Source organism: Sedimentibacter sp. B4 (genome assembly GCF_000309315.1).
In the GTDB taxonomy this organism is placed as follows: Bacteria; Bacillota; Clostridia; order Tissierellales; family Sedimentibacteraceae; genus Sedimentibacter; species Sedimentibacter saalensis.
Window position 1 is genome coordinate 173015 of the sequence record NZ_CANG01000955.1, and the last position, 57671, is coordinate 230685.

A 57671-nucleotide genomic window follows, 5' to 3' on the forward strand; every position below is an offset into this window, starting at 1 on the left:
ATTTAACAAGCAAACAGCGTGCCAAGTCACTTATGAAAATCAAATCTTTTTATTTATTTTATGAAACCTGTAGAAATTACATTGAAAATTCAACTTTTAGATTCTTAAATATTACAATTCACATTCTCTAAATTATTTTAAGCTGTTTAGTAATTTTATATTTGGTTAGTTATTAAACAATCAATAAGACGTATAAAAATGTCTCAAATAGTAGACAAACGAATCATATTTGAGACATTTTTCATTTATTTGGCTTGATTTGAAAAGATTTGTTGATGAATATCAAACCAATCAAGCTGTTAATTATGTGTCAAAAATGATTTAAAACATAGTTTTGTCTACTTTTTGAGACTTTCTGTTTTCTTGCTTCAAGTATTGTCTAAATCAAACTTTCACCATTCATTATTTCAACAAAAAACACAATAAGAGCTTAATCTACATTGTGCTTTATTAATTATCTTATCTTGTCATTTGATTTTTAATACTTGAAAATGTCCAAGTACTTGAGGTTGAAGGAATACCCTCTATAGTATCCCTTGGGTGAGGTGGAAAATCAAGCCTTTCCTCAATAAGTGGCTGAACATCAAGATCTGTTACAGTTTGCATTCCAATCTCATAGTTTGTTGTGATATTAGGAAACAAACGTATATTATATATATTCCTTGCAATGTAGCCAAAAGCGTCTACTCTTAAATTGTATGTTGAAAAGTTATATTCAGGTCCTGTAATTTTAGTGCCTAATTCATTAGCCATGGGTAATTCAATTCTAATCGGGTTAATTGTTGTTATTAAATGCATAACCGGAATATCTCTTTGCATACCATCAGTAACATAGATTGTTATAGTAGCATTATTTACAGGTGTTTTATCACTTTGCTTAACAATATTAAGTCTCATAAATCCAGTATTATTCATGTTCATATTTTCTAGCATATTTAAATTATTTGGATATAAATTTCCATCTTTTTTCATATGTATGTTATTTAATTGTTGTTGATATCTATTATCCAATATACTACACGCCTTTCTTAGCATTTTATAAAATAACTATTTAAATTATTATATGCAGACTACATATGTTTGTTAAGATTGGAGTTATCCAACTATAACATTACTAATTTTTCGGTGCAATATATTGAAATAGAATTCATATCAAAATTATAATGTTGCTGCAAGAAAAACATCGATGCTAATTACTGCGTTTAATCGAAAAAACTAAATGCGGCATATCAACACCATAATAGTGTTTAATAAATCTATCAGTTATTGTCATGCCATTTCGCTTTGCAACATTTTGCGATGCAATGTTGGTATCACGAATAATTGAAAACACCTCATCGGCATTCAATACTTCAAAAGCATATTTTTTACAAGCTATTGCAGCTTCACTGGCATATCCTTTATGCCAAAATGCTTTTTGAAATAGATAACCAACTTCAAGCACTTGCTTATTGTTGCAATCCTGCATGGTAAGCCCGCATTGTCCAATCATTTCACCGGTTTCTTTCAATATTACTGCCCACAGACCAAATCCATATTGTCTATATCGCATAATTTGTTTGTCAAGCCACCCCTGTGCTTCATCATCATCAAAAGCATGTTCGTAAGCATACATTACATCTTTATCCTGCAATATTTTACACAATGATGGAAAGTCTTCCTGGTTCATCTCACGCAAATATAATCTTTCTGTTTCTAATATCATGGATATTTCTCCTTGTTTGAATTATATTATACTTCTTATGTATACGCTAAATTCGCCATAACCTCATAGACTGTCTGAAGTTAAGATTAGTTCTTAATAATCAAATATCTTATAGAAAAATAATAAGCAGCCACAGTAAAAACAGGTATTACGGCAACATAAGAGACTATGTTAAATAATGTAAAATTCATTGTGTTTGATACTTCACCATATTCTAAAATATATCGGCATATCATTCCTAAAACAGTTAAAAACAAACTTGCTGCATATACAAATTTCTCTTTATGTGTACCATATATTCCTGCGAATCCTAATCCTATTATTCCATAAGAAGCAATAACTAAATATGCCTTTGTGAAATCAAACGGGAAAAGCTCATTTCCAAAAGGAAATACAAAGCATCCTGCAAATATGATATATCCTAAAATAAACCTTTTAAGTACCTTAGGATGATTTTGTAAATATAATTGAAATTTGTTCATATTGCCCTCCATTAAATTCCCAATTTAAATACTTTTATGAATCTGGTAATTTCAAATCCTTCTCAAACTCAGTAATATACATTCCTTTAAAAATTTCAATGTCATTTTTTCTTTTATATCCATTCCTTAAATATAAATTAACAGCTGGTAAATTTTCTTTTCCAGTAGATACCGCTACCTTATTTATGCTGTTTTCAAGTTCTTCTATAAAATTAATCAGATTATTTGCAATGCCCATCCTAAAAAATAATGGGTGTATTGCAACTCTATGTATATCAATAACCTTTTCTTTAATCTTGTAGGAAATTATCCCTGCTAAAACATCATTAATATAGTAACCATAAAAAATTTCATCACATTTATTTATATTCTCAACGGTATCCTTTAAAGGCGGTATATCATTAAACCTTATAATATCAGCTTCTATGCTATATGAAGCTATTTGTAATTCCAATATACATTTTGCTGTTTCTGGATTTTTCAAATCAAGTTTTCTAATCATATAAATCTCTTGTTATTTACCCATTAGAACTTTTATTGTTTCATCTAACGATAGAACTTTTGCAAATCTATTGTTCCAAATTTTGTAGTTATAGAATTTATAAAGTTCTTCACCGTCTAGGTACTCATTATCAAAAGTTGTATTGGTTTCTTCAGGAATAATTATTTTATATCCATGTTCAAAAGCAGCTTTACAAGTGGTATCAATACAATATTCTGTTTGAAGTCCCGTCAATATAATAGTATCTATTTTCTTACTGTCTAAATATTCCTTTAAACCAGTTTTAAGAAATGCACTATTATATTGTTTTTCAAAAACCTTTTCGTTATTATTAGGTTTTATTTCATAATAAATCTGCCATCCGTCAGTTCCATACTCTAACTCTTCGCCCTTTCCATCATCATGGCGCACATAAATAACTTCTTTTTCATTGTATCTTGCAACAGTTATAAGCCTTTTGATATTATCAATTACATTCTGTTCATTATAAGGATGTTCTTCAATCAATGCTGTTTGAACATCAACAACCAGTAAAATAGTATTATTCATAGTTTTATCCTTTCATATTTTTATAGTCTGTAAAAAAAATGTAGACATATTGTTAATAATCCTAATAATTACTAACTCACAATTTATTCTACATATTCAGTAACAAAATCAGTAAAAAGAATGCCTTCTAGATGGTCTATTTCATGGCAGAAGCATTTTGCCAGATCTCCTGTACCTGTCAATATTACCTCATCTCCATTTTCGTTTAATGCTTGTACTGTTACTTTTTCAGGTCTTGTTAATTTACCCCACTTATTTGGAATACTTAAACATCCTTCTATTACTTCCTGCGTTCCTTCCTGGTAAATTATCTTTGGATTTACCAGCTTTATGAGTCCCTGTCCCATATCTAATACAACTAATCGTTTTAATATACCTACTTGTGGGGCGGCCAATCCACCACCAGTTTCAGTATTATACATTGTATCAGCCATATCATTTAATATTTGTCTTATTTTATCATCTACAACATCAACTATCTTGCTTTTTTTCCTTAATATTTCATCATCAAACAATCTTATTTCTCTTAATGCCATTTAAGCAACACATCCTATCCTGTTATTTTTATTATACCATAACAAAATCATTATGAATTTTATGGAATAGTTAAAATATTAGAATCCACATTCTTCATTAACTATGAACAATTTAATTCTATTACTGTCTGTCTGACCTTCGATTATTGAAAGTATATTACATACCCCTACACAACCTACGCACTTGTTCAATGCTACGCATGGAGGATTATATCCTGCACGCTTTGCATTTGTGGGACATGCGACATTCTTAACTCTTTTTATAGCATCATCTACTGTGTCTGCAATTTTATTTTTACCAACTACAATTATTACTTTATCTGGTCCATAAGTGATTGAAGCTACCCTATTACCACTATGGTCCACATTAACAATTCTCCCGTCGACCGATATGGCATTTGAACCAGTTATATACCAATCTGTAGTAAGAGCCTTTCTTTTTAATTCTTTGCTTTCTTCTCGATTTTTTGCAAGCTCTTTATCATATACTATATTTCCTCTTTCTAATAATAAGTTGGTAATATCAATCTTTTGGAGTGTAGCCGAATGACCGATTCCTATTGTCGATTCTATTGGTACCATATCCAGTATGAGTGACTTAACATCTTCTAAGCTTTCAAAATACTCGACTTCTATGTTTCTCTGCTTAAAGTTTTTCATTAACTTTTTTAACTTTTCTTCATTCATCCCCAACACCTCTAACTATACCTTTTATTTCTTCCTTGTTATGCTTAATAATTCCATTATATTACTATATAAGTTTAGTATGCAATATAAAAATGATTACTGCAATAAACTCTTGTTGATAATGTATATTGTATCAACTATTAAATTAAAATTAAACACCAAAGAGGCAAGGAGTCAGTACTTCTGAAAATTATTAAAACTAAATGCAATATATATTTGACATTTTGTAATGTTTATATTATACTATGCAATATATAGGAGGCGGATTATGAAAAACAAGCGGATGAAAATAGCACGCATGGAATGCGATATGAAACAAGAAGACTTAGCAAAAAAAGTTGGTGTAACAAGACAAACAATCGGGCTAATAGAAGCAGGCGATTATAATCCAACACTTAATCTTTGCATAGCAATTTGTAAAGCATTGGGTAAAACATTAAATGATTTATTTTGGGAGGAATAAAAATGAAAAAAGATAATATTCAAGATGAAAGAATAGTTTCTCAAAAAAGAAAAATAGGAAGCGATGCTTTTGGAATTGTATTCTATGGGCTGCTTATTTCTATACTAATTCAGCAATATATGTTTGATGCACCATTTTCTCAGTACGCAGCTGAATTCATTCTTTTTATGGTATCTGCAATTTATGTTGTGGGCAGAAATATTATAGTTGGCAATAATCTTTTTAGCAATAGTTTCAAAGGACAAAAAATGGTTGTAATAAATAGTGTCGTGTGTGGTCTTACTATTGCAGTTATCACCACTACATTTAATACAATGAATTATGGCTATGAAAAGATGGGAGGAGCCTCCCTGATTGCAATAACAGCTTTTATCACTTTTTTCTGCGGAGCACTTACCTCATTTATTGGTTTTGAAATTCTTTATATATTAAATAAAAAAAGACAAAAACAAATTGATGATATGTACAATGACTCTGACGAATAAATTTAAATTCAACAAAATCCCTAAGAGATTCTAGTGAATCCTTTAGGGATTTGTGTAATATAAAATTTCATCTTTGTGAGCATGGCTGTGATGTATATCCAGACTGTGCTTATGTGAATGGGTATATTCTTCATGAGTATGAATGTGCGTATGATTCCCCTTAACAGTTTTATCATGAATGTGATTATGCTGCCCGTCATCATGGCTATGGAAATGGTCATGAGTTATTGCAATATGATGATGTCTATGTCTATGCCCTTCTGTCGAAGCAAAATACATGCCTATAATCATTATTGATAATGCAATGATAAATGAAGTTGTTGGTATTTCATTAAAAATTGTCAATGAAAGCCCTACTCCGATAAATGGCGATATAGCATAATATGCACTTGTCTTTGCAGCCCCTAAGTCTCTTTGTGCATATATGTAAAAGAATATGCTTAAGCCATAAGCAAAAAATCCTAATATTAAGGCTGCAATTGTATAAGAAATGTTACTTACCTTTTCTCCCAGTGCCAATGCAATTATCAAAGAACCAATACCAGAACCAAATCCCTTAATAATGACAACCTGCAATGGATCTTTTACAGATAACTTGCTTGTGCAGTTGTTTTCCATTCCCCAACAAACAGATGCTAATAATACAAAAATTGAACCAAATGAAAATGAAAAGCTGCTCAGATCTTCTACAGAAAGAATAATGCTTGAAATGGTAATAAGAAAAATAGCACCCCATAATCTTTTTCCTATAGGTTCTTTAAATATCAACAAAGCAATTATTGATGTAGCAACAATTTCAAAGTTATTAAGCAATGAAACATTAGCAGCAGATGTCATTGTGAGTCCAAGCATCAAAAATATAGGTGCTGCAATATCTAATGCAACCATCCCAATAGTGTAAGGAAGTTCCTGTTTTGTAAGCCTTGCCTCAATTTTTTCTGCAAATTTCCTTTGTTTAATCATATCTACAAAAGACATGCCTAGTCCTGCACCAAGATAAAGAAAAGATGCCATCATTGTAGGTGGAACTTCCTTTAATAGAAGTTTAGATATTGGTGCACTTATAGCATATAATGCTGCTGCCAGTATGGCATAAAATATTGCTTTATAGTGTTTTACCATAATACATCTCCATATTCCTGAAACTATTTCATTTTTATTACTATTATAATAGTAATATTGACTAAAAGCAAATTTTAGAAAAAAATCAAATCAAGATCTCAAGCGGTCCATGTAATATTATGTTAAAAAAACACAAAAGGCCTTTCGGCCTTTCTTGTTATGCATTAAATGCATAAAAGGGGTATTGGGAATATATTTTGGTTATCGGGGGATAACCTTAAATATTATATCAATTTATACGATATTTTACAAGGTATGTATAATCATTTTCTGCTTTAATATTTTTCGATAGACAGCTTATAAATTAAATTTTCTTCTATAACATCAACATTTACTCTAAGCTTCCGTTTATAAGGTAATGGGAAATTTAATGGTCCGCCAAATGTATTTGGTTCAAAATATTTTGCTTTTACGCACCATTCATAAGAATATTTAATATCATTTTCACTAAACCCTTCCAGTTTAATAATTGGTTCTCCAAGAATTTCAATTACTTCATCAATAGTCTTACACTCAAAAATTGAATCAAATTCATCATCATTAAGTTCAATAGTGTATGGAGTTTCGAAACTAATTAATTTTAACCTTACTTTAGGTTCAGTGTATTCATTGTAACCTACCAATATTCTGCCATACACAAAGTCCCAGACTGCAAAGGGTCCTAAATAGTCATTTTTCTTTTTTAAGAAATTGTTTATTTCAATTAAATCAGAATTGGGATTTATTTGCTCATATGCTTTATATAAATTAGAGTTTATCATTTCATCTAAAGTAAGTTCTTGTCCGAATACTGATTTTATCGCTAATTTAAAATCATTATTATCATAATTAACTTGCTTAAAAACATAAAACATAATTGATAATATCGTTACTACTAATATTGATATTAAAATTATTACTGTTTTTTTCTTTTTCATAAATTCCCCCATATGTAAATTCAACCTTATAATTATAACTAACCCCTAATAGTCATATTCTGTAGTTGGTACATAATATTTGGGTGTCACATTAATCGCTACTTTTTCAATTGCCATTCTTGTGTTTCATCATCCTTTTCCAGCACCAAATCATATCCAGCTTCTCCTCTATAAAAATATATTTCTTTACATGATGGATTCAACTCAATTTGAAATTCATTTTCAGCACCAAAACTACTATTTATTCCATATGTTTCATAAAAGGTAATATACTTTTTATCTCCATCTTCTTTTACCTTAAGCGTTCTTACATAACCCATGCTGTTTGCTACACCAACATTAATTGTCATGATACTTCCATCATCGGATACAGTATAATCATTTAATATAATATCAGCTCTTTTTCCACCAGTGAGGAAAAATAAAGTACCCATCACTGCTATTAGCAATATAATTATAAATACTATTTTCTTTTTCATAGATATTCCCTCCTATGCTTCTGATTTATGCAATTTTTATTAATTCTATCATACATATTATACTTAAATATATCGCCTTACATTAGTCATATAATTTATGTACTCTTTACCAAATTTCTTTACGCACCATCTTTCTTCAGATAGTATAATCCAATGTGCTGATATTTGAAAAACTATTACTATTGAAAATAATATCAATGACTTCGTAAGCAGCACACAACCTAGAAAATAAATGAAATATGCCACATACATAGGATTTCGGGAAAAGCGGTAAAGTCCTTTAAGATTGATACCATTCTTCGAAGGTTTTGCAAAATTTATTACGGACACCAGACACAATAAAACACCTAATCCATATATCACCAGTCCTAAATTAAACCAGTATGGATCAGTCGTAATCTTGAGAAAACACAGATATACAAAAATCATAATGTTTGTAATTTGATAAAACAAGTATGCCACCTTTTCTTTTCCAACCAAGGGAGCGAAGAAAGCTGCACGTTTTAAAGCTTCCTTATCCAGTATGCTTAAAAGTCCAAACCTTATAACTATAAGTGGTATTAATGTTATAAATGAATTCATTTTACCTCGCTTTCTTCTACTGCCAACTATCCCTACATCAAGGGCGTTTTGTTTCCTTTATTTTAATAATAAAGGAGATATTTATAATATGCAAAAAATTCTCTAAAGAGGGAGTAAATGTCTCTTAGTTCATAATGTGTTGAATGGGCTGAATATATCTGTTTAAAACCGACGTTTTGAAATATTAATTTTGTTCTTGTAATATGATAAAATTGAGAAATTATCGTTACGGATTTCAAACCCATATTGTCCATTATTTCTTTTGTATTTTTGGCAGTCATATATGTATTGTATCCTTCAGGATCTAATAATATATTATCACTTTGAATTCCCTTTTTGATTAAGTATTCTTTCATAACAGCCGCTTCATCAAATCCTTCCTTACCTGTTCCGCCGCTTACTATTATATAATCAAAATAATTTTTATCATAAAGTTCTGCAGCTTTATCTAATCTGCCCTGTAATCTCTTAGACGGATTTCCATCCAATTCTACTTTATTTCCTAAAACAACAGCTGCATCTGAAACTCCAATACTATCGTTAAATCCATCAAAAGTAATTATCAAAGTATGTACTACGAACCAGACAAAAAATATTAAAAATACGTAAATTATTATCCTTTTCAAGTATCTACCATCCTACATCTTTATAAAATAATATGATGAGTATTCCGTCCCATCATGACCAATCAACTTGTTTTCAGCAGGTGAAAAGCCTAATTCCTTTAGAGTATTTATTCTTTCTTTTGCAATAGGGAGTGCCTTTGTTGCTATCATACTACATTCAAACATTTGATAAGTTTTATCAATAATTATTTTTAAAATATCTATTATATTGTCCTTTGTTTCATAATCACTTCTCAAATCTAAACGGAGAAGCCCACAATTATTAAAATAATCTTTTGATTCTCTATTAAATAATTCTATTGTTCCAATTGCAGAATTATCTTTTTTATCTATAATTGACCATCTTACAAAACCTTTTCGGTCATATTCGAATTTCCAATAATCAAGAGCTTCCTTCATTCTTTCACGTGTCTTATAGTAAAAATTATCTCCGCCACAATTATCGCTATTAAATAAAGGAACTGCTTTATTATCAGAATATACTTTTAACAAGTCATCACAATCATCTATGGAAATAAATCTTAATAAAAATCGTTTATTTTCGAATTCAGGGCAACTTACATATACACTATCCATATTTATCTCCTCTACAAATTACAATTTACCAGTAAGAATAATACTTGTTATTCCATAATTTTTTACTGCATTAAATAATCTCTGCAAAAATTTCATGTATATTGCCATCCGGGTCTGCAAACAATGCAGTTCTTTGGTTCCAAGGCATGTCCTGTGGTTCATGAACAGGAGTTGCCCCCATCTCAATTAACTTATTAAATGATTTATCAACATCATTTGGATTTTCGCATGGAAATGCCAGTTCAAAAGACTGACCAGCTGCTTTTTTATTATATTCATTGCTATATCCATACATAACATTTCTCAAACAGATGGCAAATCTTACTCCATTATTTTTAAATTCAACATAATTGCCAAGATCATTTTCAATTTCAAATCCAAGAACTTGATTATAAAAGCTTTTCATCTGTTCTATTTCATCTGTCCAAATTGTAATAAGGTTAATTTCTGGTTTCATTATTGTTCTCCTTCTTAATTTCAATTTTTCTTATATAATTTTATGTGTCTTATATATTTTTTATTTTTTATATAACCTTCAACTTATATTAATGCGTTTAATTTTCAATGCGTTCACCATGAACCAAAACCCTGCCGCCATCCGGGCATTTTACATCGAACTGCGGAGAACGCATTTCTCCATAATCCAAATCCGCTCCATTTTGCAATGCATATATTAATGGATACATACAATTCCACAACTCATGGCAAATTGGTGGACATAAATCATCAACAATATAGTTATCACCCTTTTTACAATATCCGTTTCTGCACTTGCTTTCTACCACTGTTAACTTAACATTAGCCATGGTCTTTCCTCCATAATAAACTGACTATTAGTAAAATTTATAATTTAGGCAAACTATCCATAATTATGTATCATTCCATTGTTTTATCTAATTTTTCTAAAATTCCTTTTAATACATTATATATATTTGTTAATATTATTATTATAAAACATAACATCACAAATGTTACTATCTCTTTGGTAAAGAAAGATACTATTCCTAGAAAAGCAAGAAATAAAGTATATCCAATTGTATTAAAATTCATAATAATCATTCACTCCTTTACGTATAAAATAAGTTAAAACGTTCAAATATTGGTATAACGAATACACACTTGCATATTACTTCCCAGCCATGTACAGTCTTACCTCTACATCTATCTCCTATTTTTATTGCTGCTTCTTTTTTTTACTAAGACCAATGGCTACTGTAATACAAATAATTATTGTTATAACTTGCCATGATGACCATCCTCCGAAATCTACAATGTCCTCCTATAATTTTCTTTCTAGTTATAAATTTTAGTTGAACTTAGTCCACATTGCATTGTAATTCTAATTTTAATCTATTGAAATATTGCTCCATAAATTCAATCCTGTCTTCACCTATTTCTTTTGCTTTTTTTGTATATAATTTATCTGGAATTTTTTTCAATTTGACTTCATATTCAATGATTGGGTTATGCTTTGACATATCCTTTATCCTTCCATTTTCCGTCGTGTTATAACTTAAGTAATCGCTGATTGAATTATTTAATTCCAGTCTTTGTCCACATTGTCCTGACAACATGAAAGTACGAGCAATACCGACTGCACCTATTGCATCTAGCTTATCTGAATCAAAAAGTATTTTTGCTTCTATTGTTCTTGGTTCATTTCCGGTTCTGAATCTATGTGTAATAATACAATGTTTGATTTTTTCTATCTTTTCTTCTTCATACTCTAAATCTTTCAATATATTTTCTGCAATTTCACTTCCCAATACAGCATGATCATTTTTTCCCGTCTTATCTTCACTCTCTTCAACTCTGGCAATATCATGCAGCAATGCTGCAGGAATCAATATCTCTAAATCAACATTTTCTTCGTATTTTGAAATCATTAAACAAAGATTGTAGACTCTCATTACATGATCCAGATTATGTGCAGAACAAGTCAATTTATTTTGAACTATTTCTAAAATTCTTTTATGCTTAATTTCACTGTTCACTGCTTCCTCCATTTATAAACCCATATGACTTCTGTAATATTTGAATATTACTCACTAACTATTATAGAGTCGAAATGTGTTTCTTGTTCATTACTAAAAACCTTTATGGTATCAATATTTTCAGGCTTGTTAATTTTATATAGCTGTCTGTTCTCGACTTCCTTATTTTCATAGTTATCTGCATATTTTTCACTGAAATTAATAAACAATGTTTTATCTTTAACTTCCATACTTATATCGTCATAGTAATATGATTTTTCTCCTTGTTCTACATTGTAACCATTCAAAAATAAATACACCTCATCCGTACCATTTTCATAAAGATAAATACCATTCTCACTGTAATAATTACTCAAAGATGATTTAATTTCCCCGTTTGCATTATTTAGGTCTACTTTTGTAAATAACGAATCATTTTTATTACAACTTATCATCACTGATAAGATAATGAATATGATTAACATGGAAGACAACTTTTTGCTCAATTATATACCCTCCTTAATATCATTCATGCTTACTATCAAATTTTAACTTAACCCATTCAATTAATAAAAAAACTAAGAATGATACAATATAACCTGCAATAAAGTACAACCCTGCATGTACTATTACTGGTGGATAAGTTTCGTTGTATAGGTTTGAAAAAATAATTCTTGGAATAATTATACCACCTATTGTTACACCTATGCTCGGACCTATTGCAAATTTTAATGCTCTCTTTAACATTTTTATCTCCTAGAGAATTTTTTTTTATATAATTAAGCCACGTTCTTTAGACTCACATACAGTTCAATTCCTCAACTATACAAATCATAATTTGTCAGTTCAATCCATGTTCTTTATCAGTATGGATACTCAGGCATTAGTTCGCTTAAACTCATTGATTTTCCATCATTGTTGAGCATGATTTCTATATTCCTTGCGTTTTCTCCTAACTGCATCATAAATTCTCGACACGCCCCGCATGGTGCCATTACTGTACCATCTTTATAAACAGCAACAACTTTTTCTACTTCATTTTCTCCATTTGCAAGCATTGTTGACATTGCGTTTCTTTCTGCACACATTCCCAAGGAACTGCTCATGTCTATGCATATACCTGTATAAATGTTTCCTCTTTTTGTTAATACTGCAGCCGCAACACTTCCTACGTACATCTGTTTTGATATTTCGTGAGGGTTAATTACTGCCATTGCCAAATCATAAAGTTTCTGCCATTCTGTATTCATGTCATTGTACTCCTTCAATTGATTAATATTTTTATACTGTAAATTCAAATTTATCGTATTAATATTGTTGTTTTGTGTTACTGTTTCATACATTTTAATATTCTAAAGTAACAATATATTCAGGATAATCAGGTATTTTTTAACCTATCCAGCTTAGAGTGCTTAAAATAACCTGTATATCTGGTATCCTATATAGAAAAAAACTTCACGTGATAAAAAATAATTTTATTTTTAGTTGTTTTATACATTGTCGTTGGGGTGGGCGAAGTATATGCAGTAAGATCATAATCCTGGCACATTAACATTGCTCTTTTCATATGCATAGGATCACTTACCAATAAAACTGACGATATATTATTTTCCTTGACAATTTTAGAGGCATACATTATATTTTCCTGAGTTATAGTAGATTTTTCTTCAATGAAAATATCTTTTTCAGGAACTGAATGTTCTATTGCGTAACATTTTGCTGCCGCAGATTCTGAAATAGACGTATTTTCACCTTTTCCCCCGGTAAAAATTATTTTGTCAACATATCCATTCATGTATAGCCAAATTCCATGATTTATTCTTTCTTCAAACACAGGAGATGGTTTTTCTCCCCATACTGCTGCTCCTAATACTATGGCTGCATCTGCTTTCCTTAAATCATTTATATTACTGTATGAATATATACTGACAGAAACATATAATATGTAAATCACCATGAAAATTAATAGAATATAAAATTTTTTATACTTCATCATTTATCTCCTAACCATTTGAAAAAGATTTCTACATAACTTTAGTAAGGTTATATTAGTAATCTATATTCCAATTGGCAGTCATATGGCTCTTCATCAACTAATTTTTTATTATATTCTACAGCCTCTACACAGCCTAATGTTTTATAAAAGGCTTGTGATTCCTCAGATGAGTGTGCGGATATATACAGCTTTTTAGCACCCATCTCTTTTGCTTTATTACTAGCAAGAAAAAACAATTCTTTACCTATTCCCATTCCACGACATTCATAAGATGTATGAATGCTTGAAAGTTGAATGTATTCCCTTTGTGAACCCCAAAGTTGGCTTTCAATGGATGCAAATCCAACAAGTACATTATCACTAAAAGCTCCAAATACTGTACCACCTGTTTTTACAGTGTTTTGAAGACATTTAGTCAATACTTTATATTCATCAGAACCCCATTGCTCTGTAAAAGCAATGTCTTTTAATATCCATTCACCATTTTCCTTGCGCCAACACTTTTTTACATCCTGGTAGCGATTAAAGTTTGCAAATAATGATTCGCTTATTTCAGATTTCTTTAATTCTCTATAGCTAATTGATTTCAACAAAGACCTCCGATTAATTAAATAATTTTGTGGACACATATCTTAATACTTGTAATTTGGCACATTCAAAACCTTCCCGTTTCTAGTTATTTCAACAATACTACCATTTGCCCATTCCGGACTATTATAAACAGGTTCACCGTTTTTATCTACTTCATTACGTAAAACTACATATTTATAATTAATACCATATTTATCTTGTATATTTGCATAAACTGTTAATACTTCATTAGCGCTTAGCATCACTTCATCAATTGCACCTGTAGTTATAAAGTTAGTTGCATAGCTTTCATTACTAAATTCTGATATATCAACCTCATCTTCTCTTAATGTGCTTCCATTTATATCATATACAATACTAACTTTTTCAGGCATAGTGTCACTTGTATTAGTGATTCTAAGATCAATGTTGCCCTTGTATATAAGTTTACCATTACTATATTGTGTACTTCCATTATAATATCCTTCTAATTGCAACAAAAACTTATTATACAAATCATAATATTCATCTATACTTTCTGTTTTTTGAATTCCATTCTGACTGATAACTACTTTTGGTTGAAATATATCAAAAATATCTATATCAGCAGTTGATTCAAAAGATGTTCCCTTTTTATTCAATATAAAGCTTTCATCATTTAATTGGATATTTACTGTAAGTCCTTCTGAGTATTCTTTAGGCACAACAGTAAACTTAACTGGTACTGTTAAATTATCCTTATCAAGACTATCTCCAAATTCTATTTCATAACTGTCAAGTAAACTACCCTGTTTATCAAGAATAGAATTAATATTAGAATAAATATTTGATATTTCGTTATTATTTCTATTAATGCTTGACACAATTTGCTGATAATAATTGTCCATTGAATTTTTAAGATTATTTATTTGCATTAAGCAAATTATATTTATTATTAGTAAGGCTATTATTATATAATTTGAATACTTTTTCATATTTTTCTGACCCTTTCATTATTATGAGAGTTTATTTCGTAACATTTAATATGTCAAAGATACTCTCCAGCTATCTTTATTCAATTGCAAACAGTTATTGCTTGTTCATGGAGAATTTTAAATTAAAATATGTTTCTTTCTCATCATCAGATGGCAACAGATAGGATTGTGTTTCATAATAGCCAGAATGCTCAATATCACAGATAAAGGTTATGCCAGCCTCCGCAAAATGATAGTCCTTAAAAGTGTTATTTTCGATTTGTTCAATTATTCTATTTGGAATTTTTGAAAATAATTTCATTTCATCTTGTGCGCCTGCAAAAGCCAGTGATGCCAAAACCATTTGCCTGTCATATGGACTTAGCATATATTCATTATTTTTGGTTTCAATTTCAAATGAAACATCTGTAATATATCCATTTTTCAATATAAAATCAAACTCTGGATTTTCATTATGGCTGATATATATTACCATACTGTCAGATTCTTTCTTTTTCCATTTCCCGTTCTCATCCAAATATTCATCTCTAAAGCTCATGTCAAAATGCTTTGCATAATAATTGTAATTTTCTGCAAATTCTGCTATGGTTAGATCACCCTTGTTGGGAGGAAGTAGCTGTGCAGATATGATGGCATATACAACAACGAAAGAGCATACAAATGCACATACATAAAACACACCTCGATACCATTTAGTGTCCTTGATGGTGTAGGATATTGATTCATCCCATGGCAGAGTTTCATTCTCACTGCACAAATTGAAGCTTTTCCAAAGGCGGACTAGTCTATAAATTGGAATGTTGTATCCCATGCCTTCTCCTATAACTCTCCAGGTTCGCTCTAAAGCCTCTCCGTAAGAAAGTTTACTTCCACCACAGTTTTCTATCCTAAGTCCAAAGATTGCCTTGCCAGGTGTAGTCTTAAATAAATGGAGCAATAGTGGCTCTAAACCCAGCATTATAACAAGTGTAATGAAAGAATCAAGTACATTCTCTAAGCCTCTTCTTGCCGCCACGTTTACGTGAAATATAAATGCAATAAAAGTTAACCAAAGCAAATTGTATATAATGCAGTCCATCGTTCTCGCTAAATATCTACGCCATGGGTGAAATACCTGAGGTAACTTTTCAATTTCATTTATCATCATATCTGCCTCCTATCAAAATCTGTAACAAATAAACTCATAATTTAAATACGATATCTTGTATTATAATACTGATTTGCAACATTAAAATTACGTATTAACATATTATTTACGTCCGACCCAAAATAGCCCTGCAGCCATAACGCCTGCTAAATACAATAAAGCAGATTCGGTATACCCGTAGTTAGACTTCTCTATAAAAAATCCTCCAAATATTATTGCCATCACAAAAATTGCTGCAGCAATAAGTATATCTTTTGATTTTTCGTTCATGTTTATTGCTCCTTTAAACTATTTGATTTTAAACAATTTAATTATAATTTATCTATTTATTGAGGAATCTTCAGTTCTATTGTTTATTGATACAGCCTATCTATCTCAACTACATTTTTTTAATTACTTCTATTAGTTTAGAAGAACTAAATACAGATAAGGGAATTATGATAAAAATTAAAATGAAAAGTTGTATAATATTAGCTGTCGGTGAAATTGGAAAATTAAAAAGCGATAAAATTTTAAAATATGCAATGAAGAAAATAATTGATAGGAATAAAGATATAACAGAACGCATTAATATCACCCCCTCTAATATTAAGCCTATCTTGCTTGTGATTTTATTTACATTTTAACCATACCCATAATAATATACCATATTTCGCTAACTTAGTAAACATTGCTAAATGTTCTAGATATGCACAACCTATATGAAAAGTACACCTTAAATTTTATAAAAATATTCTCATTTATTTACTGCCCTATTCCTCATTTCCATGTAATTCCTCTCTAACCAGTTGTTCAACCCTGCCAAATGAAATATCTTTATTTTCGCCGCCTAATATTAAGAAACCTTTTGATAAATCCTCAACCGTAGACTCTAATGTATTCATAAATTGATTATAAGCAAAATCAAATTTAGAATCATTTTCATCTTGTCCAAAAACTGAGTAAATAAGTTGTTCAATCAATTGGTCCATTCCCCATAATTTTAAATGAAGTAACTCATGTATTACTACGGCCTCTAAGTTTGTTTGTTTTGGATTATAATTATTTATCATTAATATGGCTTTTCTGTCTGACATATCGATCTTAATATCCCCGGTTTTTCTCCACTCTGTAGCAACAATTTCATACCTAATATCCCAATCTCTTAACCTTAAAATATCTTGCCATTTTCTTAAATAAGTTTCTAATGATATTTCATCAAATTTAATATCCATATTTCCCCCTAAATATGACTTAATATTACAATGTTCTGCTTGCACACTTAATATAGATTATATTAAATTGGTATTGGATAAATTTTGAGCAGTGCGAATTAATCTTTGTGCCAAATATATTCAATTTTATCTGCTGCTTGTTGTGCTGTTGCTTCGTCAAATAGTTTGCTTAATAAATATAACCCTACATCTATTCCAGAGGAAACCCCTGCTCCTGTAATAATGTTGCCGTCTTGAACTACTTTTGATTTTTCAACTATTACTCCCATTTCAGAAAGCTCGTCGAAGGCAGTATGGTAAGTAGTTGCATGTTTATTTTTCAAAAGTCCTGTAGAAGCAATTATCAATGAACCTGTGCAAACAGAGGATAAATATTTCAACTCAGTATATCGACTTTTTATAAAATTAAGGATTTTAATGTTTTTCATGGCAATCTTTCTCCCTTGCCCGCCTGGAACTACTAGGACATCTAAATGTGGGCAACTATCAATTGTATAATCAGCGAAAAATCGTAACCCATTGTATCCTCGAACGATTTTTTCATCAATGCCTATAATCCACACATTTACACTATCAGTCTTTATTTTATTAACATACGATAAAACTTCAAAAGGCCCTACAAAATCTAATTCTTCAACTTCTTCAAAAACCAGAATTCCTATATTAATCATTAATATTCACTCCTATCTGTATTATTTATTTAAGTTAAGTCGCAATATCGCAATATTCTACTATTGCGAAAAATATTTGAAAATTATTAATTACATCATTTAATTAGAGAGAAAAAATATTCAGTCAACTATTATAATCCTTAGTATTATTTGAATCAATATTTAGAGGATTTATTAATTCTTTAGCCATTTGAAGCATATGAGGTTGAACATATATATCTAAGTTGTTAGTTCCCGTATAAATTTCCATTGGACCTGCTCTTCTCGAAATTTTAAAATAGGGTATTTCATACGATTCAAGAATCGAAATAATAACTTCAGCCTCTATGCTATTTAAATTTGAAGCTAATAATGCTTTTGTTCCATCATCTTGATCAACATTTGTTTTATTATGATATCTAGCGAAAAAAGGTGTTATACATATTATTGCAAAAACCCACATCAAATACTGTGTTATAGAAAAGTTAAAAAAGTGATTAGAACTCAGATTTACAGATTTGATAATGATTAATGGCGTAAATATAGACAAACTGACAATTAACCTTGTTGACCAATTTACATAATGTTTGGTCTCACATTCACCGCATACAATAGGAGCATATCCTTTCACCCATATTGATTTTATAATATCTTTATATTTGAATTTATTAAAACACTTTTTGCATTTTTGCATATAAAGTTAACCCTCCACGAATGAACTTGACTACTAATATGACATAATACTCTGCTAGCACAAACTTATTTGCTGTGACAGCCTTTTATATATTTAAAAATTCATATAGTTCTCTTGCTTCTTTCATAGAACTGCATAAAGTTATTCCAGATATGGGTTTCATGTTTTGTATACGTTCACTAATTGTATCAGTAGGAAATATGAACTCTCGCATACAATTTGCTGCTTTAAACACATTCATATTTTTATCAATATAGCATATTACTGCTTTCAAATCTTCTAGATCACTAATGTTACCGATAGTTCCAAAGTATCCGCCTTGATTATCTCTTGCAAATATATCAATTCTCGGAACAGCATAGAAATCTACTTGAGGTATGCAATCGTCAAAAATAAAAAACACCCCACTTTTTTCTTCTATCATCAGATAGTCTTTTCTATCTTTTATTGGCATACTGTATATAGTTGTTCCTGCTTGAACTATTTCTATCGGTTTTCCTTCTTCATCTTTGGCATAAATTGCAATGCATCCACTTTTTGTAGCATCTATGTACCGTTTCATTAACCTTCCACCCCATATAAATCTTAAAGATTTAGTTTTTGTTTTATAAATAATATTGAGGCAATAATAATTTACAATATTCATACATCTTCTCTGTAAATTGGAATTTATGTGGCAGGAATAATACCTGCCACATAAATTAAAACTTATTTCTTTGCAATGATTAAGTAACGATGTATGTTTCCCTCAATTTTACCGGTTTTGTCAATCCTTTTTTGCATTTCTAATAACTGTGAAAAACACTTTTCCACTGAAAAATTCGGAAACTCCCATTCTATAATATGTGCAAACCATACAAACGCACCAACATCATAAAACTGAATAGGTCTATATGCTTCTTCAGCCCGAATGATTTGAAATCTTGCATCTTCAAATACTTTGCGCTGTTCTTTAAGATTCAAATGTGGAAATGGTTTTTCAGTGCCTGGTAAAACCATTTCTACTAAATCTCTCTCATTATCACCACCGACTTGCTCCGTTATAAATACACCGTCATTTTTTAGAAGCCTATGTAATTCTATAGCGTCGAAATCACCATGACGATTTATAATCATGTCAAATGTTTCATCATCATATGGTATTTCAGATGGTTTATCACATGCCTTAAAGTTTATTCCAAGGGGTAGTAATTTTTCTCTGCACAAATCTATATTTGGTTTATAACCTTCTGTTGCAGATGTCCTACTATATGGATGATTTAATGAAAGTAAAAATTCACCGCCGCCAGTATCATAATCTAAGATATCTGAATTACTATTTAGATACTGTCTAACTATTTTTTCGTAATCCCATGGTAAGTCGTTTTCTTCCTCATACCTTCCATGAATATGAGAGAAGTCCCATCCATGTATATGTGCTATTTCCTCTTCTTTTTTCCAAATTAATTTTAATTCTTCTACATTCATCTTTTCTGCTTCCTTTCAAAATTTAATATGTTCTGATTGGTGCAGTTCCTGACAACATAGGCCAAGCCTCAGTAATTAACCTCGATACAATCTGCTGTCAGTTTTAATACTGCACCGAGTAGTTAATTCGTTTCATCATCTCAAACCTCCAAATTCCTATTTATCGTTATGATAAACACTTCATAATGAATATTCTACTGTTGCTACGCAAAATTCGAATTATGCGTCGTAAAGCGGGCGACCACAGGTCCCCCTACGGATGAATTTGATCGTGTTGTAGGAGCGGTCTTTGACCGCCAGCTATGGCAAATAATATTATTATACAATGCTCCGTATTTTTGTTTTAATAAATTAAATTTATTATCCGTCATTCTTGCATATCTTGATATTTTTTAAGATCATAAGTGGTATAGTGCTGCTTATATTCACGATGCCCTGATAATATTTTTTGTTCAGCAAAAGTATAAGGTAGCGAAATAGGGTTCTTAGAATGCAAATAATTAATGCAGTTAGGTACAATTCCCTGTTCCTCAGAAAGTTTTAAACGATAAAAAACATACCCTCTCTGATTTTCCGAACCAAAGGGATAGCAAACTCCACCGGAAATTTGCTTAGATTGACTTGCCCCAAAAAACATGCTTTCTGTTGTTACAAAGTCATTTTTAAGTCTTGGTATTGACGCTTCGTAATCTATACCATCCTTTTGGTAAAAAAGTTTTCCATCTAAAAGTTCAATTCCTTCTTCACCCCAAATAGTAAAACCATCATTCCAAAAAGCTTTTGGCTTTTGCCATTTAAAATACACTAAAACATAAATCTCATTATCCGGCAATTCAGTATAAACAGTTGTTGCCTCTATAGTACGATTTTTAGGTTTAATGTATTCTTTATACATTCTTGTGCCTATTTCAACCATTTCACTTACGCCATCAAACATTAACAAATCTGTATATACATCAACATGAATTGCATTTTGTAGCATAGAAATATTTTCATAGGACATATCATTAAGAATTTCCTCTGGCACATCAAACTCCATTAGTATGTTTTGAGTATCAGAAGCCGTAGAAGATTTTATTTCAGTAAATTTTGGAACTGCATGATTTGCAGTAACCCCACAGCTTATTACAAGAACAAGGCATATTATCAAATATCCTCTTACGACAACAGTATTACTCAATCTATCTTCAATAGAAATAATGCCATATCCAATATTCCCTAATTCGTCTCCTAAACATTGTAAAGAACGAATAACCAAAATGCAAAAGAATGTCAACAATATAAATGCTATCCAGCTATTAGAAAGTGGAGATATTGCAAGTAAAGAAAATGATAATATCCATACAAATGCTAAAAAAAATGAATTTTGAATATTTGAAACATTTGCCTTTAGAAAGATATTTCTGATTGCTGAACTCAATGACAAAAACAAAGCAAGTCGAAACCCTATTAATAGCAAAGAAAAAATAATATCATTTTGTATTTCTACGACCAATGGTGTTGATATAATAATTAAATTAATAGCATTTATGACCAACTGAGATGCTGCAAGAAAATAAGCCATAGTAAAATATTTGTTTTCTTTTCGTAAGCTTCTTACCCCAATAAATATCAGCACTGTTCCAATTGCAGGCAAAATATACTGTAGCCATAGAAAGTTTAAGGTTATAGAAGTTAAAGCAAATCCCAAAGTGATTTCCATGATTGGCTTTTTCCATGGATTTAATATTGTTTTTTCTTCATCTATATCCATAATTCTTTTCCTATCTTTTTTATATAAATTATCAACTTTTCAATACTTTTTAATTATACTTTAGTTTACCACTATAATATTACTGATGCGACGCTAAATTTGAATGATATGCATCAATCTAATCATACATTATCTAACACTTATTTTTGTTTTTTTGTTTCAATATAATCTAAGGAAAAGTAAACTAAGAAAGCCACAATGTATGATCCAACAAATTGTACAACAGCTTGCACATAAATAGGTGGATATATTTTGTTTAAATTTGAATCCATAATTCTTGGAATAATTACCATGCCTATTGTTGTCCCTAACCCTATTCCTAAAGCACTTTTCAATGCTCGTTTTAACATTTTTACCAACCCCTAAATAATAGTTTGTTGTACATAATAATACTTATGCGACACTAAATATGAAATATATGATCTAAATCTTATTCCTTTTTCAAAAAACCTATGAAACAAATTATAAAACCAAAAAGTGATATAAGATATTCAACACCTGCAAGATTAATATGAGAGTCTACAGCAAAAATACCTCCAAACAAAGTAGTATTTATTCCCAAAAGCATAATTTTAACTCCAGAAGTACCTCGTTGTAGTGCTGAAACAATAATACTTATTATCAAAGCTGATAGAATCAAAAATATCGAGAATGTTGTTGTAAACGTCATTTACTCATCCCCTCTCTAAAATTCACATACTTCTACACTATACAAAGATTGCGATTTAACATAACTTTAAATTATGTCTCATTTTCTCAGTTATTTAAGCTATAAATAATTATTGCTTGTTGAACTTCAAGCAAATGCTTTTTAAACTCATATCCTACAAAATAATGACTGTCAATAACATCGGCGGAAACTTCTTCACCCCTATAAAATGGCGGGCATGGATTTAACAGAGCATTTGGATTTGCAGTATCCATCAAAGATTTCGTAATCTGATGATTCACAAAATCTTTAATCATATCCTTGTTTATTGGATCAGTTAACACTATATCTTTTCCTATAATAGCCTCTCTCAAATTATGCTCAACATTAACCCCATTAATTTCATATCCAACAGGGCAGCTCTGTGTCAGTTCAAAACCAAATAAATCAGAAGCCTCTTTCCACGCCATTCCAATATTTCCTTTAGCCCCTACAAACAAATATTTTGCATTTAAGTAATCATCCCTTAATTTGGATAAGGAATACAAATCCGTCAATATTTCACAAGGATGATTAACACTGGTCATAGCGTTAATTATAGGAACAGCCGATGATTTAGACATTTCCTCAATAAGTTCAATATTACTATGTCTTACGATAATGCAATCTGCCCAGTTATTGAGATATCCCACAACATCTTTGATATTTTCCTTTTTATCAAGAGTATCAGAAGGAAACAAAACAGATTGTCCACCAAGCAGATAAATTCCCTTCTCATATGTAACTCTCGTTCGTATGCTTGAACTAGGAAAGAACATCACAATAGATTTACCTTTAAGAAAATCTGTGTATTTTCCGTTTTTAACTTCTTCAGCAATTTTGAATATTTCATATACTTCATCTTTTGAATAATCATTAATTCTGATTAAATTTCTCATAATATTCCCCCATTATATTTACACCTATGAATATGATAACGTTGTCTATTTTTTAACAGTCTAATACAAAACAACTCTAGCCTAACTCCTAAGCATTTATTAAGAACCAGCCAATGTCCGGCAGTCAGTTGACATTTATAAATTATAAATCTCTTATTAATTCATTGATTTTTTCTTTAATATCATCATTATTTGCAACAGGCATGTTTTTTGTATCATAATATTCAAGTGTATTGATGATATTAACATCTAGATCTGAAAGAGTTTTGCTCATGCATTCCACTGTGAACCCCATTGACTCTTTTTTGCTTCCTTTACATACACCAATTACGATTGCCTTTTTATTGGGTGAAAGCCGGCTTTTACAGCCATTACTATAATCATTCAGACAAAAGGTCCTATCTAACAAAGCCTTCATTTGGGCTGTCACGTTGTAATTATATGAAGGTGAAGCAAATATATATCCATCTGCTTTTTTCATGCCTTCAATAATCTTGGATATATCGTCCTCAATAATACATGTACCTGACTTAATACAATATTCACATCCTGTACAAGTCGTAATGTTTGAACTGCTTAACAAGAACTTGTCTACTTCAATGTTTTTCTCCACTAACCCTTGAATAAAATAATCCACAATTAGGTCTGTGTTTTTACCCTTTCTTGGACTTCCAACTACTGCAATCCATTTTTCAACCATAAACAACTCCTTTTACGACTCGTATATAATACTGCAAGTTTGAATCATCATTTTTATATTTTATTATTATTTTTTGAAAGGTCTACTATTGTTCCTGTTAATGCAATCGCTAAGCCTATGGTAAAAATCCAACTCACTGCAGATGGAATAGTTTTATTAAAAACAGCAGTAAGAATCATTATGACAAGTGCTATAATCTCAATCACGATACCAACCTTTGCTCCCTTATTAATATTCATATTTTTTCCCCTTTCTATTTAAGAGTAGTTTTAACTCTTCATATTCCCATTTCAACAAATTTATAAATTTAGTTTCATCAGTCAATGACATTTCATTTCCATACTTTTTGCTAATGCTGAAAGTTTGCTTAATGTTTTCCAATTACGAACAGTTATCGGAACATTCAATTTATTAAGATTATTAGCAAGTTTTGAATTTCTAATACTATGATGGAATAAAAGATAAATGTTTCTCCCTACAATATGATATTTATCGCTTTCACTTCTATAAACATCTATGCACTCAATATTTTCTTTTAAAGGATTATGTGTCAATAATGCAACATATAGGCTCTCTACTTCGGATAAAGTCTCTGCTTCTGTTACTTCATCCTTGGAGAATGGGCAATTCGAAATAATTTGTTCTAACTCCATAGACGTCCTCAAAATAACTTTTACAGGAATACTAAAGACTGCTTCAATCTCATGTTCAATTTTATTGCACAAAAATTCCTCAGTTTCACTTGATATGAATAGAACATTTCCACTTTGAATATAAGTTTTCACTTCGCAAAGCCCAATTGATTCAAATACTCTTTTCAAATCTGCCATCTTGATTATATTCTTTCCGCCTACGTTAATGCCTCTTAACAATGCTATATAAACAGTCATGTTGTAAACCCTCCTTAACGATTTCTTTAATTTAGATTTCAGACTATTCATTTATAAATTTAATTGTATCGTCAATAATTCTATTAGTTTCTTCACCTTCATTGAATACTTCAAAACCGTGTTCACCTTTTGAATGTAATACAAACTCAACTTCACATCCTAAATTTCTTACTTCTTCAATAAAATTATCGTTACAATCAGAAGAATAAACATCATCTAAAGATCCCATTGCAATTAAAAATTTTGGCAGACAGGATTTGTTAATCATATCTATTATACTTGAATCTAGTTTTCCGTAATAAGCAATGATCTTATTAATAAAACCAGTATTTATTTCCATAATATTTTTAGCACCTATTTCTACGCCTGAAGAAAAAGCAAAAATATTTAAGTTGTTGACATTTAATTTCAAATCACTTGAATTACCGAGAAGAAAATAAATAAGATCTTTTATATCACCCGGACATTCTTCAGGCCTCCAATTAAATACAACTGTATTAAACCCAGATGCTGCCAGCACTTTTCCCCATGATTGAAAAAGTTTTATATCCTTAATATCTTTCATTGTTGAACTGCCATGTACTACAACAACAGTAGGAATACTCGACACATCAGTGTTATTTGAGTAATATACATCCAACTTCAATAACTTTTCATCACTAACTTTATAAACAACATCTTGTCTTATTTCTACTGAATCCATATTTGGATGCTTATACACTAAATCCATACTCTTATTCCCCCATTTTAATATTCAATGTTATATTCTACTTGTATACTCTAACCCCATCTAGTGTTACCCAAAGAGTTTTATGTTCCGATAAAGAAGCAAATTCAAATTTAAACAAGAATACTTCTTTCTCATTTAGCAATATTGCACGACTTGATTTTCTTGTTACCATACCTTCTCCATAATAATAAATATAACATTTTAAATGTTTTAATTATCAATATCAACTAAATTTAATTACATCTTGTAATTTCTTTTACTTTTCAGTTTAGCACTATAGCCTGCATAATACACGGTTATCATTAATATGAATGACAAAATATGAAAATACCACCCTTTATAACTTGACGTAAAAAAGAAAATAATTCTGCCTAATATTGTAGTAATGCCAATTGGAGCTAAATAAAACATTTGTGATGATAACCCCATTATATTAAGCATATATTCCTTTAAAATTATCTCTTGAACCAAAATTAAAATGATATTAATAATTACGAAACTATTACCTATTAATATAGATTTCATTTTGTTTTGAACATAATCATATGACTTATATCCCACGTAATACCAATAAATCAAAAATAATATCCCTAAAACCATTGAAATCATCCCATTCCAATTCATCAGAACATAATTAACCATGTACCCTATTACATATGGTGAAAATGCAAATAATAATAATTTAAAGTTCATTTTAATCCCCCTATAAAATATTTATTGTACATTGATTTGCAAGGCACTTACACTTCTTTTAATTTTAACAAGTTTATATGAAGTATATTTTCAAAAGTTTTAAATACTGATCATATAATAGTTTTTCTTGGTAATCAGTAGATAAGATATTATATGCTACAGGTCCGGCAGATTTATTTCAGAAAACTCTTTACCATAGTAATAAAAAAGACATATAATAAGAATTATTCGACATAATTGATATAATCTCTTAATTATCGTATATGTCTTATTAATGTTATTGCTCTATCAATTCCCTTTTTCAAAAATGTTCTTTTGTCTGGTAAAATGGTTAATCCACTTCTTTTTGCAATTTCTTCAACGACATAGTCAATACTTCTATTATCTGTTATGATTTTTTCTTCAGTAATTTCAGTATCAAAAGCTTGAATACACCGATCAATTTGAGATTTTGTCCAAGTTTCACCTCGTTCAAGTCGTTTGTTCAATCGTTTTAATATTATTTCTTTGTTAGCATACAATATATAATGCTTTAGAATTATGCCTTCATCTATAAGTTTTTGGATTATTTCTTTATAATATTGATGATTATTGATGGTCATGGGCACAATAATTATACCCGAATATTCTGTGGCAATATATTTTAACATTTCATAATTAAATGATCGCCATTGTCCATGATCTTGAAAATCAGTCTTTTGAATCTTTTTTGGTGTATTATTGCGAATAAAATATCCGATATTTTCAGGATCATAGACAAAAGAATTGGGAAGTCTTCTATTTAATTCGAAAGCACATGTCGTTTTTCCAGAACCAAATGCACCGTTTAACCAAATAATCACTTTTTCATCCTCCTTCAGATACAATTTTATTTAACATAATACTACTATTGCGACGTTATAACCAAACATTACGACATAACAACTGAAAAATTATGCTGACTACTATATAAATTGGAATTTGTACTATTCATTTTCTTTGTTTTGTTCTTCAAGTTTTGTTAGTCTTTTTTCTAAATCCTCAATTTTAGATTCTTGATTTGTAAATATTGTAATAATGACTGTAATTACAAATGCTACAAAAACAAGCAATGCCAAACCGTTTTCCGAAATCAGTCCTCCAATAATTAGTAAGAAAACATAACTTAAAATGATACATATAACAAAAGTTCTTAAAAATGATTTCATCGCAAATTCTCCCTTTAATAATTCAAATTCCTATTTATTTGCTTTTAACATTTTGAAAATATCTGTCAACCTTCTCTTTATAAATGCATGCATTTAATTAAATTACTCCTGATTCAAGAATTGAAAAACTATTATTCTCACAATTTATTTCAGACATTACACCATATGGTAAAATACATGTAGGCGAACTATGGCCAAAATTCAGGCCATATAATATAGGTAAAGAAGTTATCGAATATTTGTTATTTATTATATTTAACATTTTTGTTTTATGCTCATCGATACCTATGTTCTCATTTAATTTACCAATAACAATACCTTTTAATAATTGTAATGCTCCAATCTTTCCTAACCAGTCTATAAATGCTTGAAGTTTTTCAGGAGAAAAAAATTCAGGTATATCCTCAATAAATAAAATTGTATCTTTGAAGTCATCTTTAATGAGTTCAATTGATGTTCCAACTAACTCCATTATTCCTGTATGCCCGCCTATTAAACGGCCACAAGACTTTCCTTGTCCCTGAATTATTGAATATCCATTATTTATATAATATTTTCTTTTTGATAATCTGTTTGAATAGTCAACTTTTTCATAAGTCCAATTTTCTGAAGGTTCTATCAATCCAATTGGAGAAGGGTCAAATAATACTTTTTGAAACCATCTCTTACTGTATGTGTGAATTTCAGGTGTTTCAGCAATATTGGTTAATAAATTATCGCCATAAAAAGTAGACAACCCTAATTTATAACATAAAATATGTACGTTTAGAACATCTGAATATCCAATGAAAATTTTAGGATTATTTTTTATTACATTTTGATTTATGAAAGGCAGAATTTTGATACTATCATTACCACCAATATTTGATATGATTGCTTTTACTTTAGGATTTTTAAATGCCCAAATTAAATCTTCAGCACGTGCCTGTGGATTTTTTGCTAAATACTCGCTTCCTCTTAGTGAGTTTGGCGCAGAAACAACATTCAATCCGAATAAATCCTTTAGTCTATTAACTCCAAGGTGATACTTCCAATTAATATTATAATCCCCCGCCCAACCATTAGAAGGGCTTACAGTTGCAATGGTATCACCATAACATAAGTGTCTTGGTTTTATTAACATATTATTTCACCTTATTAAAGCTTTTCTTTGTTTTATAGAATTGTTAATGTTAGCACCCAAATTAATTACCAACCTATTGCGCAAAAAATATTAATAACTTTTATATTAGACGAGATAACCAAAGGATTTGTTACACAATTTTACACTTAAATTGAAATATTATCCAACCCTTGTGCCATTAGGCACTGTTTTTTCGGGTTGAGCCAATACAGGGACAATACCATCTGCATATCCAATGTCAAATAACATTCCTTCAGAAAGTTCTCCAGCCATTTTCTTAGGGGCCAGGTTAACAACAAATAAAGCCTGCTGTCCTTCTATTTCTTTTGGATTTTCTCTTTCACCTTTCATTCCAACTAATATGGTCCTCATAAAATCACCAAAGTCGACTGAAAGTTTAACTAATTTATTCGAACTTTTAATGTCCTCAACTGATATTATTGTTCCTACTCTAATATCAATCTTATCAAGTTCATCTAATGTAATATTTGGCTTTACTGAAGCATTCATTGTATTTTCCTCCTACGTATATTCCTAAATTATTACAAATTATTCTGATACTTCATTAATTTCATCAATAATAATATTTAATATGTCTTTAATTTGTTCAATATTTTCTGCATTATTAACTCCTGAAACACCAATTGCATTGTCTGAAAAAAACATATTTTGCAAATCCTTTTGTTGTTTATCAATTACAATGGCTACTTGATGAATTTTTTCTTCATCTATCAATCTGCCACTTGTTATGTCATTAATGAATACCGATATCTTCCAGATGTATTCTTCATAAATAAGATTATCTGAGCTAAGCAATTTCCGAAATTCATACCTATTTCATTTAAGCGGCTACTTTCTTTGCCAATTAAAGTAAAATACAATTCTTTCTCATCCAAGTTATAATCATAATCCATAAGTTCGTCTGATATTCTATGGAGTGAATTGTTTAGATTTATTAATTCACTCCATGTTATTGAATCTATAATATCGTTTGATCGTTCAAGTTGATTATTCAAGTTGAAACTTCTGTAAGCAAAAAAACGGTAGATAAACATAGCAACAATGTGATACCGATTAGTTTTTTATTCATAATCCCTCCTTTTATAAGCAATAAACTCAATAGTCAATTATTTACAAATAGAAATTTACAAATGTATCCAGTATCTTTCGAGATATACATTATCAGGCTCACAATAAATTGTACTTTCATATTCGCCATTGTTAGCCAGGATGGTACGTTTGCTACCTTCGTTTCCTTGAATGCACGTTATTAGAACATCCTTAAGCCCATATGCTTTACAAACTTCAAGACATTCAGCCAGCATATGCTTAGCGTAGCCTTTTCTTCTTTCATTAGGGCGTACCGAATATCCGATATGACCACCATATTTTTCAAGAAATTCGTTGAAATAATGTCTAAATTGAATCATACCAACTATTTTATTGCCTGCTTCACGAACATAAATGAATTGTTCACATGGAACCCAATTTTCAGGTGCACTTTCTTCATTTTCACATTTTTTATTAAATTCCAGCCATTCCTCAATATTTTCCATACGCCTCAATGGACCTGTCCCATCCATAGAGCTGTCAGCCTCTAGCATTTCTTTACGAAAGGCTTCAATATCACCTTCATAATTAAAATTCGGCTTAATTAAAACGAATTTATCCATAATACCCCCGATTTCTTGAATTCAGATTTTAGACTATTTTTTTATTAATTAATGTATCATTTGTATTTTTTTATCTATTTGTTCTTTTGTTTAATATATAACTTGTAAATAAACGAAATTATTAAATAAGCTATTAATATATTAATTAAAAGTTCAATCAAATTAAGGCTGCTAGAATTCAATAATGAAGAACTTGATGTATTGTTAATATAAATTTTCCAAAATCGTAATGGAAATCCACATTTCATAGCTAAGCCATCTATTTGATATGGTACTATGTAAGTTAAAACTACAACTATCCATGCTGACCAATTGAAAAGTTTTCTATCAAATTTCATAAAACCCTCCTCACTCTTTTTATGCAAATTCATATAATTTTACTGATGCGACGTAATTTATAAGTCATGCAAATTAACATAATATAAAAATTATAAAACACATCAACTTCACTAATTACTTGAGAGTCTCTTTCTAAAAAATAATGTGCATTGGCTGCTTGCCTTGGTGTAAATTTATAGCCACTAATATATAAATATAGCACTAATACCAAAAATACTATGGATATGAAACGAGCCTTTGCTTTCACATTATTAATCTCCTTTCAACGGTACAATCAAATAAGCAAAATTTTAATCTGTATAATTTTCCTATTCTTAAATGTCACTGCAGCTCTAATGTTGGTTCAAATTTTTTTTGTTTTTTCGCTAAATAGATGCTGTCAATTACATCAACTGCAAAAACAATCTGAAATATGCAATGAATAGCAAATTGTTTTGCGGTAATCTTCTTGCTTCTGCGCAAAACAGTCAGTTTGGCTATGATGTGTGCAGACGTTCCAAGCATTGAGAAATAAGTGTATGCAATAATAAAAGGAATTATTGGCCAAACTATTATGGCAATATGGAATACGGCTGAAGCAAGCACCCAACATGCAAAATTAACAATATAGAATGGGATAAGCCATAATTTAAAGACCATAACAGTTCTAAACGAAAGGCACTGTTGTTGCACAACAGAACGCATTGCCCCTACAATATTTATGATTACTATCCCACAGACCACAAGCATGAATACGAATGGCATTGATAGAGCAGCAAGTGTCGAAGAACCCTGCAAATTTTGCGTTGAAATTAAATAAAACGAAATAAAAAGAGATATCGGTACAAAATAGACAAATACTATGAGCATCATTAATATTTTCTTCATCACTACACCTCATACATAAAATAAAATATAAATATATCTTAAGGATTATCTGGCGGTGACTGATTCTATATAATAGTCTATCAACTCATATATCCAATCTTTTAGATTACTGAACTTAAATCCTAATTTTTCAGCCCTTTTTGTATTAATACTGTATTCAGATTCACAATTATATGGTGCTTTTTCTCCATCTTCCGGTAAGACAGCCTCTTTTCCTGTTCTTTCTGTAACATACTTCAATATTTCTCTTATAGAAATAGTTTCATACGAACTTCCATTAATAGGACCTGAAAAATCCTTGTCAGCAAGAAATGCCATAAATAAACCCGCCTCATCTGATCGGATAAATCCCATCTGACAATCAATATTATCAATATACATTGGCATTCCTTTTATAACATGTTCTACATAAAAATATAACCTTTTCGTATAATCGTCTTGTCCAATAACAAAGGGATATCTTACTGCAATTGCATTTATATCATTATATTTCTGCCATAATGCATGCTCAGCCTGTCGTTTGGCTTCATCATATGGGAAATCTATTCTTGAACACCAAATTAGTTCTTTATTCTTGGGGTCAAAGTCATCTTCCTTTGTGTCCCAATGCTTTTCATAAACTGCTGTGCTGGACATCAATATATATTTATTGCATTTTATAACATCCAATAAATATTTTACATCATTTGAGCAATAGGCTAGTTTATCATATACAATATCAAAAAACTTGCCTGATAATGATTCCTTCACACTGGCAGCATCCGTCCTGTTAAAGATAATTCTCGAAACCTTATCCCCATAATTATCTTTTGCAATGCCTCTCGTTGCAATGGTTACATTATGTCCCTGTTCCAACAACTCTTTAATAAGATAAATCCCGAAGTATTTTGTCCCGCCTATAACCAAAATGTTCATAAAAATCCTCTCAATAGTTTTACATGGTTTAGTTCCATTTTTTTCTGCAGCTATGTAGTTAGGTACTTTTAGCTCTCTTAATTTCACAGCTTTAATTAAATTCCGATCATTCTTTTATGATATCAAATTAATCCTCTTCACATTATACCCCCAATAAGTTGTTACTTTTAACAATAGAAATTTCTATATCATTTATTTTTATAACATTTATCTACATAAATTATTTCATATATTTATTCTAATTCATCTATGCAATATCTAACGATGTCTACCAATTCATCTTCAGCTCCCAAACTGAAGTTAAAAATTACTCCTTGTCCACCGCCTGCTCCAATAGCTGAAATAAAAATATCATTGCCATGACCAACTACTGTTAAACTTAAACTAGCCCTGCTTGAGTTTCGCATGAAATATTTATCATATACACGAACTGCTATATATGAATCTCCTGAACTGTAGTTGCTTTCATCAACTAAATTCATTGAAAAACCACTATTCATAATTTCATTTTCAAGTTTGTTTATTATTTCCTGAAAATTACCTATTAATTTCTTTTCATACTTTGCCATAATTGACCTCCATAAATACACATATTACGTACTATACACCTATTCCGGCACCAAATCTAAAATCCTTAAATCCTAGCAATGATTCATCTCTCGGTTTGCTCAGTCATCAATTCCCACCGCATGCCAAATTTATCAATCAGGGAAACAAAGCAGGAGCTGTATGTCGTATTTGTCATAGGAGTAATCAAGGTAGCACCATCTTTAATTATTTCATAGGCTTTCTTAACGTCCGCTGCCATCTCAAATGTGACTACTAGGGACAATGTATTCCCAGCGGGAATCGTATCATCTAACAAATCAGAAAGGAACATCCGTTGATTTCCGATATAAATTTCCGCATGATATACTAATTCTTTATGACTTTCATCCTTTACCTGATAATCCTGCGGGTTTGCATCAGAATTAAAAAGCAATTCTTTTACTTCCGCTCCAAAAGCTTGTCTGTATAGTTCAATAGCTTGCTTGCATTGACATCTAAAATGAAAATTCGGTGTCGCTTTTAACATTTTTTTATCTCCTCCTGCCACACAATTTATAAATTCCCACAGTTCAAAACTACCCGACAAATTCCTATTTATTGGTTTTTAACAAATATCGCATATCGCATTTAATTACTTATGCGACGCAATATGTGAAATACGCAATAATATAAAATTATAAATGATCAATTTTCATGCCAAAAACTCTGTATAATTTTGTGAGTTGTAACTTATTATCATACCACTAAATGAAACTCACTGTATAATAGAATGGCTGTAAATATAAAATTCTTCCTGACTAGGTTCGAATTTCTTCTCCATTTTTTCCAGACTTTCATCAAAACACTCGGCTTCTTGTTCGTTTATATTCATCACAGGGCTTTCATAATAAAACCATTTTCTTCCGTCCAACACACCCTGCTTCAGTTCTTTTACCATCATTGCTGATGGGCATGTTCCATTCTCATGACATATATTGTACTTTTTACAGCTTTTAAATCCACGGCTTACATAATTATATGGGTTTCCGTATATTACAATCACGTCATATCCAAGTTCAGCCGCTTTTTCAAAAGAATGCTCCATAAGCATTTTACCGTAGCCCATTCTTTGGTATTCATGCATAATGCAAACCGGACCGAAGGTGAGAATTTCTTTTTCTTCCCCAGACTCATCAACCAGTTTTGCCTTTGTATACATGATATTCCCGATAATCTGATTATCTGCTTCAATCACCAGATCCAACTCAGGCAGAAAATCCTTGTGGGATCGCATAACATGAACTAAGTAGTGTTCAATGCACCCCGGAATATATAAATTCCAAAAAGCATTCCTTGTGATTTCTTCTACTTTCTTATAATCTGTTTCTTCTTCAATCCTAATCTTAATCATTTTTTCCATTTGTAAACCTCCTATAAATTAGCTAAAGAATTTAAATCATACCACGCGACGAGGGAGTGCTCCTAAAAATCAGTTTTTAACCCGCCCGCTCCATTTTCATCAATAAGCGGCTGACCATCCTTAAAAAATGCAATTGTTCTATTATCGCTTGTTTTTATTTCTAACGAAATATATTCTTCGGTGATGTTAATCGTCTCTTGTATCATATCCTTAACACTTCTGATGTCATTGGAGGAAGAATCGACGGTTATTATTATCCATAACGGACAGGAAGGACAATAATTTGAAATATCGTAGTCGCCGGACAGCTTATATATATCATTCAAATCTGTTGTTTCCTGATAAAACTTACTGTAATTTAAGGCTTTTATCGGTATCTGATTTGCTTCCATAATATCTTGCAGTAAGTTTGTCAGCTCAAGCGCACCCTGTTTTTCTTCTAAAACATCATAATTTTGTACCATATTATACTCTTTGGAATACTCGTTAAACGTCAAGAAGACATAGGAATCTAATTTTTTTGAAAATGCCCTGAATGTTTTTACGTTATGTTCTGGTATTGTCTCATCTTTGCCATCATAAAAAGTGGTCCCATCTAAAATAAATTCATGTGTTTCGATTCGTTGGGGGATTATTTCTATATTTATCAATTCGATGTCAGTAACTCTATCTTTTGTTTTGGAATTCATATATGACTTAACGTCTCTTATTTCACCTGTGCCTTTATCGTCCTCTAAATCACAGCCAGCCAAAACAAATATCAAAATACATAATAACGTGAAGATAGCTATTTTTTTCATCATACACTCCTTTGATAAGCTGCCCGATAAATTCTTATTAGTCGGTTTTTATTTTGTACCACTATATTAATAATTTATATTTTTAATAAATATATCAATATGATCTTTATTATTATAATACTTATATCCGCTCATAAAGTAGTACTTGTCTTCATTTATTTCTATATAAGATTTATATCTTGGGTCGATCTCATCAATATGAACTTCAAAATTAACTGTAGAATTTGTTCCATTAAGTTCATTAGTTAATTCATAATCTACTAAAATGAAACCAGATATTACATCATATTCCGCATGTCCCCCACATTTTATTTCACTTTCATTAATTTCAAAAAGAATTTGGTTGTTCTCTATTTTCCAATTTCCACTTAGATAATTAATTCTATTATTATATTCTTCGGCATCTTCTTTTGTATCATAGCCATAACCAGAACCATAATACTTGAAACTGTTGTCTTCAAAAAATATGAGTATCTTTGAATAAGTGGCTCCTAATGTGGGCCCACCAAACTGGAGAACACTGTTTGTCAGTATTTCCTCATCACTAAGACCATAATCTACTATGGTATATTCCCCTCTATGATTAATTGTTTTACCTATATTGATTTTTTCTTCATATATTTCTTTAGTTGAAAGTTTCTCGTCTTTCACCCATTCGTCATTATTAAAGGTAAAACTGTTTAGTGCATGTTCAGTTCCTTTCCTAATAAATGTATATTTGGGATCAGGACATTCTGCATACTCAAAATCAATTATAAAGGCATTATTACTCCAATTCCCGCCAATTACTTTTACATAATTTTTATTACTTTTATACAAGACAAAAGTACCATCGCTATTAGCAACCAGAATATCATTATTTTGCTTGTTTTTATATGCTATGTTAACTTGGATAGGTCGGAGTGATTTATACTACCATTTTCCATATCCGTAGCAGTATACATTTCATTAGAACGGCTTATAATTAAATAAATACTTAAACATATTAAAACGATCGACAAAAAAGCCTTATTCATATTCCCTCCTATTTTACATCACATATTCATTATAATTTCAAATGATAACTGATTAAACTATATAACAGGTAATATCTGCAATTTTTATTGATTCCATAAGCAATTCTCCATATTATATTTAATGAAAGTTCCAAACAATTTACTTCACAATATTCTACTGATTAAAATATTTGAAGAATATGCAACATGCTATACCTCCACAGAATATATACGAGAACTCTCTCCCCATGGATGATAGCCTGTACCAATATATTTAAATCCATACTTTTCATAATATCCGACATGGTCTGTGCAGAGGTATAAGTAAGAAAAGTTCCCTATTCTCGCATCTATTTTAGCCTGTTCTAACAAAAGCGAACCATAGGCATTTCCTCTGTATTCTTTCTCAATGTATAAAGCACATACCCAAGGATATAAATCCATACGGCTAATGAAATCATTTGTTATTAGACCAGCACAACCAATTATCTCATCTCTATTCAGCAACAGATACCATTGTGGCAATGGGCTGGAAGTAGTAATGCAGTTTGTAATACAGTCATCGTAGACTTTCATGCTATTTGTAGATGCCCATTTGCTTTGAAAATATTTTATTGCTTTATATTTATATTCAGGGGACTTCTTTATAGATATGACTTCCATTTCATAACACCTTTCTGCTATTCAAACGTTCTTTTATTTGTGTTATTCTACTACTTCGACATTATATGAATCTTCCTATAATATATTAGACGAGAAAAACAAAGGATTTGTTACACAATTTTACATTTTATAGTAGTTACTAATTCAATTAGTTAAGATTGTATAGTTTCTCCAATAATTTTCATTGCATCATTAATATCGATAGCAGCCATTTCGACCCATGCAGTTCTATAACCACTCTTAATAGCATTATTTTTTGAGGGAATATTTGACCATGCCGTACAATAAAACGGTACCTTTTCACGGTCTATGATTTCATCAGTTAATATCTTCGTAAGTGTTGTCGCTACACCCAATCTTCTATACTCAGGTAATACATCAATTCCTACATTATACATTGTATTACTATAATTGCTTGCTCCAGCAACACCAACAATTTTTCCATCAATATATCCGACAGCAGCCAAAACATCCTTCTTACTTCTGTCATTGCCATATCCCAATGCCATATGGAATCGGGTATCTTTGTATAAAAAAGGAACCTCATCTTCTGATAAAACTTTTACATCAAAATTATTATTAATTTCTACTTGCTTTTCTATATCTGGCAAGAAGAATTCTGCAATATGACATACACATTTACCATGTTTTTCAAGTTCTTTGTTAAGTAAAATTAATTGTGGTGTATCAAAACAAGTGTAACCTGGATGTCTAGAAATAAATTCACTAATGAACTCACTAATTCGTTCGTCTACTGACGCAACTAATCCTCCACCGTAATATGCAAGACTGCAAAAATGTGGTTTTTTATAGCACTTTTTTGCTTCTTCATTTAATTTTGATATTACAACTGTATTTCCCCTATTTATAAAATCTTGTATGGAGCAATTAAAATCTATAGCCGATTGCTCCATAGCAATTCTCAATATTTCTTTATTATTCATATTCAACCCCATAATTTATTAATAGTTAAAAGAAAGTAGTCCGTCTAATCTTAATGCAACCCATTTAATCAACTATGCAAATTAGAATTCGTCAATTTAGTTCATGTTCTATTATGATAATTGATTCCTCATGCTCACCGATCATTTCAACAGATATCTTGTTAATTACAGTACTAAATTTATCATTATATTTATTTACATCATCATATGCTTTATCAAGCAACTCCATAGAAGATACTTTTCCAACTGTCATATGTGGAACATAATCTAAACCTGCATCAAATTGCTTTAGTTTATCTTTATACAGCCTATCATGAATATTTTTAATTACATCCATACCTTCTACTACATTTAAAAATAAATAATTCCCATATTTGTTTTTATGCTTACTGAATCCTTCTAGTTCAATCTTAAATGGATTTATGTCACCCAATGACCCAATTAAATGCAATTTAAGTTCCTCATTAGTCAACTCGCTATCAAAAGGAAAGACCAAAGTAATGTGTGGCAGCACTAAATTTGCCAATGGATCATATTTTTTACGGATATCATTGATAACATCAATATTATCAAATTCAGGAAAAATCATAATAGTTCTTGCTCCCATAACCACACCTCCTCTACAAATTGGAATTTTGTCTTAGAATCAAAAGCTCCCGTTCGATTATCTAAAATGGAGCTTACATTAGTGCTTCTGCAACAAACGACCAAATATCCAACACCTTCAAAGCATCTTTATTACTATCGCCGTCATAAAATTTATCATAAGTATGAAACTCATCAAATTGATGGTCTAGGTCCAATGCAATATATTGTGGAATAAATCCAAATTGTAGCAATTCTCTCCGCAAAAACTCACACGAAGAATCTAATTTATTTTTCCCAATTTCGTCTTTTTTTGAAAATAATCTATGGAATAATTCGTCAAATTCATATACTTCATCTATGTTAGTAAATTTAGTAACTTTGCCTATATTCTTATGATAACTTTTTTCAATCATTACAGAATGAAAACTTGTAAGCTGAAAACATTCCAATAATGTAAGTCTGAGTTTTTCTAAATCTTCTTCATAATTAAAAAGATTATTAAATGGAGTAACATATGAATAATACTCTCGTTTATATTTGAAGTTAATAAATAAAGCATCGATATCTCTTGTCATTATATCGTTTTTTGAATTACCAAACGCACTTATAAATACATTTATAATATTTCTATGTGTAATACTCAATAACTTGTTAATATCAGATTCGACATCTAAAAATATACTTGAATATATAGCATGAAATAAAGAATAATACAAGCAAAAATAATATGAAGAAAAACATTTCATCTCCAAATTTTTCTTTGCTTCAATAAAAAAAGTTGCAGATGAAAAAATCTCACGTAGAGCCTTTCTACATCGTAAATCCCATTCAATCGCAATTAAACTCTTCTCTTCACTTTTAAAAATTTCAGCATATTTCTTCATCCACTTATTATAATATTTCTTTTGATCATCTGAAATCTTTAATTTTGAATCCAGTCTATTAAACCCAAATCTATAACTTGAAAAATCCGCAAAAGACATATTACGCTATCTCCTTATCTATCACTTAGCTACGCATTAAAATTATACTATCATCAATATGCTTATACTGCATATTTCTACTAAAATTTCCTCCAAACTTCTCACTTCTTTTTAAAACCAGTGTATCGACAAATTCCTATTTGTCTGAGTCTGCAGACTGGAATTTGAACGCTATGCATTATACTTATACCCTACATTAAACCGAACTCTGATTTGAGAGCTTCATACCTTTGTTTTTCATGTTCGGCAACATTAAATAGAGGGTTGTATAAGCAATGCTGCAAAACATCTGCATCAACTAACACCTCATCAAAAGATGAATGTTTACTGCCCTTACTACTATGGTTATATATTGCATTGCAAATCGTAACAATCTCATCATCAGTAAAAATTTGCAGCGAGGATAATATCTCCCTTGCCATAGCAGCTCCTTTATGTGCATGATCTTTTGTATCCATAGTTGAATACGAGTAAATATCATGAAGCGTACCAGCTATTGTCGCCAATTCAGTGTTTTCTCTTCTCTTTGAGGCAATCAGTGTACATGCCTGTGAAACGCCATACAAATGTAAATAGCCGCATCTGCGTTCGGTAGTATCTGACATATGCAACAGTACAGTATCTACATATTCTCGAACTTTTTCAATTCTATTCATGTATTGTTCTCCTTCATGGTATATGAATAATCCTTGGTTCAAAACTGCTCTACAAATTGGAATTTTGTTTACTAGTCATCGCAATATTTTACTTCTTCTTCACTTGTAAAAAAGCTATACCTACTTTTGTACTATTCTCAGTCTTTCTTTGCAGGTACTCCTCTCTCTAACCAGTTTAAAGTTCTCCCTAAATTTATTAATTAACAAATTGCTGCATTCTTCTTTATTTCTATTTAATCTTACTAGTAAACCAAATTTATTACCAATTAATTGCGGGAAAAAATAATAATTAATATATTAGACGAGTACAATAAAAGATTTGTTACATAATTTACATTTAAATAGCAAATTTACTTTTTTATAATAGTATACATTATTGTAGGAAAGTCTGGTTCTATTGATGTAATGCCACTGTTAAGCAAAGTAAAATTATTATCTTTAATCTCATTTAATAAAGTATCAAAACTTACTACTCTGCATGATGTCCCTGCAATTAATAATTCTTTGCCTGTAGATTCATGTGTTCTTTTTTGTAATTCAAAAGACTGAGATATATCAGTTTTTCTTTCTTCCGTTCCATTTCCAATAGAGCATATTAAGGCAATTCCCGATTCACATAGTTGATTATAAATAAACTCGTAAAAGGACTGTCTATCATCATCTTTAACTAACATATGAATAACTGCAACAGCATATATAAAATCAAATTTCATTTGAAGTCTATCGGTTAAACAATTCAATACTTGAAAACATTCTGCCTTTTTATGATAGGTTTTTTTACAATAATTTATTGCTGTCGATGAAATATCAGTTGCTAACACATTAAATCCTTCTTTTAGCAAGAAATTAGCATCCCTACCTTCACCACACCCAATTTCAAGTATATTAATTTTACTATTGTTGAAATAGTGATTAATAGTATCAATTACGATTTTAGAATTGTTATCAGAAAACCATGTAAGAGACTCTTTATGCACTTGTTTGTATCTATCGTCATAGGCTTCATAATACCTTCTTGCTTTTTTCATACCTATCCTTCCTAATTAATAGAAGATAATTAACATCACTGGATCTGTATCAATTTTCTACTGTTACACAATATTTTATTGTTACATCGCTAAATTTGTAAATTTTCAACATCTTTCCTGTTTTTACATACGAGAATCTTATCCCTGTATTTTTCGCAGATCTTTCGATATCTATCCTTGTATTTTTGTGTCCTACCATCTCTTACGATCCATCTGGCAAATTCTAAATCAAATTTTTCAATGCAGCCATCCGCCATGCTTTCTCGAGTGGTGTTTTTTGCCTTTATCTTTCTCCTGTATGCTTGCAAAAAACATGTAAATATAGAAAAATCCATAAAGACAATTTTATCGGCTTCTTCAAGCCTTCTCTCCTGATAAAATTCTATGTAATTTCCGTCAATAACCCATGACTCATTTTCCATAAATGCTGCTACCATACTTTTGGCAACTTCACGGTCTCGTTCAACCCAGTTTGGTTCAAAATTTACGGTATCCAAATATAAAATCGGGCAATTATATTTTTGACTTAATTTTTTTGCCAAAGTTGATTTCCCCGAACCACTGTAACCTATAATAGCAATTTTCATTCATCTCTCCATTAAATTCTAAATTATCTAATTTTAAAAATAATTCTTATGACACATAATAATACTATTGAGTATAATTGGAATATTACTGACTACATTTACATAATTATTTTCATACAACTTGGTTTGAATTAATTGTTTTACTCTATATATGTAAAGGTACATTCTCTAATCTTTTTAAATATGAACTTATATTTTACCACTAATAGTTAAAATTTATCTTCTGAAATTTTATCTAAACTCTCCACATACAAAGAGATTTCACCACACTTCGGACAGATTGCAACTTTAGGCTTTTCTATCCTATTTGCAAAGATACCAGTACCCTTAGAGATTTTAATTCCATACCCTGCCCCTTCGACTTTTACATCAAACCCCTCAAGCATTTCACATTGACACTGACGACAAATTCTCATTATTATCCCCTCTCTAACAACTCAATTATATTAATACCTTTATAACCATTATAACCCTGTTGAGAAAACGTTTCAACTAAACTTTCCCTTGATCTCATATTAATAAACTTATCTCAAAATGGAATTTCGAAAATTAATGAAAAGCAATAAAAAACAGGTATTTACATTTCGTATGATACCTGTAACATCCATATTCATCCCCCATTATATTTACACCCATCATAAGTACCATTCACATATTTTAGATTATTTATATCGACATAACATATTGTAATAGAATTATAAAAATATTTATAGTAAATCAATAATTAAGAATTAACTTTAATTTTTCATAATCATTCATCTTAACTTTTCTTTTTGATCGATACATATTTTGATCTGCTACCACAAATATGTCATTCATGAAACCAATGGAGTATGGAGATGTAGAATATCCTATGGACATATTTATCTCTATTTCTTTACATTCTTCATTGTGTTCAATAATATCATTTTTTATATTATTTACTAAATTTAAAACATCGGATTCATTGACATCTGTCAAAACCATTGAAAATTCATCTCCTCCGATACGCGATATAATAATATTTTCTGACGAATATTTATTAAGAAGTTTTCCAGTTTCTTTAATTAGTAAATCACCAATTTTATGGCCATAATTATCATTTATCATTTTTAACCCATTTAAATCGCAAACTATTATTCCAACCTTACAACTTGTATGTTTGTCCAATTTATCAAATAATTCTTCAAAGTAAGCTCTATTATACAATCCTGTCATATTGTCATGATTATTTCTGTAGTTTATTTCTTCTTCCAATTTGATTCTGTCCGTAATATTTCGCAAACTGCCAACTACGCCTATCAATTTTCCTAATTTATCATAAATTGGTGTTGCCCAGTCTTCAGTCCATACATATTCGCCATTTGCATTCATCCATCTCGCTAATTGTTTCTTGTTGTAATCGAAATGCCCTATTGATTTTTTATATACAGATTCAAAATCATCCGGATGGACGAGCTTAAAGGCCTCTTTATAATCATTTATAAAGACTTCTTCTTTTATTCCTATAATGTCCCTTATTGATGGGCTAATATATTTAAACTTTATATCAGGGTATGTCTGATAATAATACAAACTATCCTTACTGTAATCCAATAACCATTTATAAAATGCTCCTGTTTCCTTATTGTTTTTATATCTCTTAAATAAAACTACATTAATAAACAGTAAACATACATTTATTATTAATATTATTAATGAGAAAAACTTATAATCCATTAAATGCAAGCCTCCAAAGATGAAATACTCATAAGCCATATTTAGCCTCAATTATCCATTATACTCCATTTGGCAAATGTTTCAACTAAACTTTTCCCTGATTTACTTATTATTGATTATTTATAACTTAGTAATAAATAAATATTGTTGTTCGCTTAATCATCAATGTAAAAAAGATACTCGAAAATATCTGAGTATCTTTTTATAAACAAATTTCGGAAACTTATCATTAAGTTAAGCCAAAGTGTAGCCCATTTATTTCCCTACCATAATTTAGTAAAACATTCGGAGTGTACCTTAGATATTACAAATATTTTGAAAATATGCAATGCTATACAACACACCCCTTTGTATTTCCTTTTATCCCTATTATATGTTGTTTAATCAATTCACTAACATCTTCTATAGATAACGGCTTACTCAATAAAAATCCTTGACCACTATCACAATTGTATTTTTGAAGATATTCTAATTGCTCATTTGTTTCTATTCCTTCAGCAATAACTCCATATTTTAGCCCGCTGGCCATGGATATTACTTTTTCAATAATTAAAGAATCAATATTGTTTTGTGGAATTAAATCAATAAAACTTTTATCTAATTTTATATAATCTATTGGCAATTTTTTTAGATAAGTTAGCGAGGAATATCCTGTCCCAAAATCATCTAATGCAATTTTGAATCCCTTATTTCTCAACCTTTCTATTTTTCTTACCACTACGTCAATATCCGAGATATATGCTGTCTCCGTAATTTCTAAAATTATTTTTGAATAATCAACCTTATATGTTGTTAATAAAAATTCTAGTTCTGTAAAGTATTTTTCACTTGCTATAGTTTTGCCTGAAAGGTTTATTGACAATTCTAAATCGTTATATCCCTGCTCTTCCCATTGCTTTTTTTGCTTTAATGCAGTCAAGATTATCCACTGTTCTAAATTATATATTAATCCAAACTCTTCAGCGATTGGAATAAATTCTGATGGTGGAATAAATCCCTCAATTGGATTCAGCCATCTGATTAATGCCTCCATTCCAACTAATTCACGGGTACTAAGGTTGTACTGTGGTTGATAATAAAGAGTAAACTCATTATTATCTAAACCCAGCTTAATTTTATTTGAGATATCCAATTTCCTTAAAATTGAATTATGGATATTTTCCTGATAGAATATAACCTTATTTTTACCTTCCTTTTTAGCAGCATTTCTGGCTATGTCTGCATTTTTTAACAACGTATCCAAATCACTACCATTGTTAGGGTATATTGCAACACCTCCACTTATTGAAATATTAAATGCGTGATTGTCAATAGGCCATACCTTACTTATTTTTTCTTTTATTACCTCTATGTCTCTAAATAAAAACTCATCTGTCAATACTTCAGTAAACACGATTACAAATTCATCTCCACCCATCCTTACTATAAAGTTTGGTTCTTTTATTTCGTCTTGAAGACTTTCGCTAATTCCTTTTATTAATTTATCACCTTCTGCATGACCCAAAGTATCATTAATATACTTGAAATTATCAATGTCTATATATAAGATCGCAAACCTTTCTTTTTCCATACTCTTACATATCAACTTGTTAATTCGAATATTAAACATAGTCTTATTAGGTAAATCAGTCAGTTCATCATAAAGTACTAAATGTTTATATTTCGATTCGTAATTAATTAGTTCATTAGTGGATAATTCTAATTCCGAATGTAATTCTGAAGTTTTAACTATTTGTTTTTGACCCTTTATAATTATATAGACAATTATTGTATTTAATAATACGAAGACTAAATTCTTATAAGTTTGTATTTGTTTAAATACTACATAATCTTTAACTAGTATATTAAGAATTGTATTTGTTAATAATATCATGCTATATCCAAGTATACTATATATTAAAACAATAATTAATACTTCGCTATTTGGTACATATGATTTTTCTTTCTTTTTTATCATGTTTATTTTCCCTTATATGCTTTGTTAATTTAACATTATATTTTAAACCTTGTAATGATTTTTTGGAGATTTTCGGCAAGAACTGATAGTCCTTCACTAGCTCCAGCAATTTCTTCTGCTGAAGCAGCCTGTTCTTCAATTGATGCTGTTGCCTCTTGCGTAGCAGCGGAATTTTCTTCTGCTATTGCTGAAAGATTTTCCATTGTTGTAAGTATTTCATTTTTCATGCCTTCCATCTCTTTTCCAGCAACATTAAGTTGATTAACAATCTCAACAGTTTCCGTCATTGCCTCTTCTATTTGTTGATACTTATCCCTGCTGCTAATTACGCTGTTTGTTTGTTCTTTGGAAATAGCAGTTACCCTTTCCATTGTTTTCACAGCATTATGTGTATTAGTCTGCAGTTCATTAACTACTTCATCTATTTCTTTCGTCGATAATGCCGATTGTTGTGCAAGGTTTTTTATTTCTTCTGCAACTACTGCAAAACCTCTTCCGGCATTTCCAGCCCTTGCTGCTTCAATAGTAGCATTTAAGGCTAATAGATTTGTTTGTTGAGCAATACTAGAAATTATGTTGCTTGCTTGTCCGATTTTATTTGAACTTTCATTAGTCTTCAAGATTACTTCCTTGATTTCATTTGTGGCTACATTACTTTCTTCAGTAATTTTATATAAGTTATCAATTTCCTTTAGTCCCTCAGTAACAACTTCCGTTACCTTATTTGAACCAACATTTAAATTTTTCATATAAACTTGATCTTCTTCTATAATCTGTCCCAATGAGTATGCCTTAGATGAACCCTCTTCAGTATTTTGTGCCTGATTTGCAGCACCCATTGAAATTTCTTCTACAGTTTGTGAAATTTGTCCTGCTGCAGTTGCTGATTGCTGAGAAGCAGCAGTTAATTCTTCAGATGCAGCCAATACCTGTTCAGAGGTGTTGATGACTTCATTAATAATCTCCCTAAGATTATCAATAATTTTCTGCATTGACTTTGCTAAATCTCCGATCTCGTCTTTTTTCTTTAAGTACTTTTCATGAACATCTTGTGTTATGTCAAGATCTGAGATTTTCTGAGAAAATTGAACTGCTTTAAGTATTGGGTTAGTGATTGAACTTCCAATTAAAAAAGCAATAATAATACTAATGATTAGAATAATGATCATAAAGTTCATTATAATGCTTTCTAATTGTGGAATTGAAGACAACACTTCATCCTGATTAGCCGTTATAATAAAATTCCAATTCGTACCTTCAATTGGTGCATATCCTGCATACAAATCATTTCCTTGAAATGAATAGACACTTGTACCAGTTTTTTCTGATATAACTTTTTCAAATAAAGTTGCCAGAGACTTTAGACTATCATCAGTTTTAGCGTCTTCTATTGGATTAAATTGATTCACTACTTTTTCTCTATCAGGATGTGCGACAACCGTTCCGTCATTATTTATAATATATCCATATCCACTTTCACCGTAACCTGTGTCATCAGTAATCTCACTAAGTGCATTGCCATCTCTTCGTCCAATTAATGCACCGATGACCATGCCATCTTTTTCAATAGGTACAGCATACATTAAAACAATACCATTTGTTACCTTGCTGATCAATAAGTCTGAAACATTACTTTCGCCATTTAATGCCTTTTTCACATACTCCCTGTCTGCTAACTCACTGACCGTTCCATCTGTGTAATATGCAGTCCCATCCGGTAACACTACTGCCATATCAAGAAAATTTGTGTTCTTTAATTGTTCTTGTAAAATAGGTTGTTGTAAATCCCAATTCATTGTATCTATATTGTGTATTTTTGATATTATTTCTAAAGTTTTTAATTGTGTTTCAATTCTGCTTTCAGTTAATTTAGAAGCATCTATAGTCAATAAGCCTAGTGCTTCTTCTGCTTCTTGAGTTACAACCTCACTAGATTTTTGTATAGAAATATACCCTAATGCTATTGATGATACTAAAATTAAAATAGAAAAGTTTAATATTAGTTTTCCTTTTAATCCCCTGATCCTTATTTTTTTCACCTTAAATCCTCCTCTTATACTTTAAATGTCATTAATAGTTTTCTTATGTCACTGAATATTTTATAAGTACTTCAGCTAAATACTCTAATTAAAATTAGTGAGTACCTTTTTCATTCCAAGAATTAATAATACATTTCCAATCTTTTACTATTCTTAATAACCATTATTAAAATCCTGGCTACATGAGGTACTTTACATTGTTATTGTTCAAACAATCTTTTTCAACATTCATTATCTAAATTATTTCTTATAAAAATACCCCCTGTATTGTATAATTGTTTGATATTAATAAATAGTATTTATTATAAGAACAAATGTGATCTCTTTGATTTGGTTAGCATGAAAATTACAGCCAACATTTAACCCCCTTTATATTTATGCTAAATAATTTTTACCCACTTATTATACAAACACTTTACTATATATATAAAATGTTAATTTTGTCAATAAATTCCTGATTAATTTTTGTACTATAACTAAAATAATGCCTGAATATATAATTTATAGTTATATTTTTCATAGACTTTGTGAAAATAATCAACATTACAACTATAATGCTAACGTAAATTATGTTAATAAGTATTTATCTTAAGTACAAGTTTTATATAAAATTATCTTTTTTCTCAAAAAATTTCGCAACATAACTTTTAACTCAAAAAATTATAAAATCCCTTGAATTAAGGGATTTGAATTATATAATAACTAAGTTTTTATTTGTCTATATATGACTCCTAGAATATACTTAACCCAAGCTTTGAAGATAAATATTCCATCGCTTTTATTCCGCAAAAACTATTTCCCTTGTTGTCGAGAGCTGGTGAAAAAGTTCCTATACCCATTTTGCCTATAGCTGCTGCCATTATGCCGCCTCCAACTCCACTTTTCGACGGTATTCCCACTCTTATGGCATACTCGCCGGAAGCATCATACATTCCGCATGTTGTCATCAGTGAACATATAACTTTGACTATAAACGGCGCCAAAAGCTGTCTTTTTGTTTTGGGGCATATCCCTCCATTTGCAAGAACTGCACCAAGAAAGCTTATCTGTTTGCAATTTGCAAGAATTGAGCAAGTTTTAAAATAGATATCCAGGTGTTCTTCCACATCTCCATCAAACACTCCGTTGGATTTCATCATATATGCAAGCGAACGATTTTTGTTGCCTGTCTGCTTTTCAGATTGAAATACATATTTATCATATGTTAAATTTTCATCATCAAACAATAATTTTGCAGTGGAAAATATCTTTTCAAATCTTTCTTTCTTGTTTTGACCTGTAATACAGGTAGTGATTGCAATGGCCCCTGCATTTATCATCGGATTAAGAGGTTTTTTCATCATACTTTCAAGCCTTAAAATGGAATTAAATGGGTCCCCAGTAGGTTCCATTCCCACCTTTTCAAACACCTTATCAAAGCCTGCCTCATTCAATGCAGTGGCAAGTAAAATAACTTTAGAAATACTTTGAATTGTAAAGTTATCCTCACTATCTCCTGCCTCGTACACTTCTCCATTTAAATTTGTAATAGCTATGGCCAGATTATTCGAATTTGCACAGGCAAGCTGTGGAATATAACTTGCCACTTTACCTTGACCGAGCCATTCTTTTGCATAATCATACGCTTGTAATACATGTTGCTGCATACAACTCTCCCCCTTATGCTAACAGCAAAAACATATGCCGATTTTCGTGTAGTCTGAATACTAATAAGAAAATTTATATATCTTTATTTTTGTCGTTCAAATATTGTAAAAGTGTTCCGCATTTAATGTTTCTCCGGTAAGATTTTTCATAAGCTGTCCGGTTGCTTTGAAAATACCCTATGTAGTCTCTCGCCCAGTGCATGTCCTAATTAAATATTACACTCTTTTTTCTATTTTGTCCACAATCAGATTGCTTTTCGGCTAATCTGTCCACAATTTCAATATTTTTAATATGGTTTTCACTTTTCATTCTAATTTCAATGGCATTATTCTTTACTCTATTACACTTTCTCTTTAGGTTTTAAAATTTGGGTTCCAAATAAAAAAGCACATCCTGGACTTCATTGGAAATCCTTTAAATGTGCTTTTTGATAAAACTATTGATAAGATATTATTTTAGGGGGACAAAAACTATCCCTCACTGATATTCTCCCCCCAAAAATCTAATAAACTTCTATCATCCTTCACCAACTCACTCATTGAAATCAAGCCATTCTTCAATTTTGTCATCGGTTAATCAAATTTTTATAATATTGGTACGCAAATTTCACAATAATGTTTATTTATCATCTGCATTGCATAGCGTTCAAGAATAGGTCTTCTATCATCAAATTTATAATTTCTTTTTGATAACTCTGAAAATATCTCTATCCATGCCTTTTGCATAGCCTCTACTGTATGACTTATTTTAAATACGCAATATTTTCCACCTGTAGTTGTTCCAAAATTAATATAGTTATTGTCAACTTTAAATTCATCCGAAACAACTAAACAGGTATCATAACGACAATCTTTAGGTTCTGTGAATTGAGGGTTATCTTGGGCTATTCCTAATATAATTGAATTTTCATTAAATAATTTATTTTCTCTAGCCCAATTTTTTAATTGTTCCATTATTTGCACATTCTCTGAACCATAAGGGCCTGTTCTTCGTATATAAGCAATTTTACATGATGGTATCATTTCAATATTAATATCCATACCTTACCTTCTTTTTAAATAGAGTACATCGATGCCTGAATTCATCATATAATGCTTTAAAATGTATTTCAACTTATTTTTTAAAATTGCCAAATATCTATTTATTAAGTTATTTTACATCATTCATATGTCGTATTATTCTACTAATACGCATAATTTGAAGAGTGCGAATCTATAATATATCCTTTTTATAATCCCTTAATATTTTTAGCGAAATTATTTCTTTCTTCTTGATTCTCAAACAAATTAAACCAATCACATATTTCTATTGAAAAGTCGATAAATGCTATTCCCTGAGCAGTTATAATATTTCCATCTCTTACTACTCTTTCGTAAACATAATTTTCTCTTGGAAAAGGATCTTTTTCTCCAAATACTTCTATATGTTTTTGTGTCCATTCTTCAATAGGTGAAGTATATTTAACATCTTTCAAAATACCCGCCTTTGCTAAAAATACTGTTCCAGCACCACAAATAGCACTTATTAATTTCTCTTTTGAATTCAAATTATTTATTAATTCTATTAATTCAGGTTTAGTATTTCCATACCATCCACCTGGAATTATCAAACCTTCTACATCTTCATATATCACATCTGTTATTAATTTTGATGGTTTATATAAAAAACCAGAGCGACCTTCTATTATTTTATCTTCATATGAGATTGTAATTATTTTTTTACCAGCATCTGCACTCAATAGGTGAGTAATGAATGTTATTTCATAATCTGTCATTCCATCAAAAATAAACACTAATATTTTGTTCATCTAACTCCTCCATTTTATAGCTGTCCTTTAATGAACAATATTTACAATTGCGAATTTCTATTGGTTGACGTAATGTAACATTCCCGTTTTCTAATTTTGGAGCAATATTCACGCAATTACCTCCTATGGTATGCTATCAAGGTCTTTAACATTAAGTTCTTTTCCACCCCAAACAGCAGAATTGGTGGGTCAAGAATTACACCCTTTCTTTCAATTCATGATATGTTTTATCAAGATTTTCACATCGAAAAACAAATGTAACTGCACTAAAATTTGATTTACCTCAATTGCATCTTCTTCTTTAAATTCTCTAATCATACAATATGCTCCCCTCTTTCTACTTAGGCTACATAATTTTTGAAAATAGCGAATTCACCTTATTTCGAATTATGCTCATTTGGTAAATAGGTATCATAATCATATACTCATTGTTGTTTTGATGAAACCATTTTTATCATAAAAGCGTTCTGCTATATTCTTTGCATTCATACGATAATCTCCTGTACCGTCAATACGGATTACTGGACACACAAGAGTTTCTCCCCATTTTTCGATTTTTGATAGTGGACGCGAGGCTACGAAATCAATAAACCTTAAATGTTGCTCATACATATCACCACCTTTGTGGATGCGTTCTCCGTATTTCTCATACTCGCGTTGCTTTATGCGTTTTATACGCAGTTCAATCGGTGCTGAAATATACACAGCGAGTTCATACAACTGCAGAATTGTGTTATCAAAATCTCCAGTAACCGCTGAAATGACAAACGAGCGATGTTTTTTGATGTCAGCAAGCATTAAATTCATACAGTCTTCATATGAGCGTTCTACAGTGTATGGAACTTCTGATTTTTCAAAGTGATAATCTTCTATGTCTATATGCTTAAAGTTCAAAATGCTCGCCAGTTCATGTCCAAGCGTAGACTTGCCACTTCCGTTTGCCCCAAACACAATTATACCGTGCGGTTTACTCATTTTTAGGCCTCCTGAATATTATATAAATGATGTTTAATTCAGCATATAACACTTATGCGGTGTAAATTTGAAGAATATGTCGTTCTATTATTTTTTGTTTTCATTCATTCTTTTTCAAATAAGTTATACATACTTTTATAAATAGTAAAACTGCTATAAATTTAGTAATTTCAAATACTATATTAAAAATAATCGACACATACATTAATCCAGCATTATTCCAGTCCATCACTCGAAACTGCTTTATTATATATTTTAATTCGCCCATTTTTACATACGCATAATATGAAGACTACGAACCTATTATAATAAGTTCATTGTTTTCAATAAACACTACACATGAATAATTTAGATTTTGAAAGTATTAATCAACAAGTGAAACTAACCAAAGACTATATTTACATTGGCTTTATATTGTTCAAGAACAAAGTCATAATATATTCATCAGCATAAGTTCCATCATCATATTTCAATGCATGTTTCTTTGTACCATAGATTTCAAAACCTAAACTCTTATACATTGAAATAGCACGATTATTTTCAGTAACAACTTCCAGTTCAAGTTGTTCAACACCCTTTTCTTTGCACCAATTAATACATTCCTGCATCATTATTATCCCAATTCCTTTGTTCCAATAATCCTTTAACACTGCAATACCCATTCCTGCTCTGTGAAGATATCTTCTTTTATTTTGAATTAATCCAACTGAACAATTTGCTATGATTTTACCGTCTAATTCTCCAATTAGAAAACGCACATTTTCATCGTTTGTGCAATTCTTAATAAATTCTCTTTCTTGTTCCACTGTTAGATTAAATTCATCAGGCTCTCTTGATAAGAATTTTGTTTCACTATCAACAGTTTGCATTTGACTTATTAAACTTTCTGCATCGCCTGGTTCTGGAATTCGCACAATAAGTTTTTGACCATCCTTTAATAAATACTCTTTCTTATAAAGTTCTTTAGAAACCTGGTAATTTTGGTGGTTATCCATAATAATTTCCTCCGCTTCATAATTTTCTATATCTATGAAATATTATTTTAATATTGTGCAACAAGTAATATAAAGTTTATATGTATTTTCTCATATGTAAAACTATTGTTGTATCATACTGGAATTCTGTTTCAGAGATAATTTTGTAGCCAAGACTAAGCCAAAACCAAATCCCTTTGGTATTGTTTTCTTGGAACTAATTTAATAGTGTTCGTTTATAACATCTGCGACAAACTGGAATCTAACGAGTGAAATCTATTCTCACAAGTTTCTTTCCGTTTGGTAATTTGCTTTCTTGCTGCTTATCCTTTTTATAATTGATTTTACACATAGCATCAACTATCCCATTTTCTTCAACATGATGGAGAACCTCATCTAAACGGTCAAATACATGAAGATATGGAGAATCAGATACAAATGAATCGTTTGTATTGACTTGAATAATACAAGACACATACTTTGGGTTTACTTTCTTAACCACTTTTTGGAAGCATTCATATCCAATATACTCAACTAAGAGATTTGCTACAATCAAGTCTGCACATGGCAATTGCTTCGTATCTTGATTCAAATCTACACATATTGTCTCAAGTATATCTTGTAATTCTTGGTATCGTTTTTTGCACGTATTCAAATAGTTTTCATTTATATCGACTCCATAAACTTTATCAAAAGACTGCTTATTTATATGTTCTAATCCATTCCCACCCGCTATACCCAAAATCATAATGGATTTTATGGAATAGGTATAAAATTGTTCTTTCATCATTTGGTTCATGGTCTGAAGTTGAAACACACTGTCTAAACTCATATGATTTTCATAGTCTTCTATGTCAATATTTTCCCAAGGGTTATTCATCGCAGCACCTCACAAATTCTTATTTATCTGTATGTTATATAAATAATTTTTACTGCACCTTTTATTACTGAATCGAATAATTCGAAAAAAGCGAATGACATTATTTAACACTAAATTTATAATAGGTAAAAGCATCATCATAATAAAGATATTCGAATCCCAACTTTTCCAAGACGTGTTTGCTCCTAATATTTCTATGGATAGCATCTGCATAAATAGTCTTAAGGCCTAATTTATTTATTGCATAATCAATTAATAGTCGCTGAGCCTCTGTTCCATATCCCTTTCCTTTAAATGAATCATTAACTAAATGAACACTTAAAGTGCCACCTAATTTTTCCATGTCTATTTGCTTTATTTGGATTTCTCCAACTGTCTTGTCATTATGGCATATTGCAAAGAAAAGCCTACTCGAATCTAGAACTTTATTTTTAAAATATCTATTGACCTCCTCTACATCATAAGTATATGTATCATAGGTCATAGCAGGATCAGCAACATAAATGTTCATCTCTTACCGCTAATCTTCTATCTATTGCTTTTTCATCAGTGCCATCATAACATGAAACTATATACTGCATTTTTACAATCTCCTTATTATAAGTTTGCCTTTAAAAATCAATGTATTTATTTCAGTTTAATCTATCATAAATAATATACGTTATTAAAACTATTATACATTGATAAACCCTTCTAAGTATGCTGCCGCTTCACCAGACATTTTTACCATATCACCTAAATCAGAACAGTAGAGTTTACCGCCTCTTTCTGATAACTGTAATGCAACAAACTCATTTTTGTTTAATTTCCTTTTCCAATAAGGGACTAATGTACAATGTGCAGAACCAGTAACTGGATCTTCATCCACTCCGGCATTTGGAGCGAAAAATCTCGATACAAAATCCACTTCATTACCTTTTGCAGTTGCAATCACACCTAATACATCCAGTTTTTTTAATTCGTCCATATTAAGTTCAAGATTTAGTATATCCTGTTCATTTTCAAAAACTGCCATATAGTCTCTTGATTTGTAAACTTCAATTGGCATCTTGCCCAAACCTTTAACAAGTGCTTCAGGAGTCGCACATTTTTCTCCTTCTCTCGAAGGAAAAATCATAGACATAAGATTGCCTTCCCTGGATACTTCCAATATACCACTCATAGTATGAAATTTTATATTTGTAATACTGTTATCTATGTATGTAAATATAACATAAGCAGTCGCAAGTGTAGCATGACCACAAAGATCTATTTCTCCTTTTGGAGTGAACCATCTCAACTCATAATCATTCTCAACCTTTACAAAAAAGGCTGTCTCGGATAAGTTGTTTTCCGCTGCAATTTTCTGCATCAAATCATTACTAATCCATTCTTTTAATGGACAAACGGCTGCAGGATTTCCTTTAAACTGTACATTGGTAAACGCATCAATTTGATATATAGGTATTCTCATTTCAATTCCTCCTTGGTATAGTTTATTAAACTTTAATGTAGTGCTGAAATATCTAATTCATAATTATTTCATCGATAGACCTTTATCGATTGCAACTTGTATTACTTTGTGGCAGCACTTACCTAATGGATTATTTTTTCTACAATTTGCATTTTTCATTGCTCCTGTTATGTTTAAAACCTCCTGCATAGTAGATGCACCTTCTTTTAAAACTGCATTTATTACTCGTTCTTCTGTAACTTTACTGCAATAACAAGCATATTTGGGATGTGCATCTTTCTTAAACCATATAGGAACACTTAACTGCTGCTTATTAAATTGAACTTCTGTTTTAGGATTGTAATATGTAATATCACATTCCTCACTCATACATAAAAAGTAATCATCTTCTCCAATTTTTTCCCTTAAATCATCATATACAATATGCTTTACTGTAAAATTTTCAACCATAATACCTTTCTTCCCACAAACTGGACACAAATCCTCCACAGTGGATTCTGCATATGTGTTTTCACAACAACTCTTATTTATTGTATCATTACTCATTTACTTTTCTTCCTCCGCATAATTTTCAACATAAATTAAAATTACTACATGTGATTAATAGTTAGAACCGCTTTCAGTTTTTCATAATCATCTATCTTAATTCTTCTCTTTGAATGATACATATTTTAATCCGCTGTAAATTATCTACCATTACTTAATGCAAGCATTGCGAATGCAAAAGAGGAATTATTTATCTTGCTTCTAAATAATAAACAATGTATAGATTTTCCTTCTACCAAATAATCACGATAGCTTTCTAAATCTTCACTATCCTCTAATATGAATTCTGCTTTTCCGTCATCTACTGAAGTTATTATAAATGGATCTATATTATAATCAGAAACAATATTACCATTTTCATCCACAATATAGTCATATATTTCAAATTCATTTGTTTCAAAATTTAATGCTTCAATTTCAATTGTTTCTCCAAAATCAATTGTAGGCAAATCAATAAATCTTTTCCCAACCATAACATTTTTTATTGCCTCTTCAATATCCTCTTCATCTTTATTATTTCTATCTCCATAGTAAATTGGCTTTAATTCTTTAGAATTATATGATATTTTAATAGCCGGCTCTTGTATCATCCTATTTTGGCAAGAAACTAAAACTAATATTATTAATAACAAACTAATTATAATAAGTGAATTTTTAATTTTTTTCACAATACTTCATCTCCTAAAATATAAATTTTTTCATTTCGCATAATATTACTTATGCGGTGTAATATTTGAAGAATATGTCGTTCTATTATTTTTTGTTTTCATTCATTCTTATTCAAATAATTTATACATACTTTTATAAATAGTAAAACTGCTATAAATTTAGTAATTTCAAATACTATATTAAAAATAAATTGGCACATACAACAATCCATCAATATTCCAGTCCATCACTCGCAACTCCTTTATTATATATTTAATTCACCCATTTTTACAATCGTTACGCATAATATGGAAAATGTATACTATTTAATATCAAAAATCATATTGCATCTATCAAAAAATACATTTTTATTTGTCCGCCATTTGTTTAACAGTTCTTCATAATGTGGAATAGTTTTTTCCATCCATGAAGGATTGATTTTATTTAATTGATATAATGTATATTCAAAAGCAATTTTTCTTGTGTCCGAATCTAAATTATTATCATCATGCGGTAAACATTTATGTTTTCTTCTATATGATAATTCATATTTAAATCCGTTATGTTCACAAAGATGCGTAAAAACAATATATTTAAATTCTTCAATGTCTTTAGTAGAGTAATAGTAAGTTTTTAAATTCCTATCATATGCAAAAAGAATATATCCTTCTTCATCATTATACTCAACACAAAGTTCACCGCAGTCTATACCACGTCCCTTATGAATAACTTGACTGTCAAAATCAATACTGTACTTTTTAGTAATTTCTATCAACTCATTATAAATATTATCACGATTATTCATGTTAACTCCTTAAATCATGTAGTAAATACAACTGCGAAATAACTCAACTGCAGTTAGAATTTATACTTATCTAAACTTTTCTAATCGATATAATTGTTCCTCGTCAATAGCATTAATGCCACCTTTATAATCATATCCCGTTTTTCGATAGAATTGACATGCTGTGATAGAAGCAGGAATTTCAATTCTTTTTGCTC

The 57671-nt window shown here is 30.3% G+C and carries 77 protein-coding genes and 1 pseudogene (1 of these 78 cut by a window edge); 3 read left to right on the forward strand and 75 right to left on the reverse strand.

Features of this window, described 5'->3' with window-relative positions:
* Positions 1 to 459: 459 nt before the first annotated feature.
* The 7 genes from BN358_RS18785 to BN358_RS18815 all read right to left on the reverse strand — a co-directional run bounded on the left by BN358_RS18785 (position 460) and on the right by BN358_RS18815 (position 4461).
* Positions 460 to 1011, reverse strand: coding sequence for a hypothetical protein (locus tag BN358_RS18785; protein ID WP_019230068.1), 552 nt, complete (start codon positions 1009 to 1011; stop codon positions 460 to 462).
* 178 nt (positions 1012 to 1189) lie between these two features.
* Positions 1190 to 1705, reverse strand: a complete 516-nt coding sequence (locus BN358_RS18790) for a GNAT family N-acetyltransferase (RefSeq protein WP_019230069.1) — start codon at positions 1703 to 1705, stop codon at positions 1190 to 1192.
* Positions 1706 to 1791: 86 nt separating this feature from the next.
* A complete protein-coding gene (locus BN358_RS18795; RefSeq protein WP_019230070.1) occupies positions 1792 to 2187 on the reverse strand; it encodes a hypothetical protein in 396 nt (131 codons plus the stop codon).
* A 34-nt stretch (positions 2188 to 2221) separates the two neighbouring features.
* Positions 2222 to 2689, reverse strand: a complete 468-nt coding sequence (locus BN358_RS18800; protein WP_019230071.1) for a GNAT family N-acetyltransferase — start codon at positions 2687 to 2689, stop codon at positions 2222 to 2224.
* 12 nt (positions 2690 to 2701) lie between these two features.
* Positions 2702 to 3238 carry a cysteine hydrolase family protein gene (locus BN358_RS18805; RefSeq protein WP_019230072.1) on the reverse strand — a complete coding sequence of 179 codons (537 nt, stop codon included), beginning with the start codon at positions 3236 to 3238 and terminating at the stop codon, positions 2702 to 2704.
* An 83-nt stretch (positions 3239 to 3321) separates the two neighbouring features.
* Entirely contained in the window at positions 3322 to 3774 is a 453-nt protein-coding gene (gene def / locus BN358_RS18810) for a peptide deformylase (RefSeq protein WP_019230073.1), read from the reverse strand.
* Positions 3775 to 3852: 78 nt separating this feature from the next.
* Positions 3853 to 4461, reverse strand: a complete 609-nt coding sequence (locus BN358_RS18815; protein ID WP_019230074.1) for a lactate utilization protein — start codon at positions 4459 to 4461, stop codon at positions 3853 to 3855.
* Between the two features lie 268 nt (positions 4462 to 4729).
* Here BN358_RS18815 and BN358_RS18820 point away from each other — a divergent pair, with 268 nt between their 5' ends.
* On the forward strand, positions 4730 to 4924 hold the full coding sequence (locus tag BN358_RS18820; protein WP_019230075.1) for a helix-turn-helix transcriptional regulator: 195 nt from the start codon (positions 4730 to 4732) through the stop codon (positions 4922 to 4924).
* 2 nt (positions 4925 to 4926) lie between these two features.
* Positions 4927 to 5409 carry a DUF6773 family protein gene (locus tag BN358_RS22595; protein ID WP_019230076.1) on the forward strand — a complete coding sequence of 161 codons (483 nt, stop codon included), beginning with the start codon at positions 4927 to 4929 and terminating at the stop codon, positions 5407 to 5409.
* Positions 5410 to 5451: 42 nt separating this feature from the next.
* Here BN358_RS22595 and BN358_RS18830 read toward each other — a convergent pair whose 3' ends face one another.
* From BN358_RS18830 to BN358_RS25775, 17 genes are all read right to left on the reverse strand, one after another.
* Positions 5452 to 6531, reverse strand: a complete 1080-nt coding sequence (locus tag BN358_RS18830) for a DMT family transporter (RefSeq protein ID WP_019230077.1) — start codon at positions 6529 to 6531, stop codon at positions 5452 to 5454.
* A gap of 275 nt (positions 6532 to 6806) precedes the next feature.
* A complete protein-coding gene (locus BN358_RS18835) occupies positions 6807 to 7448 on the reverse strand; it encodes a hypothetical protein (protein ID WP_019230078.1) in 642 nt (213 codons plus the stop codon).
* Positions 7449 to 7546: 98 nt separating this feature from the next.
* Positions 7547 to 7927 carry a hypothetical protein gene (locus BN358_RS18840; RefSeq protein WP_019230079.1) on the reverse strand — a complete coding sequence of 127 codons (381 nt, stop codon included), beginning with the start codon at positions 7925 to 7927 and terminating at the stop codon, positions 7547 to 7549.
* Between the two features lie 63 nt (positions 7928 to 7990).
* A complete protein-coding gene (locus BN358_RS18845) occupies positions 7991 to 8509 on the reverse strand; it encodes an isoprenylcysteine carboxylmethyltransferase family protein (RefSeq protein ID WP_019230080.1) in 519 nt (172 codons plus the stop codon).
* 62 nt (positions 8510 to 8571) lie between these two features.
* Positions 8572 to 9135, reverse strand: a complete 564-nt coding sequence (locus BN358_RS18850; protein ID WP_019230081.1) for a YdcF family protein — start codon at positions 9133 to 9135, stop codon at positions 8572 to 8574.
* 12 nt (positions 9136 to 9147) lie between these two features.
* A complete protein-coding gene (locus BN358_RS18855) occupies positions 9148 to 9711 on the reverse strand; it encodes a GNAT family N-acetyltransferase (RefSeq protein WP_019230082.1) in 564 nt (187 codons plus the stop codon).
* Between the two features lie 70 nt (positions 9712 to 9781).
* Entirely contained in the window at positions 9782 to 10168 is a 387-nt protein-coding gene (locus BN358_RS18860; RefSeq protein ID WP_019230083.1) for a VOC family protein, read from the reverse strand.
* 97 nt (positions 10169 to 10265) lie between these two features.
* Positions 10266 to 10517, reverse strand: coding sequence for a TIGR04076 family protein (locus BN358_RS18865; RefSeq protein WP_019230084.1), 252 nt, complete (start codon positions 10515 to 10517; stop codon positions 10266 to 10268).
* A 510-nt stretch (positions 10518 to 11027) separates the two neighbouring features.
* A complete protein-coding gene (locus tag BN358_RS18875; RefSeq protein WP_019230086.1) occupies positions 11028 to 11705 on the reverse strand; it encodes an HD domain-containing protein in 678 nt (225 codons plus the stop codon).
* A 47-nt stretch (positions 11706 to 11752) separates the two neighbouring features.
* A complete protein-coding gene (locus BN358_RS25770; protein WP_157593560.1) occupies positions 11753 to 11992 on the reverse strand; it encodes a hypothetical protein in 240 nt (79 codons plus the stop codon).
* 217 nt (positions 11993 to 12209) lie between these two features.
* Positions 12210 to 12431, reverse strand: a complete 222-nt coding sequence (locus BN358_RS18885) for a hypothetical protein (protein WP_019230088.1) — start codon at positions 12429 to 12431, stop codon at positions 12210 to 12212.
* 116 nt (positions 12432 to 12547) lie between these two features.
* Positions 12548 to 12934, reverse strand: coding sequence for a cytidine deaminase (locus tag BN358_RS18890; protein WP_019230089.1), 387 nt, complete (start codon positions 12932 to 12934; stop codon positions 12548 to 12550).
* A 188-nt stretch (positions 12935 to 13122) separates the two neighbouring features.
* The gene (locus BN358_RS18895; RefSeq protein WP_232233383.1) at positions 13123 to 13677 is read right to left on the reverse strand and encodes a YdcF family protein; all 555 of its coding nucleotides are present in this window, start codon (positions 13675 to 13677) and stop codon (positions 13123 to 13125) included.
* A gap of 50 nt (positions 13678 to 13727) precedes the next feature.
* A complete protein-coding gene (locus tag BN358_RS18900) occupies positions 13728 to 14270 on the reverse strand; it encodes a GNAT family N-acetyltransferase (protein WP_019230090.1) in 543 nt (180 codons plus the stop codon).
* A gap of 42 nt (positions 14271 to 14312) precedes the next feature.
* On the reverse strand, positions 14313 to 15224 hold the full coding sequence (locus tag BN358_RS18905) for a hypothetical protein (RefSeq protein WP_019230091.1): 912 nt from the start codon (positions 15222 to 15224) through the stop codon (positions 14313 to 14315).
* Between the two features lie 94 nt (positions 15225 to 15318).
* Positions 15319 to 16371 carry an RDD family protein gene (locus BN358_RS18910; RefSeq protein ID WP_019230092.1) on the reverse strand — a complete coding sequence of 351 codons (1053 nt, stop codon included), beginning with the start codon at positions 16369 to 16371 and terminating at the stop codon, positions 15319 to 15321.
* 102 nt (positions 16372 to 16473) lie between these two features.
* Entirely contained in the window at positions 16474 to 16641 is a 168-nt protein-coding gene (locus BN358_RS25775; protein ID WP_019230093.1) for a hypothetical protein, read from the reverse strand.
* Between the two features lie 167 nt (positions 16642 to 16808).
* Between BN358_RS25775 and BN358_RS18915 the strand changes: the two genes are divergently transcribed.
* On the forward strand, positions 16809 to 16997 hold the full coding sequence (locus tag BN358_RS18915; RefSeq protein WP_019230094.1) for a hypothetical protein: 189 nt from the start codon (positions 16809 to 16811) through the stop codon (positions 16995 to 16997).
* 126 nt (positions 16998 to 17123) lie between these two features.
* Here BN358_RS18915 and BN358_RS18920 read toward each other — a convergent pair whose 3' ends face one another.
* From BN358_RS18920 to BN358_RS19175, 51 genes and pseudogenes are all read right to left on the reverse strand, one after another.
* Entirely contained in the window at positions 17124 to 17585 is a 462-nt protein-coding gene (locus tag BN358_RS18920) for a hypothetical protein (RefSeq protein WP_019230095.1), read from the reverse strand.
* A 98-nt stretch (positions 17586 to 17683) separates the two neighbouring features.
* Positions 17684 to 18256, reverse strand: a complete 573-nt coding sequence (locus BN358_RS18925; protein WP_019230096.1) for a DJ-1/PfpI family protein — start codon at positions 18254 to 18256, stop codon at positions 17684 to 17686.
* Positions 18257 to 18380: 124 nt separating this feature from the next.
* The gene (locus BN358_RS18930) at positions 18381 to 18929 is read right to left on the reverse strand and encodes a TIGR04104 family putative zinc finger protein (RefSeq protein ID WP_019230097.1); all 549 of its coding nucleotides are present in this window, start codon (positions 18927 to 18929) and stop codon (positions 18381 to 18383) included.
* Between the two features lie 85 nt (positions 18930 to 19014).
* A complete protein-coding gene (locus BN358_RS18935; protein ID WP_157593562.1) occupies positions 19015 to 19575 on the reverse strand; it encodes a hypothetical protein in 561 nt (186 codons plus the stop codon).
* A gap of 62 nt (positions 19576 to 19637) precedes the next feature.
* A complete protein-coding gene (locus BN358_RS18940; protein WP_019230099.1) occupies positions 19638 to 20396 on the reverse strand; it encodes a class I SAM-dependent methyltransferase in 759 nt (252 codons plus the stop codon).
* Positions 20397 to 20763: 367 nt separating this feature from the next.
* On the reverse strand, positions 20764 to 22149 hold the full coding sequence (locus tag BN358_RS22600; RefSeq protein ID WP_019230100.1) for a hypothetical protein: 1386 nt from the start codon (positions 22147 to 22149) through the stop codon (positions 20764 to 20766).
* Positions 22150 to 22289: 140 nt separating this feature from the next.
* The gene (locus BN358_RS18950; RefSeq protein WP_019230101.1) at positions 22290 to 22499 is read right to left on the reverse strand and encodes a hypothetical protein; all 210 of its coding nucleotides are present in this window, start codon (positions 22497 to 22499) and stop codon (positions 22290 to 22292) included.
* 80 nt (positions 22500 to 22579) lie between these two features.
* A complete protein-coding gene (locus tag BN358_RS18955) occupies positions 22580 to 22819 on the reverse strand; it encodes a hypothetical protein (RefSeq protein WP_040583935.1) in 240 nt (79 codons plus the stop codon).
* Between the two features lie 86 nt (positions 22820 to 22905).
* Positions 22906 to 23736, reverse strand: coding sequence for an ornithine carbamoyltransferase (locus BN358_RS18960; RefSeq protein ID WP_019230103.1), 831 nt, complete (start codon positions 23734 to 23736; stop codon positions 22906 to 22908).
* Positions 23737 to 23878: 142 nt separating this feature from the next.
* Positions 23879 to 24436: a flavodoxin family protein gene (locus BN358_RS18965; RefSeq protein ID WP_019230104.1), complete on the reverse strand. Its 558-nt coding sequence runs from the start codon at positions 24434 to 24436 to the stop codon at positions 23879 to 23881.
* Between the two features lie 53 nt (positions 24437 to 24489).
* Complete coding sequence (locus BN358_RS18970; protein ID WP_019230105.1) at positions 24490 to 24675, reverse strand: hypothetical protein; 186 nt, start codon at positions 24673 to 24675, stop codon at positions 24490 to 24492.
* An 81-nt stretch (positions 24676 to 24756) separates the two neighbouring features.
* A complete protein-coding gene (locus BN358_RS18975; protein WP_019230107.1) occupies positions 24757 to 25326 on the reverse strand; it encodes a DUF1697 domain-containing protein in 570 nt (189 codons plus the stop codon).
* 43 nt (positions 25327 to 25369) lie between these two features.
* Positions 25370 to 26056: an alpha/beta hydrolase gene (locus BN358_RS18980; protein WP_019230108.1), complete on the reverse strand. Its 687-nt coding sequence runs from the start codon at positions 26054 to 26056 to the stop codon at positions 25370 to 25372.
* Between the two features lie 237 nt (positions 26057 to 26293).
* Positions 26294 to 26749, reverse strand: coding sequence for a hypothetical protein (locus BN358_RS18985; protein ID WP_019230110.1), 456 nt, complete (start codon positions 26747 to 26749; stop codon positions 26294 to 26296).
* 254 nt (positions 26750 to 27003) lie between these two features.
* Positions 27004 to 27591 (reverse strand): AAA family ATPase, encoded by a 588-nt coding sequence (locus BN358_RS18990; RefSeq protein ID WP_019230111.1) that lies wholly within the window; start codon positions 27589 to 27591, stop codon positions 27004 to 27006.
* A gap of 123 nt (positions 27592 to 27714) precedes the next feature.
* Positions 27715 to 27936 carry a hypothetical protein gene (locus BN358_RS18995; RefSeq protein WP_019230112.1) on the reverse strand — a complete coding sequence of 74 codons (222 nt, stop codon included), beginning with the start codon at positions 27934 to 27936 and terminating at the stop codon, positions 27715 to 27717.
* Positions 27937 to 28033: 97 nt separating this feature from the next.
* Entirely contained in the window at positions 28034 to 29059 is a 1026-nt protein-coding gene (locus BN358_RS19000; protein ID WP_019230113.1) for a S66 peptidase family protein, read from the reverse strand.
* 159 nt (positions 29060 to 29218) lie between these two features.
* Positions 29219 to 29569: a tRNA-binding protein gene (locus tag BN358_RS19005; protein WP_019230114.1), complete on the reverse strand. Its 351-nt coding sequence runs from the start codon at positions 29567 to 29569 to the stop codon at positions 29219 to 29221.
* A gap of 39 nt (positions 29570 to 29608) precedes the next feature.
* Complete coding sequence (locus BN358_RS19010; RefSeq protein ID WP_157593563.1) at positions 29609 to 29875, reverse strand: hypothetical protein; 267 nt, start codon at positions 29873 to 29875, stop codon at positions 29609 to 29611.
* A gap of 329 nt (positions 29876 to 30204) precedes the next feature.
* The gene (locus tag BN358_RS19015; RefSeq protein WP_019230116.1) at positions 30205 to 30732 is read right to left on the reverse strand and encodes a GNAT family N-acetyltransferase; all 528 of its coding nucleotides are present in this window, start codon (positions 30730 to 30732) and stop codon (positions 30205 to 30207) included.
* 74 nt (positions 30733 to 30806) lie between these two features.
* Entirely contained in the window at positions 30807 to 31070 is a 264-nt protein-coding gene (locus BN358_RS19020) for a hypothetical protein (protein ID WP_019230117.1), read from the reverse strand.
* 322 nt (positions 31071 to 31392) lie between these two features.
* Positions 31393 to 31938: a hypothetical protein gene (locus BN358_RS19030; protein ID WP_019230119.1), complete on the reverse strand. Its 546-nt coding sequence runs from the start codon at positions 31936 to 31938 to the stop codon at positions 31393 to 31395.
* 45 nt (positions 31939 to 31983) lie between these two features.
* Positions 31984 to 32940: an NAD-dependent epimerase/dehydratase family protein gene (locus BN358_RS19035; protein ID WP_157593564.1), complete on the reverse strand. Its 957-nt coding sequence runs from the start codon at positions 32938 to 32940 to the stop codon at positions 31984 to 31986.
* A 146-nt stretch (positions 32941 to 33086) separates the two neighbouring features.
* A complete protein-coding gene (locus BN358_RS19040) occupies positions 33087 to 33422 on the reverse strand; it encodes a DUF6054 family protein (RefSeq protein ID WP_019230121.1) in 336 nt (111 codons plus the stop codon).
* Between the two features lie 83 nt (positions 33423 to 33505).
* A complete protein-coding gene (locus tag BN358_RS19045) occupies positions 33506 to 33928 on the reverse strand; it encodes a glyoxalase/bleomycin resistance/extradiol dioxygenase family protein (RefSeq protein ID WP_019230122.1) in 423 nt (140 codons plus the stop codon).
* Between the two features lie 228 nt (positions 33929 to 34156).
* Positions 34157 to 34792, reverse strand: a complete 636-nt coding sequence (locus BN358_RS19050) for a GNAT family N-acetyltransferase (protein ID WP_198018521.1) — start codon at positions 34790 to 34792, stop codon at positions 34157 to 34159.
* A gap of 71 nt (positions 34793 to 34863) precedes the next feature.
* A complete protein-coding gene (locus tag BN358_RS19055) occupies positions 34864 to 35601 on the reverse strand; it encodes a hypothetical protein (protein ID WP_019230124.1) in 738 nt (245 codons plus the stop codon).
* 66 nt (positions 35602 to 35667) lie between these two features.
* Positions 35668 to 36420 (reverse strand): hypothetical protein, encoded by a 753-nt coding sequence (locus BN358_RS19060; RefSeq protein WP_019230125.1) that lies wholly within the window; start codon positions 36418 to 36420, stop codon positions 35668 to 35670.
* Between the two features lie 386 nt (positions 36421 to 36806).
* A complete protein-coding gene (locus tag BN358_RS19065; protein ID WP_019230127.1) occupies positions 36807 to 37259 on the reverse strand; it encodes a GNAT family N-acetyltransferase in 453 nt (150 codons plus the stop codon).
* Between the two features lie 152 nt (positions 37260 to 37411).
* Entirely contained in the window at positions 37412 to 38203 is a 792-nt protein-coding gene (locus BN358_RS19070; protein ID WP_019230128.1) for a GNAT family N-acetyltransferase, read from the reverse strand.
* A 91-nt stretch (positions 38204 to 38294) separates the two neighbouring features.
* Positions 38295 to 38810, reverse strand: coding sequence for a 2'-5' RNA ligase family protein (locus BN358_RS19075; protein WP_019230129.1), 516 nt, complete (start codon positions 38808 to 38810; stop codon positions 38295 to 38297).
* Between the two features lie 73 nt (positions 38811 to 38883).
* Positions 38884 to 39774, reverse strand: coding sequence for a hypothetical protein (locus tag BN358_RS22605; protein ID WP_019230130.1), 891 nt, complete (start codon positions 39772 to 39774; stop codon positions 38884 to 38886).
* A 191-nt stretch (positions 39775 to 39965) separates the two neighbouring features.
* Positions 39966 to 40430, reverse strand: a complete 465-nt coding sequence (locus tag BN358_RS19085; protein WP_019230131.1) for an HD domain-containing protein — start codon at positions 40428 to 40430, stop codon at positions 39966 to 39968.
* A 350-nt stretch (positions 40431 to 40780) separates the two neighbouring features.
* Positions 40781 to 41458: a class I SAM-dependent methyltransferase gene (locus BN358_RS19090; protein ID WP_019230132.1), complete on the reverse strand. Its 678-nt coding sequence runs from the start codon at positions 41456 to 41458 to the stop codon at positions 40781 to 40783.
* An 89-nt stretch (positions 41459 to 41547) separates the two neighbouring features.
* Positions 41548 to 42045 (reverse strand): DNA topology modulation protein, encoded by a 498-nt coding sequence (locus BN358_RS19095; RefSeq protein ID WP_019230133.1) that lies wholly within the window; start codon positions 42043 to 42045, stop codon positions 41548 to 41550.
* Between the two features lie 209 nt (positions 42046 to 42254).
* On the reverse strand, positions 42255 to 42431 hold the full coding sequence (locus tag BN358_RS19100) for a nucleic acid-binding protein (protein WP_232233384.1): 177 nt from the start codon (positions 42429 to 42431) through the stop codon (positions 42255 to 42257).
* A gap of 331 nt (positions 42432 to 42762) precedes the next feature.
* Complete coding sequence (locus BN358_RS19105) at positions 42763 to 43743, reverse strand: sensor domain-containing diguanylate cyclase (protein ID WP_019230135.1); 981 nt, start codon at positions 43741 to 43743, stop codon at positions 42763 to 42765.
* 331 nt (positions 43744 to 44074) lie between these two features.
* The gene (locus BN358_RS19110) at positions 44075 to 45700 is read right to left on the reverse strand and encodes a bifunctional diguanylate cyclase/phosphodiesterase (RefSeq protein WP_019230136.1); all 1626 of its coding nucleotides are present in this window, start codon (positions 45698 to 45700) and stop codon (positions 44075 to 44077) included.
* A 35-nt stretch (positions 45701 to 45735) separates the two neighbouring features.
* The gene (locus BN358_RS19115; protein WP_040583979.1) at positions 45736 to 47724 is read right to left on the reverse strand and encodes a methyl-accepting chemotaxis protein; all 1989 of its coding nucleotides are present in this window, start codon (positions 47722 to 47724) and stop codon (positions 45736 to 45738) included.
* A gap of 746 nt (positions 47725 to 48470) precedes the next feature.
* Positions 48471 to 49385, reverse strand: a complete 915-nt coding sequence (glsA, locus tag BN358_RS19120; protein WP_019230138.1) for a glutaminase A — start codon at positions 49383 to 49385, stop codon at positions 48471 to 48473.
* Between the two features lie 585 nt (positions 49386 to 49970).
* Positions 49971 to 50426: a GyrI-like domain-containing protein gene (locus tag BN358_RS19125; protein WP_019230139.1), complete on the reverse strand. Its 456-nt coding sequence runs from the start codon at positions 50424 to 50426 to the stop codon at positions 49971 to 49973.
* Between the two features lie 188 nt (positions 50427 to 50614).
* Complete coding sequence (locus BN358_RS19130; protein WP_019230140.1) at positions 50615 to 51193, reverse strand: DJ-1/PfpI family protein; 579 nt, start codon at positions 51191 to 51193, stop codon at positions 50615 to 50617.
* Between the two features lie 417 nt (positions 51194 to 51610).
* Positions 51611 to 52168, reverse strand: a complete 558-nt coding sequence (locus BN358_RS19135; protein ID WP_019230143.1) for an AAA family ATPase — start codon at positions 52166 to 52168, stop codon at positions 51611 to 51613.
* A 398-nt stretch (positions 52169 to 52566) separates the two neighbouring features.
* Positions 52567 to 53163 carry a GNAT family N-acetyltransferase gene (locus BN358_RS19140; protein ID WP_019230144.1) on the reverse strand — a complete coding sequence of 199 codons (597 nt, stop codon included), beginning with the start codon at positions 53161 to 53163 and terminating at the stop codon, positions 52567 to 52569.
* 241 nt (positions 53164 to 53404) lie between these two features.
* On the reverse strand, positions 53405 to 54022 hold the full coding sequence (locus BN358_RS19145; RefSeq protein WP_019230145.1) for a class I SAM-dependent methyltransferase: 618 nt from the start codon (positions 54020 to 54022) through the stop codon (positions 53405 to 53407).
* A gap of 100 nt (positions 54023 to 54122) precedes the next feature.
* On the reverse strand, positions 54123 to 54533 hold the full coding sequence (locus BN358_RS19150; protein ID WP_019230146.1) for a GNAT family N-acetyltransferase: 411 nt from the start codon (positions 54531 to 54533) through the stop codon (positions 54123 to 54125).
* A gap of 162 nt (positions 54534 to 54695) precedes the next feature.
* Positions 54696 to 55475 carry a PhzF family phenazine biosynthesis protein gene (locus BN358_RS19155; protein ID WP_019230147.1) on the reverse strand — a complete coding sequence of 260 codons (780 nt, stop codon included), beginning with the start codon at positions 55473 to 55475 and terminating at the stop codon, positions 54696 to 54698.
* 63 nt (positions 55476 to 55538) lie between these two features.
* Positions 55539 to 56021: a Csac_0668 family 2Fe-2S cluster-binding (seleno)protein gene (locus BN358_RS19160; protein WP_019230148.1), complete on the reverse strand. Its 483-nt coding sequence runs from the start codon at positions 56019 to 56021 to the stop codon at positions 55539 to 55541.
* Positions 56022 to 56161: 140 nt separating this feature from the next.
* Positions 56162 to 56689: a hypothetical protein gene (locus BN358_RS19165; RefSeq protein WP_019230149.1), complete on the reverse strand. Its 528-nt coding sequence runs from the start codon at positions 56687 to 56689 to the stop codon at positions 56162 to 56164.
* Between the two features lie 302 nt (positions 56690 to 56991).
* Complete coding sequence (locus BN358_RS19170; protein WP_019230150.1) at positions 56992 to 57474, reverse strand: Imm63 family immunity protein; 483 nt, start codon at positions 57472 to 57474, stop codon at positions 56992 to 56994.
* A 66-nt stretch (positions 57475 to 57540) separates the two neighbouring features.
* A pseudogene (locus BN358_RS19175) lies at positions 57541 to 57671 on the reverse strand (GNAT family N-acetyltransferase); it runs 332 nt beyond the window's last position.

Bases quoted from the DNA above. Each gene is read 5' to 3' on its own strand.
- BN358_RS18790 (WP_019230069.1), bottom strand. From the start codon at position 1,705: ATGATATTAGAAACAGAAAGATTATATTTGCGTGAGATGAACCAGGAA.
- BN358_RS18795 (WP_019230070.1), bottom strand. From the start codon at position 2,187: ATGAACAAATTTCAATTATATTTACAAAATCATCCTAAGGTACTTAAA.
- BN358_RS18800 (WP_019230071.1), bottom strand. From the start codon at position 2,689: ATGATTAGAAAACTTGATTTGAAAAATCCAGAAACAGCAAAATGTATA.
- BN358_RS18805 (WP_019230072.1), bottom strand. From the start codon at position 3,238: ATGAATAATACTATTTTACTGGTTGTTGATGTTCAAACAGCATTGATT.
- def (WP_019230073.1), bottom strand. From the start codon at position 3,774: ATGGCATTAAGAGAAATAAGATTGTTTGATGATGAAATATTAAGGAAA.
- BN358_RS18815 (WP_019230074.1), bottom strand. From the start codon at position 4,461: ATGAATGAAGAAAAGTTAAAAAAGTTAATGAAAAACTTTAAGCAGAGA.
- BN358_RS18820 (WP_019230075.1), top strand. From the start codon at position 4,730: ATGAAAAACAAGCGGATGAAAATAGCACGCATGGAATGCGATATGAAA.
- BN358_RS22595 (WP_019230076.1), top strand. From the start codon at position 4,927: ATGAAAAAAGATAATATTCAAGATGAAAGAATAGTTTCTCAAAAAAGA.
- BN358_RS18830 (WP_019230077.1), bottom strand. From the start codon at position 6,531: ATGGTAAAACACTATAAAGCAATATTTTATGCCATACTGGCAGCAGCA.
- BN358_RS18835 (WP_019230078.1), bottom strand. From the start codon at position 7,448: ATGAAAAAGAAAAAAACAGTAATAATTTTAATATCAATATTAGTAGTA.
- BN358_RS18840 (WP_019230079.1), bottom strand. From the start codon at position 7,927: ATGAAAAAGAAAATAGTATTTATAATTATATTGCTAATAGCAGTGATG.
- BN358_RS18845 (WP_019230080.1), bottom strand. From the start codon at position 8,509: ATGAATTCATTTATAACATTAATACCACTTATAGTTATAAGGTTTGGA.
- BN358_RS18855 (WP_019230082.1), bottom strand. From the start codon at position 9,711: ATGGATAGTGTATATGTAAGTTGCCCTGAATTCGAAAATAAACGATTT.
- BN358_RS18860 (WP_019230083.1), bottom strand. From the start codon at position 10,168: ATGAAACCAGAAATTAACCTTATTACAATTTGGACAGATGAAATAGAA.
- BN358_RS18865 (WP_019230084.1), bottom strand. From the start codon at position 10,517: ATGGCTAATGTTAAGTTAACAGTGGTAGAAAGCAAGTGCAGAAACGGA.
- BN358_RS18885 (WP_019230088.1), bottom strand. From the start codon at position 12,431: ATGTTAAAGAGAGCATTAAAATTTGCAATAGGTCCGAGCATAGGTGTA.
- BN358_RS18890 (WP_019230089.1), bottom strand. From the start codon at position 12,934: ATGAATACAGAATGGCAGAAACTTTATGATTTGGCAATGGCAGTAATT.
- BN358_RS18895 (WP_232233383.1), bottom strand. From the start codon at position 13,677: ATGAAGTATAAAAAATTTTATATTCTATTAATTTTCATGGTGATTTAC.
- BN358_RS18905 (WP_019230091.1), bottom strand. From the start codon at position 15,224: ATGAAAAAGTATTCAAATTATATAATAATAGCCTTACTAATAATAAAT.
- BN358_RS18910 (WP_019230092.1), bottom strand. From the start codon at position 16,371: ATGATGATAAATGAAATTGAAAAGTTACCTCAGGTATTTCACCCATGG.
- BN358_RS25775 (WP_019230093.1), bottom strand. From the start codon at position 16,641: ATGAACGAAAAATCAAAAGATATACTTATTGCTGCAGCAATTTTTGTG.
- BN358_RS18915 (WP_019230094.1), top strand. From the start codon at position 16,809: ATGATAAAAATTAAAATGAAAAGTTGTATAATATTAGCTGTCGGTGAA.
- BN358_RS18920 (WP_019230095.1), bottom strand. From the start codon at position 17,585: ATGGATATTAAATTTGATGAAATATCATTAGAAACTTATTTAAGAAAA.
- BN358_RS18925 (WP_019230096.1), bottom strand. From the start codon at position 18,256: ATGATTAATATAGGAATTCTGGTTTTTGAAGAAGTTGAAGAATTAGAT.
- BN358_RS18930 (WP_019230097.1), bottom strand. From the start codon at position 18,929: ATGCAAAAATGCAAAAAGTGTTTTAATAAATTCAAATATAAAGATATT.
- BN358_RS18935 (WP_157593562.1), bottom strand. From the start codon at position 19,575: ATGAATATTGTAAATTATTATTGCCTCAATATTATTTATAAAACAAAA.
- BN358_RS18940 (WP_019230099.1), bottom strand. From the start codon at position 20,396: ATGAATGTAGAAGAATTAAAATTAATTTGGAAAAAAGAAGAGGAAATA.
- BN358_RS22600 (WP_019230100.1), bottom strand. From the start codon at position 22,149: ATGGATATAGATGAAGAAAAAACAATATTAAATCCATGGAAAAAGCCA.
- BN358_RS18950 (WP_019230101.1), bottom strand. From the start codon at position 22,499: ATGTTAAAACGAGCATTGAAAAGTGCTTTAGGAATAGGGTTAGGGACA.
- BN358_RS18955 (WP_040583935.1), bottom strand. From the start codon at position 22,819: ATGACGTTTACAACAACATTCTCGATATTTTTGATTCTATCAGCTTTG.
- BN358_RS18960 (WP_019230103.1), bottom strand. From the start codon at position 23,736: ATGAGAAATTTAATCAGAATTAATGATTATTCAAAAGATGAAGTATAT.
- BN358_RS18965 (WP_019230104.1), bottom strand. From the start codon at position 24,436: ATGGTTGAAAAATGGATTGCAGTAGTTGGAAGTCCAAGAAAGGGTAAA.
- BN358_RS18970 (WP_019230105.1), bottom strand. From the start codon at position 24,675: ATGAATATTAATAAGGGAGCAAAGGTTGGTATCGTGATTGAGATTATA.
- BN358_RS18975 (WP_019230107.1), bottom strand. From the start codon at position 25,326: ATGACTGTTTATATAGCATTGTTAAGAGGCATTAACGTAGGCGGAAAG.
- BN358_RS18980 (WP_019230108.1), bottom strand. From the start codon at position 26,056: ATGGATTTAGTGTATAAGCATCCAAATATGGATTCAGTAGAAATAAGA.
- BN358_RS18985 (WP_019230110.1), bottom strand. From the start codon at position 26,749: ATGAACTTTAAATTATTATTATTTGCATTTTCACCATATGTAATAGGG.
- BN358_RS18995 (WP_019230112.1), bottom strand. From the start codon at position 27,936: ATGAAATCATTTTTAAGAACTTTTGTTATATGTATCATTTTAAGTTAT.
- BN358_RS19000 (WP_019230113.1), bottom strand. From the start codon at position 29,059: ATGTTAATAAAACCAAGACACTTATGTTATGGTGATACCATTGCAACT.
- BN358_RS19005 (WP_019230114.1), bottom strand. From the start codon at position 29,569: ATGAATGCTTCAGTAAAGCCAAATATTACATTAGATGAACTTGATAAG.
- BN358_RS19015 (WP_019230116.1), bottom strand. From the start codon at position 30,732: ATGGATAAATTCGTTTTAATTAAGCCGAATTTTAATTATGAAGGTGAT.
- BN358_RS19020 (WP_019230117.1), bottom strand. From the start codon at position 31,070: ATGAAATTTGATAGAAAACTTTTCAATTGGTCAGCATGGATAGTTGTA.
- BN358_RS19030 (WP_019230119.1), bottom strand. From the start codon at position 31,938: ATGAAGAAAATATTAATGATGCTCATAGTATTTGTCTATTTTGTACCG.
- BN358_RS19040 (WP_019230121.1), bottom strand. From the start codon at position 33,422: ATGGCAAAGTATGAAAAGAAATTAATAGGTAATTTTCAGGAAATAATA.
- BN358_RS19045 (WP_019230122.1), bottom strand. From the start codon at position 33,928: ATGTTAAAAGCGACACCGAATTTTCATTTTAGATGTCAATGCAAGCAA.
- BN358_RS19050 (WP_198018521.1), bottom strand. From the start codon at position 34,792: ATGATTAAGATTAGGATTGAAGAAGAAACAGATTATAAGAAAGTAGAA.
- BN358_RS19055 (WP_019230124.1), bottom strand. From the start codon at position 35,601: ATGAAAAAAATAGCTATCTTCACGTTATTATGTATTTTGATATTTGTT.
- BN358_RS19065 (WP_019230127.1), bottom strand. From the start codon at position 37,259: ATGGAAGTCATATCTATAAAGAAGTCCCCTGAATATAAATATAAAGCA.
- BN358_RS19070 (WP_019230128.1), bottom strand. From the start codon at position 38,203: ATGAATAATAAAGAAATATTGAGAATTGCTATGGAGCAATCGGCTATA.
- BN358_RS19075 (WP_019230129.1), bottom strand. From the start codon at position 38,810: ATGGGAGCAAGAACTATTATGATTTTTCCTGAATTTGATAATATTGAT.
- BN358_RS22605 (WP_019230130.1), bottom strand. From the start codon at position 39,774: ATGTCTTTTGCGGATTTTTCAAGTTATAGATTTGGGTTTAATAGACTG.
- BN358_RS19085 (WP_019230131.1), bottom strand. From the start codon at position 40,430: ATGAATAGAATTGAAAAAGTTCGAGAATATGTAGATACTGTACTGTTG.
- BN358_RS19090 (WP_019230132.1), bottom strand. From the start codon at position 41,458: ATGAAAAAAGCAAGAAGGTATTATGAAGCCTATGACGATAGATACAAA.
- BN358_RS19095 (WP_019230133.1), bottom strand. From the start codon at position 42,045: ATGAAAATTGCTATTATAGGTTACAGTGGTTCGGGGAAATCAACTTTG.
- BN358_RS19100 (WP_232233384.1), bottom strand. From the start codon at position 42,431: ATGCTTGAGGGGTTTGATGTAAAAGTCGAAGGGGCAGGGTATGGAATT.
- BN358_RS19105 (WP_019230135.1), bottom strand. From the start codon at position 43,743: ATGGATTATAAGTTTTTCTCATTAATAATATTAATAATAAATGTATGT.
- BN358_RS19110 (WP_019230136.1), bottom strand. From the start codon at position 45,700: ATGATAAAAAAGAAAGAAAAATCATATGTACCAAATAGCGAAGTATTA.
- glsA (WP_019230138.1), bottom strand. From the start codon at position 49,385: ATGCAGCAACATGTATTACAAGCGTATGATTATGCAAAAGAATGGCTC.
- BN358_RS19125 (WP_019230139.1), bottom strand. From the start codon at position 50,426: ATGGATATTAATATTGAAATGATACCATCATGTAAAATTGCTTATATA.
- BN358_RS19130 (WP_019230140.1), bottom strand. From the start codon at position 51,193: ATGAACAAAATATTAGTGTTTATTTTTGATGGAATGACAGATTATGAA.
- BN358_RS19135 (WP_019230143.1), bottom strand. From the start codon at position 52,168: ATGAGTAAACCGCACGGTATAATTGTGTTTGGGGCAAACGGAAGTGGC.
- BN358_RS19140 (WP_019230144.1), bottom strand. From the start codon at position 53,163: ATGGATAACCACCAAAATTACCAGGTTTCTAAAGAACTTTATAAGAAA.
- BN358_RS19145 (WP_019230145.1), bottom strand. From the start codon at position 54,022: ATGAATAACCCTTGGGAAAATATTGACATAGAAGACTATGAAAATCAT.
- BN358_RS19150 (WP_019230146.1), bottom strand. From the start codon at position 54,533: ATGAACATTTATGTTGCTGATCCTGCTATGACCTATGATACATATACT.
- BN358_RS19155 (WP_019230147.1), bottom strand. From the start codon at position 55,475: ATGAGAATACCTATATATCAAATTGATGCGTTTACCAATGTACAGTTT.
- BN358_RS19160 (WP_019230148.1), bottom strand. From the start codon at position 56,021: ATGAGTAATGATACAATAAATAAGAGTTGTTGTGAAAACACATATGCA.
- BN358_RS19170 (WP_019230150.1), bottom strand. From the start codon at position 57,474: ATGAATAATCGTGATAATATTTATAATGAGTTGATAGAAATTACTAAA.